Annotated in this window: 52 protein-coding genes (1 of these 52 only partly in view); 12 read left to right on the top strand and 40 right to left on the bottom strand. The window is 69.7% G+C overall.

Going from position 1 to position 56,157, the window contains the following annotated elements; genetic code table 11:
* Positions 1–125 precede the first annotated feature (125 nt).
* Complete coding sequence (locus ACFOM9_RS07355; RefSeq protein ID WP_386708356.1) at positions 126–2,615, top strand: penicillin acylase family protein; 2,490 nt, start codon at positions 126–128, stop codon at positions 2,613–2,615.
* Between the two features lie 39 nt (positions 2,616–2,654).
* Here the strand turns inward: ACFOM9_RS07355 and asnB are convergent, their stop codons facing one another.
* Entirely contained in the window at positions 2,655–4,349 is a 1,695-nt protein-coding gene (gene asnB, locus ACFOM9_RS07360; protein ID WP_386708359.1) for an asparagine synthase B, read from the bottom strand.
* 345 nt (positions 4,350–4,694) lie between these two features.
* On the opposite strand from asnB, the gene ACFOM9_RS07365 reads away from it, so the two are divergent.
* Positions 4,695–5,357, top strand: a complete 663-nt coding sequence (locus ACFOM9_RS07365) for a hypothetical protein (protein WP_386708362.1) — start codon at positions 4,695–4,697, stop codon at positions 5,355–5,357.
* 104 nt (positions 5,358–5,461) lie between these two features.
* On the opposite strand, the gene dapE is transcribed toward ACFOM9_RS07365, so the two are convergent.
* The 5 genes from dapE to map form a co-directional block, all read right to left on the bottom strand.
* The gene (dapE, locus tag ACFOM9_RS07370) at positions 5,462–6,589 is read right to left on the bottom strand and encodes a succinyl-diaminopimelate desuccinylase (RefSeq protein ID WP_386708365.1); all 1,128 of its coding nucleotides are present in this window, start codon (positions 6,587–6,589) and stop codon (positions 5,462–5,464) included.
* A 171-nt stretch (positions 6,590–6,760) separates the two neighbouring features.
* A complete protein-coding gene (locus ACFOM9_RS07375; protein ID WP_386708366.1) occupies positions 6,761–7,114 on the bottom strand; it encodes an arsenate reductase in 354 nt (117 codons plus the stop codon).
* 63 nt (positions 7,115–7,177) lie between these two features.
* Positions 7,178–8,107: a 2,3,4,5-tetrahydropyridine-2,6-dicarboxylate N-succinyltransferase gene (gene dapD / locus ACFOM9_RS07380; RefSeq protein ID WP_386708369.1), complete on the bottom strand. Its 930-nt coding sequence runs from the start codon at positions 8,105–8,107 to the stop codon at positions 7,178–7,180.
* Complete coding sequence (gene glnD, locus ACFOM9_RS07385) at positions 8,104–10,731, bottom strand: [protein-PII] uridylyltransferase (RefSeq protein ID WP_386708633.1); 2,628 nt, start codon at positions 10,729–10,731, stop codon at positions 8,104–8,106. The genes dapD and glnD overlap by 4 nt, the downstream gene beginning before the upstream one ends.
* Position 10,732: 1 nt before the next feature.
* Positions 10,733–11,509, bottom strand: coding sequence for a type I methionyl aminopeptidase (map, locus tag ACFOM9_RS07390; RefSeq protein WP_386708372.1), 777 nt, complete (start codon positions 11,507–11,509; stop codon positions 10,733–10,735).
* A 415-nt stretch (positions 11,510–11,924) separates the two neighbouring features.
* Here map and rpsB point away from each other — a divergent pair, with 415 nt between their 5' ends.
* Positions 11,925–12,779, top strand: a complete 855-nt coding sequence (gene rpsB, locus ACFOM9_RS07395; protein ID WP_386708375.1) for a 30S ribosomal protein S2 — start codon at positions 11,925–11,927, stop codon at positions 12,777–12,779.
* A gap of 201 nt (positions 12,780–12,980) precedes the next feature.
* Entirely contained in the window at positions 12,981–13,853 is an 873-nt protein-coding gene (tsf, locus tag ACFOM9_RS07400) for a translation elongation factor Ts (RefSeq protein WP_386708378.1), read from the top strand.
* 622 nt (positions 13,854–14,475) lie between these two features.
* Here the strand turns inward: tsf and ACFOM9_RS07405 are convergent.
* The 6 genes from ACFOM9_RS07405 to ACFOM9_RS07430 all read right to left on the bottom strand — a co-directional run bounded on the left by ACFOM9_RS07405 (position 14,476) and on the right by ACFOM9_RS07430 (position 21,089).
* The gene (locus ACFOM9_RS07405) at positions 14,476–15,036 is read right to left on the bottom strand and encodes a hypoxanthine-guanine phosphoribosyltransferase (RefSeq protein WP_386708380.1); all 561 of its coding nucleotides are present in this window, start codon (positions 15,034–15,036) and stop codon (positions 14,476–14,478) included.
* On the bottom strand, positions 15,033–16,028 hold the full coding sequence (gene nagZ / locus ACFOM9_RS07410) for a beta-N-acetylhexosaminidase (RefSeq protein ID WP_386708383.1): 996 nt from the start codon (positions 16,026–16,028) through the stop codon (positions 15,033–15,035). Before nagZ ends, ACFOM9_RS07405 begins: the two co-directional genes overlap by 4 nt.
* A gap of 155 nt (positions 16,029–16,183) precedes the next feature.
* Positions 16,184–16,669 carry a CYTH domain-containing protein gene (locus ACFOM9_RS07415; protein ID WP_386708385.1) on the bottom strand — a complete coding sequence of 162 codons (486 nt, stop codon included), beginning with the start codon at positions 16,667–16,669 and terminating at the stop codon, positions 16,184–16,186.
* Between the two features lie 172 nt (positions 16,670–16,841).
* Complete coding sequence (gene rlmD, locus ACFOM9_RS07420; RefSeq protein WP_386708388.1) at positions 16,842–18,170, bottom strand: 23S rRNA (uracil(1939)-C(5))-methyltransferase RlmD; 1,329 nt, start codon at positions 18,168–18,170, stop codon at positions 16,842–16,844.
* A gap of 220 nt (positions 18,171–18,390) precedes the next feature.
* Complete coding sequence (locus ACFOM9_RS07425) at positions 18,391–18,996, bottom strand: DUF1318 domain-containing protein (RefSeq protein ID WP_386708391.1); 606 nt, start codon at positions 18,994–18,996, stop codon at positions 18,391–18,393.
* Between the two features lie 65 nt (positions 18,997–19,061).
* Positions 19,062–21,089 carry a hypothetical protein gene (locus ACFOM9_RS07430; RefSeq protein ID WP_386708394.1) on the bottom strand — a complete coding sequence of 676 codons (2,028 nt, stop codon included), beginning with the start codon at positions 21,087–21,089 and terminating at the stop codon, positions 19,062–19,064.
* 89 nt (positions 21,090–21,178) lie between these two features.
* Between ACFOM9_RS07430 and ACFOM9_RS07435 the strand changes: the two genes are divergently transcribed.
* A complete protein-coding gene (locus tag ACFOM9_RS07435) occupies positions 21,179–21,907 on the top strand; it encodes a response regulator (RefSeq protein WP_386708397.1) in 729 nt (242 codons plus the stop codon).
* On the opposite strand, the gene recO is transcribed toward ACFOM9_RS07435, so the two are convergent.
* The 9 genes from recO to rpoE form a co-directional block, all read right to left on the bottom strand.
* Entirely contained in the window at positions 21,865–22,647 is a 783-nt protein-coding gene (recO, locus tag ACFOM9_RS07440) for a DNA repair protein RecO (RefSeq protein ID WP_386708400.1), read from the bottom strand. The genes ACFOM9_RS07435 and recO overlap by 43 nt on opposite strands.
* A 105-nt stretch (positions 22,648–22,752) precedes the next feature.
* On the bottom strand, positions 22,753–23,658 hold the full coding sequence (gene era / locus ACFOM9_RS07445; protein WP_386708403.1) for a GTPase Era: 906 nt from the start codon (positions 23,656–23,658) through the stop codon (positions 22,753–22,755).
* 99 nt (positions 23,659–23,757) lie between these two features.
* The gene (gene rnc, locus ACFOM9_RS07450; RefSeq protein ID WP_386708636.1) at positions 23,758–24,432 is read right to left on the bottom strand and encodes a ribonuclease III; all 675 of its coding nucleotides are present in this window, start codon (positions 24,430–24,432) and stop codon (positions 23,758–23,760) included.
* Positions 24,422–24,811, bottom strand: a complete 390-nt coding sequence (locus ACFOM9_RS07455; protein ID WP_386708406.1) for a DUF4845 domain-containing protein — start codon at positions 24,809–24,811, stop codon at positions 24,422–24,424. Before ACFOM9_RS07455 ends, rnc begins: the two co-directional genes overlap by 11 nt.
* 32 nt (positions 24,812–24,843) lie before the next feature.
* Positions 24,844–25,653, bottom strand: coding sequence for a signal peptidase I (lepB, locus tag ACFOM9_RS07460; RefSeq protein WP_386708409.1), 810 nt, complete (start codon positions 25,651–25,653; stop codon positions 24,844–24,846).
* 180 nt (positions 25,654–25,833) lie between these two features.
* A complete protein-coding gene (lepA, locus tag ACFOM9_RS07465; protein WP_386708412.1) occupies positions 25,834–27,624 on the bottom strand; it encodes a translation elongation factor 4 in 1,791 nt (596 codons plus the stop codon).
* Between the two features lie 187 nt (positions 27,625–27,811).
* A complete protein-coding gene (locus tag ACFOM9_RS07470; RefSeq protein ID WP_386708415.1) occupies positions 27,812–29,314 on the bottom strand; it encodes a DegQ family serine endoprotease in 1,503 nt (500 codons plus the stop codon).
* Positions 29,315–29,408: 94 nt separating this feature from the next.
* The gene (locus ACFOM9_RS07475) at positions 29,409–30,353 is read right to left on the bottom strand and encodes an RseA family anti-sigma factor (RefSeq protein WP_386708418.1); all 945 of its coding nucleotides are present in this window, start codon (positions 30,351–30,353) and stop codon (positions 29,409–29,411) included.
* Complete coding sequence (gene rpoE / locus ACFOM9_RS07480) at positions 30,350–30,976, bottom strand: RNA polymerase sigma factor RpoE (RefSeq protein WP_386708639.1); 627 nt, start codon at positions 30,974–30,976, stop codon at positions 30,350–30,352. Before rpoE ends, ACFOM9_RS07475 begins: the two co-directional genes overlap by 4 nt.
* Positions 30,977–31,202: 226 nt before the next feature.
* Between rpoE and ACFOM9_RS07485 the strand changes: the two genes are divergently transcribed.
* A complete protein-coding gene (locus ACFOM9_RS07485; protein WP_386708421.1) occupies positions 31,203–33,257 on the top strand; it encodes a 3-hydroxyacyl-CoA dehydrogenase NAD-binding domain-containing protein in 2,055 nt (684 codons plus the stop codon).
* A gap of 176 nt (positions 33,258–33,433) precedes the next feature.
* Here ACFOM9_RS07485 and ACFOM9_RS07490 read toward each other — a convergent pair whose 3' ends face one another.
* The 13 genes from ACFOM9_RS07490 to ACFOM9_RS07550 form a co-directional block, all read right to left on the bottom strand.
* A complete protein-coding gene (locus tag ACFOM9_RS07490) occupies positions 33,434–34,117 on the bottom strand; it encodes a 2OG-Fe(II) oxygenase (protein ID WP_386708424.1) in 684 nt (227 codons plus the stop codon).
* 73 nt (positions 34,118–34,190) lie between these two features.
* Positions 34,191–34,550 carry a PilZ domain-containing protein gene (locus ACFOM9_RS07495; protein ID WP_386708427.1) on the bottom strand — a complete coding sequence of 120 codons (360 nt, stop codon included), beginning with the start codon at positions 34,548–34,550 and terminating at the stop codon, positions 34,191–34,193.
* Between the two features lie 121 nt (positions 34,551–34,671).
* On the bottom strand, positions 34,672–35,634 hold the full coding sequence (locus tag ACFOM9_RS07500) for a DNA polymerase III subunit delta' (RefSeq protein WP_386708430.1): 963 nt from the start codon (positions 35,632–35,634) through the stop codon (positions 34,672–34,674).
* Positions 35,631–36,290, bottom strand: coding sequence for a dTMP kinase (gene tmk, locus ACFOM9_RS07505; protein WP_386708433.1), 660 nt, complete (start codon positions 36,288–36,290; stop codon positions 35,631–35,633). The genes ACFOM9_RS07500 and tmk overlap by 4 nt, the downstream gene beginning before the upstream one ends.
* A complete protein-coding gene (gene mltG / locus ACFOM9_RS07510; RefSeq protein WP_386708436.1) occupies positions 36,287–37,342 on the bottom strand; it encodes an endolytic transglycosylase MltG in 1,056 nt (351 codons plus the stop codon). The genes tmk and mltG overlap by 4 nt, the downstream gene beginning before the upstream one ends.
* A 195-nt stretch (positions 37,343–37,537) precedes the next feature.
* Positions 37,538–38,902, bottom strand: a complete 1,365-nt coding sequence (locus ACFOM9_RS07515) for an aminodeoxychorismate synthase component I (RefSeq protein ID WP_386708438.1) — start codon at positions 38,900–38,902, stop codon at positions 37,538–37,540.
* A gap of 301 nt (positions 38,903–39,203) precedes the next feature.
* Positions 39,204–40,439, bottom strand: a complete 1,236-nt coding sequence (gene fabF / locus ACFOM9_RS07520; protein WP_386708441.1) for a beta-ketoacyl-ACP synthase II — start codon at positions 40,437–40,439, stop codon at positions 39,204–39,206.
* 175 nt (positions 40,440–40,614) lie between these two features.
* Complete coding sequence (gene acpP, locus ACFOM9_RS07525; RefSeq protein WP_027081355.1) at positions 40,615–40,854, bottom strand: acyl carrier protein; 240 nt, start codon at positions 40,852–40,854, stop codon at positions 40,615–40,617.
* A gap of 145 nt (positions 40,855–40,999) precedes the next feature.
* On the bottom strand, positions 41,000–41,743 hold the full coding sequence (gene fabG, locus ACFOM9_RS07530; protein WP_386708445.1) for a 3-oxoacyl-ACP reductase FabG: 744 nt from the start codon (positions 41,741–41,743) through the stop codon (positions 41,000–41,002).
* Between the two features lie 118 nt (positions 41,744–41,861).
* Positions 41,862–42,806 carry an ACP S-malonyltransferase gene (fabD, locus tag ACFOM9_RS07535; protein ID WP_386708448.1) on the bottom strand — a complete coding sequence of 315 codons (945 nt, stop codon included), beginning with the start codon at positions 42,804–42,806 and terminating at the stop codon, positions 41,862–41,864.
* 185 nt (positions 42,807–42,991) lie between these two features.
* A complete protein-coding gene (locus tag ACFOM9_RS07540) occupies positions 42,992–43,987 on the bottom strand; it encodes a beta-ketoacyl-ACP synthase III (protein ID WP_386708451.1) in 996 nt (331 codons plus the stop codon).
* Positions 43,988–44,114: 127 nt separating this feature from the next.
* Positions 44,115–44,309 carry a 50S ribosomal protein L32 gene (gene rpmF, locus ACFOM9_RS07545; RefSeq protein WP_386708454.1) on the bottom strand — a complete coding sequence of 65 codons (195 nt, stop codon included), beginning with the start codon at positions 44,307–44,309 and terminating at the stop codon, positions 44,115–44,117.
* A gap of 142 nt (positions 44,310–44,451) precedes the next feature.
* Positions 44,452–44,970 carry a YceD family protein gene (locus ACFOM9_RS07550; RefSeq protein ID WP_386708457.1) on the bottom strand — a complete coding sequence of 173 codons (519 nt, stop codon included), beginning with the start codon at positions 44,968–44,970 and terminating at the stop codon, positions 44,452–44,454.
* Between the two features lie 136 nt (positions 44,971–45,106).
* Here ACFOM9_RS07550 and ACFOM9_RS07555 point away from each other — a divergent pair, with 136 nt between their 5' ends.
* Positions 45,107–45,472 (top strand): hypothetical protein, encoded by a 366-nt coding sequence (locus ACFOM9_RS07555; RefSeq protein WP_386708460.1) that lies wholly within the window; start codon positions 45,107–45,109, stop codon positions 45,470–45,472.
* Positions 45,469–46,044, top strand: coding sequence for a Maf family protein (locus ACFOM9_RS07560; RefSeq protein WP_386708642.1), 576 nt, complete (start codon positions 45,469–45,471; stop codon positions 46,042–46,044). Before ACFOM9_RS07555 ends, ACFOM9_RS07560 begins: the two co-directional genes overlap by 4 nt.
* Before the next feature lie 168 nt (positions 46,045–46,212).
* Here the strand turns inward: ACFOM9_RS07560 and ACFOM9_RS07565 are convergent, their stop codons facing one another.
* Positions 46,213–48,057, bottom strand: a complete 1,845-nt coding sequence (locus ACFOM9_RS07565) for an ArnT family glycosyltransferase (RefSeq protein ID WP_386708463.1) — start codon at positions 48,055–48,057, stop codon at positions 46,213–46,215.
* 50 nt (positions 48,058–48,107) lie between these two features.
* On the opposite strand from ACFOM9_RS07565, the gene ACFOM9_RS07570 reads away from it, so the two are divergent.
* From ACFOM9_RS07570 to ACFOM9_RS07585, 4 genes are read left to right on the top strand one after another with little or no spacing between them, the layout of a single operon-like run.
* The gene (locus ACFOM9_RS07570) at positions 48,108–49,061 is read left to right on the top strand and encodes an AAA family ATPase (protein WP_386708466.1); all 954 of its coding nucleotides are present in this window, start codon (positions 48,108–48,110) and stop codon (positions 49,059–49,061) included.
* Between the two features lie 8 nt (positions 49,062–49,069).
* Positions 49,070–50,053, top strand: coding sequence for a DUF58 domain-containing protein (locus tag ACFOM9_RS07575; protein ID WP_386708469.1), 984 nt, complete (start codon positions 49,070–49,072; stop codon positions 50,051–50,053).
* 43 nt (positions 50,054–50,096) lie between these two features.
* The gene (locus ACFOM9_RS07580) at positions 50,097–52,025 is read left to right on the top strand and encodes a transglutaminase TgpA family protein (protein WP_386708645.1); all 1,929 of its coding nucleotides are present in this window, start codon (positions 50,097–50,099) and stop codon (positions 52,023–52,025) included.
* A gap of 38 nt (positions 52,026–52,063) precedes the next feature.
* Entirely contained in the window at positions 52,064–52,552 is a 489-nt protein-coding gene (locus ACFOM9_RS07585; RefSeq protein ID WP_386708472.1) for a Slp family lipoprotein, read from the top strand.
* Between the two features lie 301 nt (positions 52,553–52,853).
* On the opposite strand, the gene ACFOM9_RS07590 is transcribed toward ACFOM9_RS07585, so the two are convergent.
* The 5 genes from ACFOM9_RS07590 to dnaX all read right to left on the bottom strand — a co-directional run.
* Complete coding sequence (locus ACFOM9_RS07590) at positions 52,854–53,204, bottom strand: histidine triad nucleotide-binding protein (protein WP_386708475.1); 351 nt, start codon at positions 53,202–53,204, stop codon at positions 52,854–52,856.
* 190 nt (positions 53,205–53,394) lie between these two features.
* On the bottom strand, positions 53,395–53,991 hold the full coding sequence (recR, locus tag ACFOM9_RS07595) for a recombination mediator RecR (RefSeq protein WP_386708478.1): 597 nt from the start codon (positions 53,989–53,991) through the stop codon (positions 53,395–53,397).
* A 44-nt stretch (positions 53,992–54,035) separates the two neighbouring features.
* Positions 54,036–54,344: a hypothetical protein gene (locus ACFOM9_RS07600; protein ID WP_386708481.1), complete on the bottom strand. Its 309-nt coding sequence runs from the start codon at positions 54,342–54,344 to the stop codon at positions 54,036–54,038.
* A 51-nt stretch (positions 54,345–54,395) separates the two neighbouring features.
* Positions 54,396–54,716 (bottom strand): YbaB/EbfC family nucleoid-associated protein, encoded by a 321-nt coding sequence (locus ACFOM9_RS07605; RefSeq protein ID WP_386708484.1) that lies wholly within the window; start codon positions 54,714–54,716, stop codon positions 54,396–54,398.
* Between the two features lie 15 nt (positions 54,717–54,731).
* Positions 54,732–56,157, bottom strand: the 3' portion of a protein-coding gene (gene dnaX / locus ACFOM9_RS07610; RefSeq protein WP_386708487.1) for a DNA polymerase III subunit gamma/tau. Its footprint extends 350 nt past the window's final position; 1,426 of the gene's 1,776 nt are visible here — the last part of the coding sequence; its start codon lies beyond the right edge, outside the window; the stop codon is at positions 54,732–54,734.

Genomic DNA, 56,157 nt, shown 5'->3' on the forward strand with positions numbered 1-56,157 from the left:
ACCGCAGTACCCTTCAACCCCGGGCTCTCCCAGTAATGGTTGGTACGGCTACCGGGGGCAGGTCAGGGGAGGGAGCGAATGTTCGCGGCTGAAGCCACTCCTGCGGCAAATCGAAAGGAAAACGCATGGCACGCTGGCTAAAACGCATCGCTTTGCTGGTCGTCGCGCTGCTTGCGCTCGCGGGCTTGGCGGCCTGGCTGCTGCTGCGGGCCAGCCTGCCGAAGCTCGACGGCGAACACGCCCTGCCCGGCCTGTCGGCGCCTGCAACGGTCCAGCGCGACCGCCTGGGCGTGGTCACCATCGACGCCGCAAGCGAGGCCGACGCGATGCGGGCGCTGGGCTACGTGCACGCGCAGGAGCGATTCTTCGAAATGGACCTGATGCGGCGCACGGCGGCCGGCGAGCTGTCCGCGCTGTTCGGGCCGGTTGCGCTCGACTTCGACCGGCGGCACCGCGTCCATCGCATGCGCGCCCGCGCGACCGAATATCTCCGTGTGGTCGCCGGCGACCGCCTGGCCTCGCTGCGCGCCTACACCGAAGGCGTCAACGCCGGGCTGGCAGCACTGCACGCGCGTCCTTGGCCGTACCTGCTGTTGCAGCAGTCGCCACGCCCCTGGCGCCTGGAGGACTCCGCGCTGGCCGGATACGCGATGTACTTCGACCTGCAGGACGCGGATGGCGGCCGCGAGCTCGCGCTGTGGAAGCTGCGCCAGCACCTCCCGCCCCCGCTGTATGCATTGCTGGCACGCGAAGGCACCCGCTGGGATGCGCCGCTGCAGGGCGGGGCGCTGGGCGACGCGGCGCTGCCCGGCCCGGAGCAGGTGGATCTTCGCAAGCTGCCGATGCCGGACCGCGATGGCGCGGAGGCGGCGCTCGCCAGCATGCCCGCTGACATCCGCGATCCGCGCATGGCCGTGCTGTCGTCCGGCCTGCCGATCCACGATGTTCGAGCGATGCCGACGGCCACCGGCCTGTCTCCCGGCAGCAACAACTTCGCCGTGGCCGGCGCGTTGACGCGCGACGGGCGCGCGATCGTCGCCGATGACATGCACCTGGGCCTGCGCGCGCCGGGCATCTGGTTCCGCGCACGCCTGCGCTATCCGGACCTGCGCGCCCCGGGCGGCAAGGTCGACGTGCAGGGCTTCACCCTGCCCGGCCTGCCTGCGGTGGTGGTGGGCAGCAATGGCCACGTGGCCTGGGCCTTCACCAACAGCTACGTCGACACCACGGACTGGAAGCGGGTCGTGCCCTGTACGCGAGGGCAGAAGGCCGCGCCTTGCGTACCGGTCACGACGCATCGCGAGTCGATCGACGTGGCGGGTGCGACAGCCACCACGCTCGTCGTCGAGGACACCGCCTGGGGCCCGATCCTCGAGCGCGAGCCGGACGGAAGCGCGTTGGCCCTGCGCTGGACCGCGCACCTGCCCGGCGCGCTCAACCTCGGCCTGGTCGAGATCGCGCGCGCCGGTGACCTGGCCGCCGCGCAGCGCGCCGCCGACCGCACGGCGATCCCGACCCAGAACATGCTGATCGCGGACAGCCGCGGACGCATCGCCTGGCGACTGCTGGGTCCGCTGCCGCAGCGCACCGCGGCTTGCTCGGCGCAGCGGCTGGTCGAAGACGCAGCGATCGACACCTCGGTGCGATCCGGCGCGGTGTCGGCAGCGGCGGCATGCCATCCGTGGCGCATCTCCACCGCGACCGCGCCGTTGCTCGCCGATCCCGCGAACGGCAGGCTATGGACGGCCAACGCCCGCGTCGTCGGCGAAGGAGAGCTGGCACGTGTCGGCGACGGCGGCTATGACCTCGGTGCGCGCGCGGCGCAGATTCGCGACGGCTTGTTGGCGCGGGACAAGCTCAGCGAACGCGACCTGCTGGCGATCCAGCTCGACGACCGGGCGCTGTTCCTGCGGCGCTGGTGGCAACTGCTGCAGGCCAACGCCAAGGGCGCGGGATCACCGGCGCTGTCCGCCCTCGCCGATGCTTCCAGGCACTGGCCCGGCCGCGCCAGCGCCGATTCGGCCAGCTATCGCATCGTCCGCGCCTGGCGGCTGGCGGTGGTGGCGCGCATCGAGTCGGGACTGGCGGCGCCTGCGCTCGCCGTGCTGGGAGACGGATTCGAAATGCCGAAGCTGTCGCAGATCGAGGGCACCGCGTGGCCGCTGCTGCAGCAACGGCCTGCGCACCTGCTGCCACGGCGGTTTGCCACTTGGAACGCGCTGCTGGAGGACGCAGCGCGCGAGGTCCGCGACGAGCTGTCCGCCGCCGGTCCGCTTGCCGCGCGCACCTGGGGCGAACGCAACACCGCGCACATCTGCCACCCGCTGGCGTCCGCGATTCCGCTGTTGGGCGAGCGCCTGCTGTGCATGCCGCCCGACCGCCTCGACGGCGACGCCAACATGCCGCGCGTCGCAGCGCCCGCCTTCGGCGCTTCCGAGCGCATGGTGGTCTCACCCGGCCACGAGGCCGACGGCATCATCCACATGCCCGGCGGGCAGAGCGGCCATCCGCTGTCGCCGTTCTGGGGTGCAGGGCACGAGGACTGGGTCCACGGCACGGCGACACCGTTCCTGCCCGGGGAAACCGAGCACCGCCTGACCCTCCGCCCGCACTAGACATCCGCTCACGCTTCCCTGCGGGCGCCGCCTGCGGGATCAGGGCATTGCGGCGTGATGGATATCGGCCACCGCGCGTCCCGACGGGTCCGCCGCGGCCGCGAACGCCGCATCCCACTGGATGGCGACCGGCGACGAACACGCGATCGACTTGCCGCCCGGAACGGTCCTCGCGCAGGCCTCGCCGGGAAACGCGTCCTCGAACAGGCGCCGGTACCAGTACGCTTCCTTCGTCGTCGGCGGATTGACCGGAAACCGCTCCGTCGCGGCGGCCAGTTCCGCGTCGGCCACCTGCCCCTGCGCCAGCGTCTTGAGGCCGTCGATCCAGCCATAGCCGACGCCATCGCTGAACTGCTCCTTCTGCCGCCACAGGATCTCATCCGGCAGTTCGCCGGCGAATGCCTCGCGCAGCACCGACTTCTCGATCCGGCACGTGCCGTCGGCGCGGGTCGACACCATCTTGTGGCGCGCATCCATGCGCATCGCCACGTCCAGGAACTCGATGTCCAGGAACGGCACCCGCGCCTCCACGCCCCAGGCCATCATCGACTTGTTTGCGCGCAGGCAGTCGTACTCGTGCAGGGCATCGAGCTTGCGCACCGTTTCCTCGTGGAAGGCGCGCGCGTCCGGCGCTTTGTGGAAGTACAGGTAGCCGCCGAAGATCTCGTCGCTGCCCTCGCCCGAGAGCACCATCTTCACGCCCATCGCCTTGATCCGCCGCGCCAGCAGGAACATCGGCGTCGAAGCACGCACCGTGGTGACGTCGAAGCTCTCGATGTGGCGGATCACGTCCGGCAGCGCGTCGACGCCCTCTTCCACCGTGTAGGTGAACCCGTGGTGCACGGTGCCGAGGGCATCGGCGGCGATCTGCGCGGCGGCGAGGTCGGGCGAGCCTTCCAGGCCGATGGCGAACGAGTGCAGCCGCGGCCACCACGCTTCCGAGCCGTCATCGTCCTCGATCCGTCGACGCGCGAAGCGCGCGGCGCAGGCCGCGACCAGCGACGAGTCGAGCCCGCCGGACAGCAGCACGCCATAGGGCACATCGCTCATCATCTGCCGGTGCACGGCGCGCTCGAACGCCTCGCGCAATTCCCGCGGCGCCACCTCGACGCCGACGGTCGCTTCGTACTCGCGCCACGGCCTGCGGTAGTAGCGATGCAGCTGCCCGTTTGCGCTGTCGTACCAGTGGCCGGGCGGGAACTGCGCGACGTCGTCGCACAGCCGCACCAGCGCCTTCATTTCCGAGGCCACCCAAAGCCGGCCATCCCCATCGTGTCCCCAATAGAGCGGGCACACGCCGACCGGATCACGCGCGATCACCGCGCGGCCGCGGACTTCGTCCCACAGCGCGAACGCGAAGATGCCGTTGAGGCAATCCAGCCACGCGCCGGGGTCGGCGTCGTGCGCGTACAGGGCATTGACCACCTCGCAGTCCGACCCGCTCTGGAAGGCGTACTCGCCGCCCAGCGCATCCTCCAGTTCGCGGTGGTTGTAGATCTCGCCGTTGACCGCGAGCACCAGCGCGCCGTCCGCCGACCGGATCGGCTGCGAGCCGCCGGCCGGATCGACGATGGCCAGGCGCTCGTGCACGAGCAGCGCGCGGCAGCTGGCGTGCACGCCGCTCCAGTCGGGGCCCCGGTGGCGCTGACGCGCCGAGAGCGACAGCGCGAGCGGCCGCATCGGAACCAGGTCGGCGCCTGGTCGCAGGTCGAACACGCCGAGGATCGAACACATGGTGGACTCCTTGTGCCGGCCACGGCCGGCGGTGGGAGCACCCTGCGCGGAAGCGAAAAACCCGCGCCGGGCGCGGGTTTCGGGATGACTGGCTGGAGGTCTTGCTAGTGCCCTGCCCGGTCGCCCGCCCGCCGATTGCGCGCACGATTATTCGAACCGCGATTGTTGCGGTTGCGGGCGTTGCCGGTGGCGGGACGACGGGACATGCGGCGAAAGCTAGCGGACGCGCGGGCGACGGTCAAGCGGCGGCGCGGCGGCTCCGCCCCGCGGGGCCAACGCATGCAATCACCGCCGATTCATGCGCTGCGGGGAAACTGTCGATCACCCAAACCGGGAGTTGGCGACATGACCAGGAACCACGGATTGCATGCATTGGCGCTCGCGCTTGGCCTTGGCCTCGCGTCCGCTGCCATTCCGGCGCAGACGGTCGGCTACAACGTTCGCACCGGCGACGTCTGGGTCGACACGCGGCTGGGCGAGATCGACGACTACGGCCGGCACCATCGCGAACCCTTCCTCGACGAGATGTCGGGCTACTACGGAGCGCCGCGTCCGCTGCTGGTCGACCTGCTCGATGATCGCGGCTGGGCGCCGGCCGACGTGTACTACGCGTGCGCGATCGCGCACGCGCTGGGCATCCCCTGCGTCGACGTCGTCCATGAATACGACCGCCATCCCGGCCAGGGCTGGGGCGCGGTCGCCAAGCGGCTGGGCATCAAGCCGGGGTCGGCGGCATTCCACGCGCTCAAGCGCGGGCAGGTGGACACGTACGGCCGGTGGGGCCAGACGATCGTGGTCGACCGACCCGTGCACGTCGACTGGTCGCGCTCGAACGGTGGCCGTGGGCCCGGATCCCGCGACAACGCCGGCAGCCAGGGCAAGGGACACGGGAATGCGGGCGCCGGGAACCACGGCAATGCCGGCAAGAACAACGGCAACAAGGGCAGGGGCAACCAGAAAAAGGGCAACAGCGGCAACGGTGGAGGCAAGGGTCACGGCAAGCCCTGACCATTCGCGTTCCCCCCAAACAACGGCCACCGCAGTTCCGGGTGGCCGTTGTCGTGCCGGTCGCGTCGCGCCTGCAGGGATTCGAGCGGGTCCGGGCTGCGAACCTACGGAAGCAGGCGCTCGATCAGGGCCAGGTAGAGGTCGGACAGCGCTTCCAGGTCGGCCACACGCACGTGTTCGTCGATCTTGTGGATGCTGGCGTTGACCGGGCCGATCTCGATGCATTGCGCGCCCAGCGGCGCGATGAAGCGCGCATCGGAGGTTCCACCGCCCGTGCTCTCCTCGGGCATCGCGCCGGCGAATGTCGCCAGCACCTCGCGCGCGGCGGCTCGCAGTGGTCCTTCGGGGGTGAAGAACGGCTCGCCGCTGCGATGCCAGGACAGTTCGAAATCCAGGCCATGGCGTTCGAACATCGCTTCGACCTCGGCCTCCAGTTTCTCGGCCGTCCAGTGCGGGTTGTAGCGCAGGTTGAACAGCACCTGCATCCGGCCGGGGATCACGTTGCCCGCGCCGGTGCCGGCGGAGGCGTTGCTCACCTGCAGGCTGGTCGGCGGAAAGCTTTCGAAGCCATCGTCCCAGCGGCGCGCGACCAGTTCGGCCAGCGCTGGCAACGCCGCGTGCACCGGATTGCGCGCCTTGTCGGGATAGGCGACGTGGCCCTGCACGCCGCGCACTTCCAGCGTGGCCGAGAGCGAACCCCGGCGGCCGACGCGCAGCAGGTCGCCGAGGACGGCCGTCGACGACGGCTCGCCGGTAATACACCAGTCGATGCGCTGCCCGCGCTCGTGCAACACCCGCGCAACGCGGCGTACGCCATCGATGGCATCGCCTTCCTCGTCCGACGTCAGCAACAACGCGATGGTGCCGGCGTGGTCCGGATGCTGCGCCACGAAGCGTTCGAGCGCGACGACGAACGCGGCCACGCTGCCCTTCATGTCGGCGGCGCCGCGCCCATGCAGCATCTCGCCGCGCACCTCGGGCCTGAAAGGATCACTCGCCCACGCTTCGGGCGGACCCGGCGGCACCACGTCGGTGTGGCCCAGCAGCACCAGCACCGGATCGCCCGTGCCGTGCGTCGCCCAGAGATTGTCGACCTCGCCGAAGCGCAGGTGCTCGCAGCCGAAGCCCGCGCCGCGCAGGCGTCGCGCGACCAGTTCCTGGCAGCCGGCGTCGTCGGGCGTGACGGAAGGCCGCGCGATCAGGTCGCACGCAAGATCGAAGACGTCGCTCATGCGCATATCCTAGGCCGGATTGCCCGCGCCGACCCGGGGCGTACCCGCTTTGTGGACAATTCCTCGGCGAGGCGCGCAGGTTGATCGAACGCTTCGGGGAACAGGCGACGGTGCCTGATCCGGATCCACGCCCCTGCGTCAGTTCGCGATCTTTTTCGATGGAGCGCGAAGTCAGAGGCCGAAGCGCTTCTTGAAGCCGTTGTCGCTGAAGCCCTGGGTCATCGCGCCGTCATCGGTGACCACCACCGGTCGACGGATCAACTGCGGATACTCGCGCAGCAGCAGCTTCCATTCCGCGTCCGAGGCCGCGCCCTTGCGGTTGTCGGGCAGCTGCCGCCACGTGGTCGAGGACTTGTTGACCAGGGGCTCGAAGCCGCCCGCCTGCCCCGCCCACGCCACCAGCATTTCCGGCGTCGGCTTGTGGTCGCGGTAATCGACGAATGCGTGCGCGATGCCGAAGCGGTCGAGCCACTTGCGCGCCTTGCGGCAGGTATCGCAGTTGTTCAGTCCGTAGAGCGTGGTCATGGCCTGGATTTCGCCTCGTGTTCTTGCCCTGTCGCCGCGGATGCTCGCCGCCGCGGTTTGCGTTCAGTCCGCAAGGCCGCGCAGCAGCTCGTTGATCGATGTCTTGGCACGCGTCCTGGCGTCGACCTGCTTGACGATCACCGCGCAGTACAGCGAATGCGAGCCATCGGCCGCCGGCAGCGAACCCGACACCACCACGCTGCCCGGCGGCACCACGCCGTAGCTGATCTCGCCGGTGGCGCGATTGTAGATGCGGGTCGACTGGCCGAGGAACACGCCCATGCCGATCACGCTGTGGTGGCCGACGACCACGCCTTCCACCACTTCGGAGCGCGCACCGATGAAGCAGTGGTCCTCGATGATCGTGGGGGCCGCCTGCAGCGGCTCCAGCACGCCGCCAATGCCGGCGCCGCCGGAGATGTGGCAGTGCTTGCCGACCTGCGCGCAGGACCCCACCGTGGCCCAGGTGTCGACCATCGTGCCGGCGCCGATGTGGGCGCCAATGTTGACGAACGACGGCATCAGCACCACGTCCTTGCCGATGTAGCTGCCGCAGCGCGCGATCACACCGGGCAGCACGCGCACGCCGAGCTTGCGGAATTTCGCTTCGTCGAAATCCTCGAAGCGCAGCGGGATCTTGTCCCAGAACGGCGCCGGATAGGATTCGCCCAGTTCCATGTCCTGGACGCGGAAGTACAGCAGCACCGCCTTCTTCAGCCACTCGTTGACGGTCCAGCCGCCGTGGCCGTCGGGTTCGGCGACGCGTAACTCGCCGCTTTCCAGGCCGTCGATCACGCGCTCCACCACCGGCCGGGTCGAGCCTTCCATCTCCTCGGGCGTCAGCATCGTGCGCCGTTCCCAGGCGCTGTCGACCATGAACCGGAGTTCGTCGTTGGCCGATGTCTTCGGCGCTTCCTTCTTCACCGCCGACTTGGCGGTCTTCTTGGCTGTCTTCCTGGCCGTCTTCTTTGCAGGGGCCTTGGGCGGGCTCATCGGTTCGCTTCTCCATCGATGCGGGACAGCAGCGCGTCGCGCAGGGCGGCGCGGCTGCCCGCATCGAGCGCGCTGTTGTCGGATTCGGTCAGGCGGAACACGTCTTCGGCGCGCTCGCCGAACGTGGCGATGCGCGCGTCCTGCACGCGCAGGCGGCGCGCGCGCAGCACGTGTGCGATGTCGGCCAGCAGGCCGGGGCGATCGGTGCAGACCAGGCTGAGCACGGTCTCGCCGCCGTCCGGGCCCTCGTCGAACTGGATCCGCGGGACGATGCGGAAATGTCGCAGGTGGCGCGGCTGGGTACGACGCGCGGGGCGGATGCGTTCGAGCGGGCCGGACAGCGCGCCGGCCAGCCGGCGTTCGATATCGGCGGTCGAAGGCGGCTGGCGCGTATCGCCGGGCAGCACCTGGAAACTGTCGAAAATCGTCTCGCCCGGGCCATCGAGCGCGCGCGCCTGCTGGATCTCCAGCCCCAGCCGATCGAGGCTGATCACGATCGCGGCGAACAGGCCGTCCCGGTCCGGCGAATGCACGAATACCTCGAGCGCGTGGTCGCCGGCATCCAGCGAGCGCACCGCCACCACCACCTCCCCCGGCGCGGCGGAGCGCAGTGCCTGCGCCTGCCAGGCGATCTGGTCGGGCCGCGCGCGCAGGAAGCCGTGCTCCGGGAAACGCAGGAACAATGCGTCGGCCTCGCCCTCACCGATCCCGCGCGCGGACAGCAGGCCGCGGACCGCGGCGCGCGTTTCGGCGATGTGCTCGATCGCGTCCACCGGATGCTCGAGCCCCTGCCTCAATGCGAGCCGCGTCGACGCGCGCAGGTCGGCGAGCAGCTGGTCCTTCCAGGCGTTCCACAGCTTGGGCGACGTGCCGGCGATGTCGGCGCAGGTCAGCAGGTAGAGGTAATCCAGCCGCTCGCGGTCGGCCACCTCGGACGCGAACCGGTGGATCACCGCCGGGTCGGAAATGTCCTGCTTCTGCGCGGTGATCGACATCAACAGGTGCCTGCGCACCAGCCATGTGACCAGTGCGGCGTCGCTGGCCGACAGCGCGTGCGCGGCGCAGAACGCCTGTGCGTCCTCGGCGCCGACTTCGGAATGGTCGCCGCCGCGGCCCTTGGCGATGTCGTGGAACAGGCCGGCCAGCAGCAGCAGTTCGGGCTTGCGCAGCGTCGGCCAGACCTGGTGCGCCTTCGAAAAGCGATCGTCGGTTGATGCATCGCCGAACGAGGCGAGGTTGCGCAGCACCGCCAGCGTGTGCTGGTCGACGGTGTAGACGTGGAACAGGTCGAACTGCATGCGCCCCGACACCTGCGCGAACGCCGGGATCCACCGCCCCAGCACGCCCAGGCGGGCCATGCGCTCCAGCGTGGGCACCGGACGCTCGCCGCGCAACAGGGCCATGAAGCGGTCGCGCAGTGCCGGTTCGGCCACGGCGTATGCCGGCACGATGGCCAGCGCCTCGGCCAGCGCGCGCGCGGTCTGCGAGTGCAGGCCGCGCGCATCGGGCCGCGACGCCCAGGTGGCGAACAGCTCGAAGACCTGCGCGACATCGCCGTGCGGCCACTGCGGATCGCGCGCGGCCAGGTAGCCGCGGCGCAGTTCGAAACGCGCGTCCAGCGGTTCGGGAACGGCGGTCCCGTCGAAATGCTCCTCGAAGCGCTGCAGCAGCCGGTCGTTGATCCGGCGCACGATCGCCGCCGACCGGTAGAACCCCTGCATCATCTGCTCGACGCCCAGGTTGCGGGCGTCATCGGCGTAGCCCAGGTGCGCCGCCAGCGCTTTCTGGTAGTCGAAGCGCAGCCGTTCCTCGTGGCGCCCCGCGACCAGGTGCAGGCCGAAGCGCAGGCGGCCGAGCGCTTCGTGTTCGCGATCCAGCGCGGCGGCTTCGTCCGCGCCCAGATGGCCCAGGCCGACCAGCGCATCGCGCTCGCGCACGCCAAAGCTGCGCAGCGCCATCCACCCCAGCGTGTGCAGGTCGCGCAATCCGCCCGGCCCGTCCTTGAGGTTGGGTTCGAGGTTGTCCGAGGTATCGCCGAACCGCGCGTGGCGCTGGCGCTGCTCGTCGGCCTTGGCGAGGAAATAGTCGCGCGCGGGCCAGACCTTTTGGGGCGCGATCGATGCCTCCAGCGCGCCCCGGTCGGCGATGTCCGCGACCAGTGGACGGGCTTCCAGCAGCGCCGTGAGCACCGTCGGGTCGGACGCGGCCTGTGTGCACTGCTCCGGCGAGCGCACCGCGTGGCTGGCCTGCAGCCCCATGTCCCACAGCAGGGCGAACAGGCAGGCCAGCGCCTCGCGGCGCGCGTGCTGCTCGGGCTCCGCGGCCAGCACCAGCAGGTCGATGTCCGAATGCGGGAACAGCTCGCCGCGGCCGTAGCCGCCCACGGCGAACAGCGCGAGCTGCGCGTCGGCCGGGATGCAGCGCGACCAGGCCTCGCGGATCAGTCCGTCGATGCTGCGGGCACGCGCAGCAACCAGGCGTTCGACCGGCTCCCCGCTGTCGAAGCGCGCCGCCAGCGCGGCATCGGTCTCGGCAAGCGTTTCGCGAACGCGCAGCAGCCAGGCCGCCTCTTCGTCCGCGCCTGCGGGAAACGCCGCGTCGCGGGCTCCAGCGCCGCCGGCCATGTCAGCGGCCGGCGTCGTCGCCCGGCGCCAGCGTGAGGACATCCACGCCGGTGTCGGTCACGGCGATCATGTGTTCCCACTGTGCGGACAGCTTGCGATCCTTGGTCACCACGGTCCAGCCGTCGGGCAGCACCCGGGTGTGGCGCGTGCCTTCGTTGATCATCGGTTCGATCGTGAAGGTCATGCCCGGCTGCAGCACCAGCCCGTCGCCGGGGCGGCCGTAGTGCAGCACCTGCGGCTCGTCGTGGTAGACCTTGCCGATGCCGTGGCCGCAGTACTCGCGCACCACCGAGAAGCGCTCGCCTTCGGCGTACTGCTGGATCGCGTGGCCGACGTCGCCCAGCGTGGCGCCCGGCTTCACTGCGCGAATGCCGCGCCACATCGCCTCGAACGTCGTGTCCACCAGCCGCCGCGCCATCACCGACGGCGTGCCGGCGAAGTACATGCGGCTCGTGTCGCCGTGCCAGCCGTCCTTGATGACGGTGACATCGATGTTCACGATGTCGCCGTCCTTGAGCACCTTCGCCTCGCTCGGGATGCCGTGGCAAATGACGTTGTTGACCGAAATGCAGGTCGCCTTGGGATAGCCGCGGTAGCCGACGTTGGCCGGCGTCGCCTGCTGGACGTTGACGATGTGCTCGTGGCAGATGCGGTCCAGCTCCTCGGTGGTCACCCCGGGCTTCACGTGGGGGGCGACGACCTGCAGGACCTCGGCGGCCAGGCGGCCGGCGGCGCGCATCTGCTCGATCTCGGCGGGGGTCTTGAGGTTGATGGTCATGCCGCGATTATCGCCGATCGGGGCGCACTGCTGCCGCGTGGCCGGTCGGCGCGGCCGCCCCGAGGGGCTCCAGGCTCGATCGAGGCGATCCTGGCGGGAAGCGGCCCTTTCCCCGGAGGCAGCGCAGGTTTACCCGCGGGCGGGCAACCGCTACAATTCCGCGGTTGCCCGGGAGCCTTCCCGGACACCGCCCACGACGGGCGTCACCGTCGAATCCACACCTGCTGCAAACACCCGTGCCGGGGTGCCTGTCTTACCCGACCGATCCACGCGGATCGAGCGAGAAAGCCGGGTTCGGCCACGGAGGCAGCGGGGAGGCCCAACCCCGGAACCTTTCGCCAGGCGGCCCTTGCGGGCTGGATGGCGAGCCGCCCTACCCTTTCCGGCGGCCGGTTCCATACCAGGAGTCAAAGCAATGCCCCAGATCACCATGCGCCAGATGCTGGAAGCCGGCGTGCACTTCGGCCACCAGACCCGCTACTGGAATCCCAAGATGTCGCCGTACATCTTCGGCGCCCGCGGCAAGATCCACATCATCAACCTCGAAAAGACCATGCCGCTGTTCGGCGATGCGATGAATTTCATCTCCGGCATCGCCCAGAGGCGCGGCATGATCCTGTTCGTCGGCACCAAGCGCAGCGCGCGCGACGCGATCAAGGAAGAAGCCGAGCGTTGCGGCATGCCGTACATGACCCAGCGCTGGCTGGGCGGCACGCTGACCAACTTCCGCACCGTGAAGGCCTCGGTCGCCCGCCTGAAGACGCTGGAAGCCGGCGAGACCGACGGCAGCTTCGAGAAGCTGGTCAAGCATGAAGTGCTCGGCCTGCGCCGCGAGCGCGAGAAGCTGCTGGCGTCGCTGGGCGGCATCAAGGAAATGAACCGCCTGCCCGACGCGCTGTTCGTGATCGACATCGGCCACGAAGACATCGCCATCAAGGAAGCCAAGAAGCTCGGCATCCCGGTGATCGCGGTGGTCGACACCAACTACGACCCGGCCCTGGTCGATTACCCGATCCCGGGCAACGACGACGCCATCCGCGCGGTGCAGCTGTACGCCGCCGCCGCCGCCGACGCGGTGCTGGAAGGCAAGGCCGCGGCGCCGAACGTCGCCAGCGTGCGCGAGGAAGACTTCGCCGACGCCGATGGCGACAAGCCCGCACGCCGCGGTCCGGCGAAGAAGGCTCCGCGCGCATCGGCCAAGGACGACGGCGTGGCCGAAGCCCCGGCCGGTGAAGCAGCCGCCGAAGCGGCGGCACCTGCCGCGGAGTAATCCGTCGGTCATGCAGCCGCGCCAGAGTGCGCGGCTGCTTCCCAATCTTGTAGGAGCGGCTTCAGCCGCGCGCTTCGCCCGCTCCGGCAGCGTCATGCAGCCGGGGGCAGCCCACCCGGAGCCCATACGGGTCCCGGGGCCTGGAACGCCCGCGGCAGATGCCGCTCCCACGCACATCCCACGAAATCCGAGGTGTTACCCATGGCTGAAATCACCGCATCCCTGGTCAAGGAACTGCGCGAGCGCACCGGCGCCGGCATGATGGAATGCAAGAAGGCGCTCACCGAAGCCAACGGCGACGTCGACGCAGCCGCCGAAGCGCTGCGCAAGTCCGGCCTGGCCAAGGCCGACAAGAAGGCCGGCCGCATCGCCGCCGAAGGCCGCGTCGCGATGGCGCAGGCGGCCGGTAAGGCGGTCCTGGTCGAGATCAACTCCGAAACCGACTTCGTCGCCAAGGACACCAGCTTCGTTGCCTTCACCGAGGCGGTGGCCAACGCCGCACTGGGCGCCGCCGACGTCGAAGCGCTGAAATCCGCCAGCATCGATGGCAAGACCGTCGAGGAAGCCCGCGCCGAGCTGATCGCCAAGGTCGGCGAGAACGTGCAGGTGCGCCGCATGGCGCGCATCGACAGCGACAACAACGTCGCCGCCTACGTGCATGGCGGCCGCATCGGCGTGCTGGTCGAGGTCAAGGGCGGCGACGTCGAACTGGCCCGCGGCCTGGCGATGCATATCGCGGCGATGAACCCGCCGCACGTCAAGGCGTCCGACGTCCCGGCCGAGTTCGTCGCCAAGGAAAAGGAAATCGAGCTGGCCAAGATGTCCGAGAAGGACCGCGCCAAGCCGGCCGAGATCCTGGAAAAGATCATCGGCGGCAAGATCGCCAAGATCGTCAACGAAGTCACGCTCTACGGCCAGGACTACGTGCTCGACACCAACCAGAAGGTCGAGGCCGTACTCCAGGCCGCCGGCGCCGAAGTGGTCGGCTTCCAGCGCCTGGCCGTCGGCGAGGGCATCGAGAAGGTGGTCGAGGACTACGCCGCCGAAGTGATGAAGCAGGCCGGCCTGGCGTAATCGCAGTCGCCCCAGCCGCAACGGGAAAGGCCGCGAATATCGCGGCCTTTTTTTGCCTCCGTTTCGGATGCGGGAAACACTTCGTCCTTAAGTGGGTGCGTCAGGTACGAATGCCCTTGGGGCGAATGTCCGGCCTCGGCCGATCGGCCGATGCCTCCTCCTTGATTTCGCACCCAAGGACATTCGCACCCGACGTTCCAGTTACACGCGGTCCGAAAGCACGGCAGAAGCGCAGAGCGGAATGGCCGGACGTCGCGGGATCTGCCCACGTTCACACGCGGCGGAACGCCTTCGGCGGTCGCCGTGCATTGCCAAGCCCCGAGCGTACTCGCATCCGACGTTCCGACTTGCGTGGGATCACCGTAGAAGCGCGGAACTCGGGTTCCGAGGTGCGCGTGATCGACAGCCGGCGTGGCCTGCAGGCCTTCGGGGCGAAATCAAGGAGGAGGCAGCTGCCGCAGGCGGATGCCGGGGGACATTCGCCCCGAAGGCCTGCAGGTCGCGACGGACCCCGGCCGGTGACGGCGAGGAGTGCGATCGGGCAAGCGAGAGACGGGAGTTCTCGCCCCGGAGTCGAGCGAGCGCTTTTTTCACCACGCAGCCGTCGCGGCGGCGCTGGCGCCTACTCCGCCAGCGCGTAGATCGCCGGCAGGTTGCGGCCCTGTTCGTGGAAATCCATGCCGTAGCCGAACACGTAGCGATCCGGCACTTCCACGCCGACGTAGTTGGCGCAGACACCGTCGACGCAGCGGTCGTGCACCTTCACCGCCAGCACCGCGACGCGCACCTCGGCCGCCCCCTGGTCCTCGCACCAGCGGCCGACCGCCTTGAGCGTATGGCCTTCGTCGAGGATGTCGTCGACCAGCAGCACGCGCCGCCCGGTCATCGGCGTGGCCGGGCGATGCAGCCACGCCAGTCCCGATCCCGAGATGTTGCCGCGATAGCGGGTGGCGTGCAGGTAGTCGAATTCGACGTCGAGGCCCCGCTCTCCCAGCGCGAACGCCAGCTGCGCGGCGAACGGCATGCCGCCATGCATGATGGTGACGAACAGCGGCGGCCGCTCGTCGTCGGCGTAGTCGTCGTGGATCGCATCGGCCATCGTGTCGATCGCCGCTTCCAGCGCCGCACGGTCGTGGATCACGTCCGCATCGCCGAGCACGTCGGCCAGCCGAGGCGCGTTCATGCGATGCTCCCGAAGCGCGACTGCGACTGCGCGTAGCGCGCATCCGCCAGCAGGCCGTCCCAGCCCAGCGCGCCGCGGCCGATCAGTCCGGTGAGCGCCATCGTGTTCAACTGGCGCCCTTGTACCGCGGCCAGCGATTCCTCCACCAGCTCGGGATGACACACCAGCACGACGTCGCAGCCTGCGTCGAGGTGGGCATCGACCCGCGCCTTGATCCCGCCAGCCGAGAACGCAGCCGCCATGCCGATGTCGTCGGAAAACACCACGCCGCGGAAACCCATCTGCGTGCGCAGGATGTCCTCGATCCAGGTCCGCGAGTAGCCGGCGGGCTCCGGCGCCACCTGCGGGTAGCTGATGTGCGCGAGCATCACCGCATCCGCGCCAGCGGCGATGCCTGCTGCAAATGGCACCAGGTCGGTGGCGCGCATCTCGTCAAGCGTGCGGTTGTCGACGGCGCTGTCGAAGTGGGTGTCCTCGCGCACCGTGCCGTGGCCGGGGAAGTGCTTGATCGTGGCCGCCATGCCCGCGGCATGCATCCCGCGGATATAGGCGCGGGTGAATTCCGCGACCACCTGCGGATCGTCGGAGAACGCGCGGTCGGCGATCGCCAGGTTTCCGCGCCCGAGGTCGACCACCGGCGCGAAGCTCAGGTCCACGCCGCTGGCGCGCACTTCGCTGGCCATCACCCAGGCGTGCTCCTGCGCGCGCTCCAGCGCCGCGGCCGGATCGGCGGCGTACTGTCGGCCGAACTGCTCCAGTGGCGGCAGCGCGCTGTAGCCTTCGCGAAAGCGCTGCACGCGCCCGCCTTCCTGGTCGACGCAGACCAGCTGCGGACGCGGCGCGGCTTGGCGGATCGCGGCGGACAGTTCGGCCACCTGCGCTTTCGAGGCGAAGTTGCGCTTGAACAGGATCACGCCGGCGCAGGCGTCGTGCTGCAGCCAGTCGCGCTCCTGGGCGTTGAGTTCGGTGCCGGCGATGCCGATCACGAGCATGCGGTTGGACCTTCGGGAGTGACGAACCCCATTGTCGCGCAGTCGGGGTTATGGGTGTAGGAGGAGCTCCCGGGTCGCCTCACGAACCGCAGCGATAGACCCACGGGGGTGACGCGCCAAGGCGTACGCAACCCCTCGTGCGCTCGCGCAGCACATCACCAGCGCATGAACGGATGCGATGCCAGCGCAAGGTTGTAGTAGCGGACATCGTCCGTGACCTCCGTTCCGAGCCAACCGGGGTGCTCGAAGCGTTCGTCGGCGGCCTCGAGCTCGATCTCGGCCACCACCAGCCCCGCGTTCTCGCCCAGGAACTCGTCCACCTCCCACAGGTGCCCGGCGTGGCGCACCAGATGGCGGTGCTTCTCGACGATTCCGCCCACGCACAGCGCCAGCAGCTGGCGCCCGTCCGCCAGCGGGATCGGGTAGTCGAACTCCTGGCGGGTGTGGCCCGACTCGCGAGACTTCAGGTTGAGGAACGCCTCGTCGCCGGCGATGCGCACCCGCACCGATGCCCGCTGCGCCCCGCTGTCCATCGCCGCCTGGTCGTTGATGTAGCCCTGGGCCATCGGCACGACTTCGTGCGCCTGCGCGCGCCAGGCATCACTGGTGACAAGAAACTTGCGCTCGATCTCGATGGGCATGGGCGTGTCGGCAATTGGTGATGGTGATCGGGGATGGTTGATTCGTGAAAGCAGGTATCGCGGGGTAGCCTCATTCAAGCTTCCGGAGAACCTCGCCGCTTGACGCTCGCGGCAGCACCGTCGCGGAAATCGGCTACTTCGAATCACCCTTCACGAAGTGCCCGCCACGACGTCACGGCTCGAACATCGCGATCGATTCCACGTGGGCGGTATGCGGGAACATGTCCATCACGCCCGCCGCGCGCAGCTTCCATCCGCGCTCGTTGACGAGGTAACCGGCATCGCGCGCCAGCGACGCGGGATGGCAACTGACGTAGACGATCCGCTTCAGGCCTTTGAGCGGCAGCTGCTTGAGCACCACGTCGGCGCCGGAGCGCGGTGGATCCAGCAGCAGGCGGTCGAATCCCGCGCGCATCCAGGCGTGGCCCGAGAGATCCTGCGCAAGGTCGGCGGCGTGGAACTGCGCGTTGGCCAACGCGTTGTGGGCGGCGTTCTCGCGCGCGCGCGCCACCAGGCCGGCGTCGCCTTCCACGCCCACCACGGCGTCGGCGATGCGCGCCAGCGGCAGGGTGAAGTTGCCCAGACCGCAGAACAGGTCGAGCACGCGCTCGCCCGGCTGCACGTCGAGCAGTTCGAGCGTGCGCGCGATCATCTTGCCGTTGAGCCCGGCATTGACCTGGATGAAGTCGAGCGGCCGGAACCGCAGCTCGATGTCCCACGCCGGCAGCCGGAACGAAAGCTGCGGCTCGGCGGGCCACAGCGGATGCACGGAATCCACTCCGCCCGGCTGGAGGAACAGCGCGAAGCGGTGCGACTGCGCGAACGCGAGCAGCGCCGCGAGGTCGCCTTCAGTCAGCGGCTGCAGGTGGCGGAACACCAGCGCCACGCCATCGTGGTCGGCGGTGGCGTCGCCGGCGATGAACTCGATCTGCGGAATGTCGCGACGCGCCTGCAGGCCATCGACCAGCGCGGACAGCAGCGGGATCGCGGCGGCGATCGAAGGCAGCACGGTGTGGCATCCGGACAGATCGGCGACGAAGCGCGGATCGCGCTCGCGGAATCCGACCAGGGTCTTGTCCTTCTTTTCCACCCGCCGCACCGAGAACCGGCCCTTGCGGCGATAGCCCCAGGACGCGTCGGTCAGCGGTGGCAGCAGGAGATCCGGGGTGACGTGCCCGATGCGCTCGAGGTTTTCCTGCAGCACCCGCTGCTTGGCGAGGATCTGCCTGGATTCGTCCAGGTGCTGCAGCGCGCAGCCGGCGCAGGTGCCGAAGTGGGCGCAGCGTGGTTGGACGCGGTCGGGCGAGCCCTCCAGCACCTCGAGCGCCATCGCTTCGTCGAAGCTGCGTGAGCGCGCGGTCTGCCGCGCCATCACCCGCTCGCCCGGCAGCGCGCCGGCGATGAACACTGCCTTGCCATTGTCGCGGCGGGCGACGCCGCGGCCGTCGTGGCTCAGGTCGACGATGTCGGCGGGGAACGGAGTCTGGTCGAGTCGGGCCACGTGGCAGGGGCTGCATGCACAGGGCCGCGCATTGTCGCAGATGCGCCCCGCCGCGGCCGCCGCGCATGCGAGCCTGGCGCGCTGCGCCGGCCTCGCCCGAAGTGCGGGAAGGCCGCCGTATCGCGGCCCGCGCGCGGTCCGCCTGGATCAGACCTGTCGGGCGAAGCGAGCGCCTACGCGGCCTGTCAGCCGAGCCGCGGGCGCAACGCGGGCCCCGATCTCACTTCTGCTTCCAGCTCCCACCCGACTGGTACCACCAACCCGATTTCGCGCTCGCCACCCACTGCTTGGCGAACACCTCGCGGATCTGCGACTCCCACTCCGGATGCTTGTTGGCCACCGCGATCTCGCGGTACACCGCGTTGGCGTCCCGGTTCTGTTCGGCGACCGCCTGGTTGACCTTGACCCGGTCCGGCAGCGCGATCTTCGACGCATCGCGCACCGCGACCTCGCCGTTGCCGGTGAAACCCAGCGCGCCCGAATCGAAGTGCTTGCGCAGGGTGCCGTCGAAGCGCGCGGCCATGCGCGCCTGGATCGCCTGGATGGCCGGCGTCTTGAGGCTGATGTCCGGCGTGCCCTGGGCGTGCGCGGTCCCGATGCCCAGCAGCATCAGCGGGTCGAAATGCAGCGCCATGCCACCGCCGCCGCTGTCCTGGTCCTCGGGTGCGGGGGCCGGCATCGACGGCTGCCCCTCCTCGCCGATGACCTTGTCCACGAACTCCTTCGCCGCCTCGCGCGCCTCCGCGGCGGGGAAGTAGACGTTGATCGTGACGCAGGCCGTCAGGGCCAGTGCAGCGGCAATCGGCATTCCCATCCAGCGGCGCATGTGCTTCTCCTCGGTGTGCGGTGCGGTTTTGCGAAGTTGTCCTGCTGATCCCATTGCAGCACGAATCACTCGAACACGGGCTTGACGTCGCCGCTGCCGACGGCGGCCAGCCGCTCGACCAGGGTTGGCCAGTCAACGTTGCGGTTGAAGCCGACGACGTCCAGCCGTGGAATCCCGGAGCCTTCGACGATGGTAAAGCCGTCGCCGGCCCGGGTGCCTGAACCCAGGCCGCCCATCACGCAGACCTCGTTCGCCAGCCGGCAGGAAATGCCGATCCGGCTGTAGCCGAAATCGTCGAACAGACCGATCAGCCGCGCCTGCAGGCTTCCCACGAACGACGCGTCGCCGACGCTGGAGATGTTCTGCACCGCGCGCTGGCTGATGCGCTGGCGCACCCCGCGACGGCGCACCGTATGCAGCTCGGCGTCGAACGTGACCGGCGACCAGTCGACCAGGCGCAGGCCGTCGATGCGGCCGTCGAGGCGGCCGCTGATGCTGCCGAAGTCGAACACCTCCGTGATCGCCATCAGGTCCAGGCCATTCAGCCCGAGATCGGCCGATAGCGTCGGGGCGACCCCGAACGGGCGCTCCATCGACAGCGCGGTGACGTCGACGATGCCATCAAACACCCGCATCGACAGCCCGCCGTCGAAATCGAGGCGGTCCCCGGCGTAGCGCGCGGCCGGGATGCTGCCATCCAGCGTGCCGCGAAACGCCGGGCCTCCAAGCGACTGCGACAGCTCGCCGAGTTGCAGACCCTGCAGTGCAAGCCCGAAACCGATTCGCAGGCCATCCCCATCGGCCGGCGGCCGTATGACCAGGTCTTCGAACCGTACCTGCCCGCCCAGCAGCGGCACGGTGACCGGCGCCCGCGAGCGAAGCTCGCCGCCGGCGCTGCGCCACGGCAACCTCGCTTGGCCAAACGCGATGCCCTGCAGCGCACCCGAACGCCAGCGCAGTTCGCTGTCGACCGGCGCCCCGCCGGACAGGCGAAGGTCGCCGTCCAGCCCGGTAAACGCCAGGCCCTTGCCCGGTGCGCCGATCGTGATGTCGTGCAGCTGCGCGTCGACTGACGACAGCCCGCCGCCCGCCAGCCGCACGCGCGCATCGAGCGCGCCGCTGGCCTCCAGGTCGGGCAGCCCGGCGATGCCGAGCCAGCCCGACAGATAGCGCGCGCCAAGCGCGGACAGGTCGCGGCTGTGCAGCTCGACATCGAGATCCTGCAGGCTGCTGCCGGGCGCGAATGCGGCGGTGCCACGCACCGCCAGTGCGGCGCCGTCGTCCCAGTGGATCGACGGAAGCGACCAGCCCTGCTGGCCGCGTTGCATGGCATCGAGGCCGAACGGCACTGCATGGTCCGGCAGCACCACGTAGGTCGTGCCGTACAGGAACTGGCCCCCGCGCAGTTCGCCGTCGAGCGACAGCAGCGTTGCCCCGGCCGGCTTGCGATAGTCGATGCGGAAGCGGCCGCCGAGCTGCGCGGCGGCGATGCTGCCGTCGGGCGTTTCGAGCCCGCCATCAGACAGCACCAGCGTGCCGTCGACGCGCAGCGGACTCCGCGCCGGGGTGCGCACCGCGAGCTGTCCGTCGAGCGTGCCTGCAGTCAGCCTGCCATCGTCCCAGGCCTGCGTCACCAGCGCCTGCGCCCAGGCGAGCGGCACGCGGGCCAGGTCGATGGTCGTGTCGTCCGGAGTGGCCGCACTGCGATGCACCGCCAGCCGCGCCCTGCCCCGCGACAGCGTGGCGTCGGTACTTCCGGTCGCCAGCGCCACGGAAAGCCGGAACGGCCTGCCGCCGATCGCGCGCAGTGCGCCGTCGCATCGCCATCCGCCCTGGCCATCACGCTCGAGCGGACATGCCCACTCGAGCGAGCGGAAGCGGTAGCCCAGGTCCGGCGCGTCGACGCGGGCCGCGCGCAATCGCAGTTGGCCGCTGCCGGCGTCCCGGGGCCAGTCCAGCCGGACTTCGACATCCTCCAGCGTGGCCACGGCCGTGGTCACGCGCGCGATGTGCGCGGTGGCAATGCGCGCCTGCGACGGCATCGCGCAGGCGAGCAGCAGCAGCATCAGCAGGAGTAGGATCGCGCGGGGCATGGACGCAGCATACCGAGCGCAGGTGAGCACCCGCTGATGCGCCGCGACATCCATCCGCCCGGGCGCCACGCGAGTCAACGGAGGACGAGATGACGACAAGGATCCTGCTGGTCGAGGACGACCCCACCACCGCCGCATTCCTCGCCGCCGCCGTGCAAGGCGTACCGGCCGAGGTCGATGTCGCCGGCAGCTGCGCGGCCGCGCTCGCCCTCGCCGGGTACCGGGACCGCCACGACCTGTGGCTGATCGATGCCAACCTCCCCGACGGCGACGGCACCGGCCTGCTGTCGTCGCTGCGCGCACGCGGGCTCCGGGCCCCCGCGCTGGCGCATACGGCCGCGCTGGAACCGGGCATCCTCGCCGCGCTGCGCGAGGCCGGCTTCCGCGAGGTGCTGGTCAAGCCGCTGCCGGCCACCACGCTGCAGGTCGCGGTGCGCGACGCCCTTGGCCTGCGCGTCGGCGAACTCCCGCCCCCTGCGTTCCATGGCGCTGCAGTCGAGCAGGCCTGGGACGATGCGGCCGCGCTTGCCGCGCTCAATGGCGAACGCGCGCACGTCGATGCGCTGCGCAAGCTGTTCGTGGGCGAACTGCCGGGCGCCTGTGCCGGCGTGGACGCTGCCGCGCGTGCAGGCGATGTCGACACGCTGCGCGCGGCGCTGCATCGCCTGCGCGCGAGCTGTGGCTTCGTCGGTGCCGCGCGCCTGGCGGCGTCGGTCGCCGCGCTTCAGCAGGCGCCACGGAGCGGAGAGGCGCTCGCGCGGTTCCTCGCGGCTGCTCAGGACACGCTGTCGTCGGCGTCGGTCGCGGATGAGGCCTGAGCGCTGCGCGTCGGCGCGGCGATACGACCCAGCTCACTCATCAGTTCCCAGGATTTCAACCCGCGGCCGCCAAGGTGGTGCGCCAGTACCTCGCGCAGCACGCGGCGCAGGCCCGCCAGGTCGTCGGCCTCGGGTGTCCGGTCGCCGGCCAGCGCCAGCAGCGCCCGACCGGTGGCGGTGCGGCTGCGTCCACCGCCGTCGATGCGTTCGCTCAGGACCCGGCGCGGTCCGTGCTCGGGATCGAGGCGGTAACGCGCCGCCGGATCGACAGGCGCGCCGTCGCCATCGTGCGACAGGTCGAAGCCGAACCCGAGCGCCTCGATCAGGTCGCGCTCGAAGCGGCGCAGCGTCCATGCCAGCGCTGCGCCTGCGCGCAGTCGTTCGCGCACCTGTCCGTAGAGTTCGTACAGGCCCGAATACGGGTCCTGGCGCGGCGCCAGCCGCAGCATCAGCTCGCTGACATAGAAGCCTGCCAGGGCGGCATCGCTGGACAGGCGGGGAGCGGCATCGATCGCCTCGGCGCCGCGCAGCTGCGCCAGCTCGCCACGCTGCACGCCATCGAAACGGATGTGCTGCAGCGGCTGCAGCGCGGCACGCAACACGTGGCGCTTCGGACCCTGCACGCCGCGGGCGACCAGGCCGATACGGCCGTGGTGTTCGGTCAACAGCTCCAGCAGCACGCTGGTCTCGCGCCAGGGTCGTGCGTGCAGGACGTAGGCGGCCTCGGCGTCGTAGCGCATGCTCAGTCCGTGCAGCGACTCGTATGGGAGCGGCCACGGCCGCGATGGGTCCGACCCGCGAAAGAGATCGCGGTCCTGGCTCCCCCCCGCGCTGTTCGCGCTGTCCTATTCGTAGCCAAGCGTCTTCAGGGCGGCCTCATCGTCGGACCAGCCTGCGCGCACGCGCACCCAGGTTTCCAGGAAAACCTTGCTGTCGAACAGTCGCTCCATCGCCTGGCGCGCCTTGGTGCCGATCTCGCGCAGGCGCGTGCCGCCCTTGCCGATCACGATCGCCTTCTGTCCGTCGCGCTCGACCCAGATCACCGCGCCAATGCGCAGCATCGTGCCGTCGACGGTGAACGATTCGATCTCCACCGTCGTCGCATACGGCAACTCGGCGCCCAGCTGGCGCATGAGCTGTTCGCGCACGAGTTCACCGGCAAGGAAGCGCTGGCTCTTGTCGGTGATCTCGTCCTCGCCGTACAGGGCCGGCTGCTCGGGCAGCAGCGCGAGCAGGGCGGCGACCAGTGCCTCCAGCCCGTTGCGCTTGAGCGCCGACACTGGATGCACGGCAGCGAAGTTCCGCCCCTCGGTGACCTTCTGCAGGTATGGCAACAGCATCGTCTTGTCGCGGATGCGGTCGACCTGGTTCACCGCCAACACCACCGGCACCCCGGCGTCGCGCAGCGCCTCGAAGGCGAGCGCGTCCTCGTCGTCCCAGCGCCCGGCCTCGACGACCAGGACCGCGGCATCGACGCCCTCGAGCGCGCCGCGGGCGGCACGGTTCATCATCCGGTGCATCGCGGTCGACGACTGCTTGCCCTCGCCGCGATGGATGCCGGGCGTGTCGACCAGCAGCAGCTGGCCTTCCGGGAAGGTGGCGATGCCCAGCAACCGGTGGCGCGTGGTCTGCGGGCGGTTGGAGACGATGCTGACCTTGGCGCCGACCAGGGCGTTGACCAGGGTGGACTTGCCGACATTGGGCCGGCCGATGACGGCGACGTGGCCGGCGCGGTGCGGGGGAGAATTCATGCGCGCATTGTAGGCGGGAGGCGGCGCGCCTTGTGGAGCGGGTTGGTTGGCAGGCGCCGGGCCTGCGCCACACACTGCCGGAGGCGTCGCGGCCGACGCCTAGGCGCGCTCGAGCTGTACCAGGATGGCGTCGGCAGCGGCCTGCTCCGCGGCGCGGCGCGATCCGCCCTCGCCTTCGGCGGTCAAGGCCGGTTCGACCAGCGTGCAGGCGACGCGGAACACTTTCGCGTGGTCGTCGCCCGATTCGGAGATCAGGTCGTAGGCGGGCAACGCCCGCTGCCGGGCCTGCAGCCATTCCTGCAGCCGCGTCTTGGCGTCCTTGCCGACCTTGCCGGCAGGCGTGTCGTTGATGGCGGCCTCGAACCACGGCAACACCACGGCGCGGCAGGCCTCGAACCCGGCATCGAGGTAGATCGCCCCTACCAGGGCCTCCAGCGCATCGGACAGGATCGAATCGCGGCGGTGGCCACCGGACTTCATCTCGCCCGGGCCAAGGATCAGCTTGGACCCCAGCTCGAGGGTGCGGGCGACGCCAGCCAGTGACGATTCGCGCACCAGTTCGGCGCGGGCCCGGGTCAGCGCGCCCTCGTCGGCCTTCGGCCAGCGCCGGTACAGCGCCTCGGCGACGATCAGGCCGACCACCGCGTCGCCGAGGAATTCCAGCCGTTCGTTGTGCGGGACTCCGGCGCTGCGATGGGTCATCGCCTGCGCGAGCAGGTCCTGGTCGGCGAAGGCGTGCCCGGCGAAGCGGATCGGTTCGACGTCAGCCGCCATCGCCCACGTTGGCCAGCTTCCCGTCGGCATGGAACCTTCCGACCACGTCGAGGTTGGCCACCAGCGCCTTGCGCACTTCGTAATCCACGGTCATGTCCCAGCCGGGACCGCCGTTCTGGCTCCGCTCGAGCTTCACGTTCTCGGGCTTCACGTTGTCCGAGTAGCTGATGTCGAGGCGGCGGAAGAACAGGTTCTTGATCCTGGCCGGATCCTGGTTGGCGATGCCGGGCTCGGCCTGCAGGCCCCTGAGCGCCTGCTTGACGGCGTAGTACTCGGAGTACATCGGGAACAGCTTCATGCCGATGTAGGCGAAGAAGCCGACCACGCCCAGGACGACCACAAAGCTCAGCAGCGTCATGCCGCGTTGCGTGCGTTTCATCAGTTTTCCCCCAGTGGATGTCTTGCCGCGGATCAGGGAATCCGGTTGCCGATCCGCGACGTGTCGAAGTTGTGCTTGCACAGGTTGGTGATGCTGTCGCAATTCAGCCAGACCAGGAACGCCTTGCCCCGGATGTTCTGCTCGGGCAGGAATCCCCAGAACCGGCTGTCGTCGCTTCTATCACGATTGTCGCCCATGACGAAATAGTGCCCGGCCGGAACCACCTGCGCGCCCCGCTCCCCCTGGTCGACGAACGGCAGGCGGTCGACCTCCAGCACCTGGTGCGGCCGGCCCGGGATGCGCTCGGTCAGCAGGCTGGCCCCGGTCATCTCGGCGCCGCTGCCCACCCCGACGTAGTCGCCCACGCGCTCGTAGCCGAACGGCTGGCCGTTCACGAACACCTGGTTGCCCTTGTACTCGATGGTGTCGCCCGGCAGCCCGATCACGCGCTTGATCCAGTCCTGCTCCGGGTGCTGCGGCGGCTTGAACACCACCACGTCGCCGCGCTCCGGCTCGCCGATCGGCACGATCTTGGCGTTGCTGATCGGCAGGCGCAGGCCATAGGCGAACTTGTTGACCAGGATGAAGTCGCCGGTCAGCAGGGTGGGCATCATCGAGTTCGATGGAATGCGGAACGGCTCGGCCACGAAACTGCGCAGTACCAGCACGATCGCCAGCACCGGGAAGAACGCCTTGGCGTAGTCCACGTACCACGGGTCCCGGCCATCGTCGAGCAAGCCGGCGTGCGCCGCCCGCCGTTGGGCGAGGAACAGCTTGTCCAGCAGCCAGACCAGGCCGCTGAGGAGGGTGAGGACGACCAGGGCGATTTCGAACCAGCGCATTGATGTTCCTTTGGAGCGGTCATCCGGACCGGGAATCTGGAACGGGAACAACAGGGGCGAACAATGAAGCCGTCGTCCCTGCGCGGCCGAGGCCACTGCCCGCGCCACGGGAAGTCCCTCGTTGCGCGCGGAATGAACGGCCTGCGGCCTGAACGATTCCCTTCCTGCTCCGATCCCCGGTTATTTGTCCTGCTGCAACACGGCGAGGAAGGCTTCCTGCGGGATCTCCACGCGGCCGACCTGCTTCATCCGCTTCTTGCCTTCCTTCTGCTTTTCCAGGAGCTTCTTCTTGCGACTCACGTCGCCACCATAGCATTTGGCCAGCACGTTCTTGCGCATCGCCTTGACCGTGGTGCGGGCGATGACCTGCGAGCCGACGGCGGCCTGGATCGCGACGTCGAACATCTGCCGCGGGATCAACTCCTTCATCTTTTCGGTGAGTTCGCGGCCGCGTCGGTCGGCGTGGCTGCGGTGCACGATCAGCGACAGCGCGTCGACCTTGTCGCCGTTGATCAGGGTGTCCACGCGCACGAACGGGCCGACGTCGAAGCGCAGGAAGTGGTAGTCCAGCGACGCGTAGCCGCGCGAGACGGACTTGAGGCGATCGAAGAAGTCCAGCACCACCTCCGCCATCGGCAGTTCGTAGGCCACCTGGACCTGGCTGCCCATGTAGGTGATGCCGATCTGCCGGCCGCGCTTCTCCTCGCACAGCGTGATCACGTTGCCGACGTAATCGGGCGGGGTCAGGATGTTGGCGCGAATGATCGGCTCGCGGACTTCCTCGATCTGGTTCACCGGCGGCAGCTTGGCCGGGTTGTCCAGCGGCAGGATCGTGCCATCGGTCTTCAGCACTTCGTAGATCACCGTCGGCGCGGTGCTGATCAGGTTGAGGTCGTATTCGCGCTCCAGGCGCTCCTGCACGATCTCCATGTGCAGCATGCCCAGGAACCCGCAGCGGAAGCCGAAGCCCATCGCCTCCGAGCTCTCGGGCTCGAAGCGCAGCGCGGCGTCGTTGAGCCGCAGCTTGTCCAGCGCTTCGCGCAGGTCCGGGTAGTCCTCGGCGTCGACCGGGAACAGGCCGGCGAACACGCGCGGCTGCATTTCCTGGAAGCCGGGCAGCGGCTTCGCGGCCGGGTCCGCGGCGAGGGTCAGCGTGTCGCCGACCGGCGCGCCGTGCACGTCCTTGATCGAAGCGTTGATCCAGCCCACCTCGCCGGCCCGCAGCGCCGGCATGTCCTTGCGCTTGGGCGTGAACACGCCGACCTTGTCCACCTGGTGCGTGCGCCCGGTGGACATCACCAGGATCTTGTCGCCGGACTTGATCTCACCCTGCATCACGCGCACCAGCGAGACCACGCCCAGGTAGTTGTCGAACCAGGAATCGATGATCAGCGCCTGCAGCTTGTCCGTGTCGCGCGGCTGCGGCGGCGGGATGCGTGTGACGATCGCCTCGAGCACGTCCTCGACGTTGAGCCCGGTCTTGGCGCTGACCGCAACGGCGTCGGACGCATCGATGCCGATCACCGCTTCGATCTCGGCCTTGGCCTTCTCGATGTCGGCGGTGGGCAGGTCGATCTTGTTGAGCACCGGCACCACTTCCAATCCCTGCTCGACCGCCGTGTAGCAGTTGGCGACCGACTGCGCCTCGACGCCCTGCGCGGCGTCCACCACGAGCAGCGCGCCCTCGCAGGCGGCCAGCGAACGGCTGACCTCGTAGCTGAAGTCGACGTGGCCGGGGGTGTCGATGAAGTTCAGGTGGTAGACCTGCCCGTCGCGCGCGGTGTACGGCAGCGACACGGACTGGGCCTTGATCGTGATGCCGCGCTCGCGCTCGATCGGATTGTTGTCGAGCACCTGCGATTCCATCTCGCGCGCGGTCAGGCCGCCACAGATCTGGATGATGCGGTCGGCCAGGGTCGATTTGCCGTGGTCGACGTGGGCGATGATGGAGAAATTGCGGATATTCCGCATCGGATCGGGCATGGGGAGGCGTCGGTGTCGGCCGACGTCGCGGCCTTGCGGGGTAAACGCGGCATTATCGCACGGCAGGCATGCCCGCTCCGGCCGCAGGCTACTCGGGCGCCCCGCGCGTGCCCTGGTGCGGCCACGCGCGGGGATCCGGCCAGGGCTGCGTGGGGACAGCCGGCGAAGCCGACGCTCACTCGGCGTCGTCGGCCCGCGGAGTCACCGCGAAGAAGCGGGTCGAATTCCCGCGGCGCACCAGCAGCATGACGGTCTGCCCGGGCTTCACGCCTGCCAGGGCGCGGCCGAGCCCGGACGCGCTGGAAACCGCCTGGTTGCCCACGCGCAGCACGATGTCGCCCGGCTGCAGGCCGGACTCGCGCGCGGCCAGGCCGTCGATGCGGGCAATGCCCACGCCTTCGTCCGGCTTCAGCCCCGCCTGCCGGCGAGCGTCGGCGTCGAGATCCTGGCCCACGATGCCCAGAGGATTGGCCGGGGTCTCCGGCTGGTCGCCCGGCCGGGAAGGACCGGGCTGGCGCGAAGCACCGGGAAGCAGGCTCGGGTCGAGTTCGCCCAGCGTGACCTGGATTTCCCGGGGCTTGCCATCGCGCAGGATGCCGAGCGTCGTCCTGGCTCCCGGGGCCATCGCGCCGATGATCGGCGGCAGGTCGCTCGACTGGCGGATCTGCGTGCCGTCGATGGAGCGGACCACGTCGCCGACGCGCAGGCCGGCCTTTTCGCCCGCGCTGCCCGGTGTGACCTCGTTGATCAGCGCGCCGCGCGTATCGGGAAGGCCCAGGCCCTTGGCCGACTCGGCGTCGATCGCCTGCAGCGTCACGCCGATCATGCCGCGGCTGACCTTGCCGGTTGCCTTGAGCTGCTTGACCGCGCCCATCGCCAGGTCGATCGGGATCGCGAAGCTGACGCCCATGTAGCCGCCGGAATTGCTGAAGATCTGCGAGTTGATGCCGATCACTTCGCCGTGCACGTTGAGCAGCGGGCCACCCGAGTTGCCCTGGTTGATCGCCACGTCGGTCTGGATGAAGGGCACGTACTTCTGCCCCGCGTAGGGATTGCTGCGCCCGACCGCGCTGACGATGCCCGCGGTGACCGAGTGATCGAGGCCGAAGGGCGAACCGATCGCGATCGCCCATTGTCCCGGCTTGAGTGCGTTGGAATCGCCGATGCGCAGCGCCGGCAGCCCGGTGGCGGCGATCTTGAGCAGGGCGACGTCGGACTGCTCGTCGCTGCCCACGACCTTGGCGGTGAACTCGCGGCCGTCGGACAGCTTGACCTTGACCTCGTCCGCGCCATCGACGACGTGGTGGTTGGTCAGCACGTAGCCGTCGGAGGAGATGATGAAGCCGCTGCCCATCGAAGCGCCGCGCGGCTGCGGGCCCTGCCTCGGACCGCCGGGAAAGGGAAAATCATCCGGGCCGAAGAAGCGGCGGAAGATGTCGGGGATGTCCGGCTGCGCCTGAACCTGGCGGGGAGCGGCCTTCGCGCCCATTTCCGCCATCACGTTGACCACGCCCGGGCCGACCTGCGCGACCAGCTGGGAAAAGTCCGGCAGGCCGGCGACCGGCGTTGGCGCCGAGGACACAGTGGACTGCTGCGCGGTGGCGACGGGAAGCACGACGGCCGTGGTCGCGGCGGCGGTGAGGGCGACCAGGACAGCGGTTTGCAGCGGGGCTTTCATCAGGGAAGCACCTTCAATATCGGCAGGGGAAAAAACATCGGTCGCCGCAGCGCCAACGAGGGCGGCGACGCGACAGCGGCCATGCGTGCCGCGGTCAGCGCGGCCCGCTGGCGGCAGGCGGCTGCTGGGCCGGCATCGGCTCCAGCTCCACGCGTGGTTCGAACGGATGGAAGGGATGTTCCTGCCGCGTTCGGCCATAGCTTGCGGAAAAGGCGCTGTCCGCGGCGAAGCCCGGCAGGATGGCCCGCGGCCATGGTCGCGGCTGGACCGGCTCGGCGGCGAACAGCGCGGTGACGGGGGCGGAGGGCTGGACATCGCCAGCGGCTGGCGCAAGCGGCGCGGAGGCCTGCGTCGGGGGCGAGGCGCTGGCGGCGGCCACCCGCATCGGGGATTGCGCCGCCGCGACGCGCCGCGATCGCGTCGCGGCCCGCTGCTGCTGGGCGCGCGCGGTGCGGCGTTCGACGGCGCGGCGCGGCACTTCGGCCACCGCGACCGCGGTGGCGAGCGTGCTGGCGGTGTCGGGCCCGGGCAGCGGCGCCGAAGGCGCTGGCCTGACCGGGATCACCGGCGATTCCACCGCGGCAGACGCACCCGCGCTCGCAACGACCTGGCTGTGCACGACCGGCTCGGTTTCGGGTCCCGCGACCTGGCGTCCGACGAACAGCGCCACCATCGCGACCGACGCGGCGAGCGCGGCGCCGCCGCCCCAGCGCGCCCAGCGCGGGTGCCTGGCCGCAACGGGCGCCTGCGCCGGCGATTCGTGCTGCTGCTGGCCGGCAATCGCATCGGCAATGCGCCGCGAAAAATCGGCCGGCAGCAGCGTATCGTGGCGGCCGCGCAGGATGTCGCCGCAGACCTGCCAGCGCTCCCAGCACGCGGCCAGGTCCCCGTCGTGCTCGAGCCGGCGCAGCATGAACTTGGCCTGGTCGGGCAGCAGTTCGCCGTCGAGCATCGCCGAAAGCTGTTGGCGATGGTGGTCGTCGAGTTTGTCGGTCTGTGGTTCGTTGCCTGGCTGGATCATTTCGTCACGCTGGGTCATCTGGCTGCACGTTCTGGCCGGCTTTCGACATCCATCAGCGGCCTGAGTTCCGCATCGATCGCTTCGCGGGCGCGAAAGATGCGCGAACGCACCGTGCCGATGGGGCAATCCATGCGCTGCGCGATCTCCTCGTAGCTCAGCCCCTCGACTTCACGCAGGGTGATGGCAGTGCGCAGTTCCTCTGGCAAGGCACCGACGGCCCGCATCACGACCTGCTCCATCTGCTGGCGAGCCAGCTCGCGCTCGGGCGTGTCCGTGTCGCGCAGGCGGATGCCCGAATCGAACTGCTCCGCGTCGCTGATCTCGATGTCATCGGTGGGCGGGCGGCGCTTGTGCGCGACGAGGTGGTTCTTGGCGGTATTCACGGCGATGCGGTGCAACCAGGTATAGAACTGGGCGTCACCGCGGAAATTCCCGATCGCGCGGTAGGCGCGAATGAAGGTGTCCTGGGCGACGTCCTGGCATTCGCTCCAGTCGCTGATGTAGCGCCCGATCAACGCCGCGATCCGGTGCTGGTACTTGCGCACCAGCAGGTCGAACGCTGCGCTGTCGCCACGCTGCACGCGGCGGACCAGTTCCTGGTCCAGGTCCTGTCCGGGTTGTGTGTCCACGACTTCGGCCATCGGGCCGGTGCTCCCTGGGGGCCCGGCCGTCAGGCTGGGCGGTATGACATGGGCGTGCGAAGGAAAGTTCCGGGCCATCCTCCAGTATCTGGGGACCGGGCGCGCCTGCCGCAAGACATGCCGTCGCGATCGGCCGTTGATCGGCGCGTTTCAAGCGCCGATTTGACGCCGATCGAACATCATCGGGATGATAACGGGCTCCCAGTCACCGTAACGGACCATTCCCATGATTGCAGGGCTCGACGGACTGCGCTTCAGCCACTGGCAAGCAGAGCAGCGCGACGACGGCATCGTCGTGCTCACGTTCGACCGCGCCGGCGAGTCGGTCAACACCTTCGCCCAGGACGTGCTGATCGAGCTGGAGGCGCTGCTCGAGCGCCTCTCGCTGGAACCGCCGAAGGGCCTGGTCCTGCGCTCGGGCAAGGCCAAGGGCTTCATCGCCGGCGCGGACATCCGCGAATTCCGGGAGTTCGACGCCAAGGGCACGATCGGCGATTCCATCCGTCGCGGCCAGCAGGTGTTCCAGCGCCTGGCCGAACTGCGCTGCCCCACGGTGTCGGCGATCCACGGCTTCTGCATGGGCGGCGGCACCGAGATCTCGCTGGCCTGCGACTACCGCGCGGCCTCGAACGACCCGTCCACCCGCATCGGCCTGCCGGAAGTGAAGCTCGGCATCTATCCCGGCTGGGGCGGCAGCGTGCGGCTGCCACGGCTGGTGGGCGCGCCTGCGGCATTCGACATGATGCTGACCGGCCGCACGCTGTCGGCCTCGGCCGCGAAGGCGATCGGACTGGTCGACAAGGTGGTCGAGCCGGCGCTGCTGATGGATGCCGCGGTCGCGCTGATCCTCAAGGGGGCCACGCGGCCGTTCAAGCAGCGCTTCCTCGCCTGGGCCACCAATACCTGGCCGGCGCGGCAGATCCTGGCGCCGCAGATGGCCAAGCAGGTCGCGCGCAAGGCGCGCCGCGAACACTATCCCGCGCCCTATGCGCTGATCGAGACCTGGCGCCGCAGCCGCGGCGGCACCCAGGCGCTGCTCGCCGCCGAGCGCAAGTCGGTGATCAAGCTGGCCGGCACGCCCACGGCCCGCAACCTGACCCGCGTGTTCTTCCTGCAGGAAAGGCTCAAGGGCATCGGCGGCAAGGACTCGGGCATCCGGCGCGTGCACGTGGTCGGTGCCGGCGTGATGGGTGGCGACATCGCGGCGTGGTCAGCCTACAAGGGCTTCGAGGTGACGCTGCAGGATCGTGAACAGCGCTTCATCGATGGCGCGCAGGTCCGTGCGCAGGAACTGTTTGCCAAGAAGGTGAAGGACGACGCGAAACGGCCCGAGGTCGCGGCGCGACTCAGGTCCGACCTCGCCGGCGACGGCATCCCCGAGGCGGACCTGGTGATCGAGGCGATCATCGAGCAGGCCGAGGCCAAGCGCGAGCTCTACGCCACGGTCGAGCCGCGACTGAAGCCCGATGCGCTGCTGACGACCAACACCTCGTCGATCCCGCTGCTCGAACTTCGCGGCCACATCCAGCGCCCGGCGCAGTTTGCCGGCCTGCACTACTTCAACCCGGTGGCGCTGATGCCGCTGGTGGAGATCATCCACCACGACGCGATGGCGCCCGAGACCGAACAGCGCCTCGCGGCGTTCTGCAAGGCGATCGACAAGCTGCCGGTACCGGTGGCGGGCACGCCTGGCTTCCTGGTCAACCGGCTGCTGTTCCCATACATGCTGGAAGCGGCGACCGCGTATTCGGAAGGCATTCCGGGCGCTGTGATCGACAAGGCCGCGGTGAAGTTCGGCATGCCGATGGGGCCGATCGAACTGATCGACACGGTGGGCCTGGATGTCGCTTCCGGCGTCGGCCAGGAACTTGCGCCGTTCCTCGGACTGCAGATCCCGCCTGCGCTGGCGACGCCGCCCGAACCCGGCAAGCGCGGCAAGAAGGACGGCCAGGGTCTGTACGCGTGGGCGGAAGGCAAGCCGAAGAAGCCCGAGGTACCGAAGGACTACAAGACGCCCGAGGATCTCGAGGACAGGTTGATCCTGCCCCTGCTCAACGAAGCCGTGGCCGCGCTGCACGATGGCGTGGTCGCCGACGCGGACCTGCTCGATGCCGGCGTGATCTTCGGCACCGGCTTCGCGCCGTTCCGCGGCGGCCCGATCCAGTACATCCGCGACACCGGCGCCGACGCGGTGCTCGCCCGGTTGCAGGCGTTGCAATCCAAGCACGGCGACCGCTTCGCGCCGCGCGCGGGCTGGGATTCGCCGGCGCTGCGCGGCTGAGGCGCGCACGCAACCGGAACCTGTCTTGTAGGAGCGGCTTCAGCCGCGAGCTCTTCGGCGTGATCCCGATTGTTGAACCGCGGAACCGCATGCCGCGGAACAGCGCCGGGAAGTCCCGAAAATCTCGCGGCTGAAGCCGCTCCTGCAACACTGCCGGAGCCTGCGAGTGACTGCACTCAGCGCCTGAACCAGCCCGCGATGCTGTAGCGGTCGTCGCGCGCCCAAGGGCTGACCAGCGTGACCTGGTGCATCTGCGGCACCCGGAACAGGCTCAGCGAGTTCCAGTGCGGCACGAACGTCTCGACGATGTCGCCGCCTTCGCCAAAGAACTGCAGTTGCCCACCCCAATCGGCCTGCCAGCCGCGACCCAGGTTGATGACGTAGGCGAACGCGCGGTCCTCGTCCCTCGCGCTGTCGTTGTGCATGTTGAGGAAATGGCCCGGCCGGTAGCGCGCCGCCATCGCGCTGACCATGCGGATGCGGCTGTCGCCGGTGAGCTCGTGCGTGAATTCGATGAACTGCGGGCTGTTGAGGAAATCCAGCACCACGTGCAGCAGCAGCCCCGGATCGCGGCCATCACGCAGCGCCTCGACCATGCGGTAGCGGTCGAACACGAACTCGAATCCGTCGCGCGCCCGCGCGTACGCCGCACGCAGCAGTTCGCCATCCTCGCGTGGCGCGGGAGGCGGCCCTTCCATCGCCAGGTCGGCGCGCTGCGACACCTCCCACGGCACCTCGTGTTCGAGGCACTCGCGAATGCGCTCGGCGGCGGAGGCCTGCAGGAAGTCGCGAACCTGCGCGCGACCGTCCCGCAGCAGGCGCGTGCGCCAGGGTTCGATTTCGAGTTCGTTGCTGATCATCGTCGCAATCGCCGTGGCGGCGGCCGCGCCGCGCCCGGCCTCGGGCCGGATGCATGCGGGCGCCGGCAGCCGGTCACATGGTGTGGGTCTGCTTGTCCGCGCCGAGCGCGCCGGCGAGCAGCGTTTCGATGCGGCCCCTGACCGTCTCGCCCTCGGGCGTATCGGCGAACTGCACGCCGACCCCAGCGGCGCGGTTGCCCTGCGCACCGGTCGGCGTGGCCCAGACCACCTTGCCGGCCACCGGCAGGCGCTCGCTGGATTCGGGCAGGGTCAGCAGCAGGAAGACTTCGTCGCCGAGGAAGTAGCGCTTGGGCGTGGGCACGAAGATGCCGCCGTGCTTGAGGTACGGCATGTAGGCCGCGTACAGCTGCGCCTTGTCCTTGACCGCCAGCGACAGGATGCCCTGTCTCGCGCCGCCCGCTGTTGCATTCATGCCCGCACGTCTCCCGTTGAATTCGATGCCGTCCATGACGCGCTATCCCGGCTCGCGGATAGGACGGCGCGGCCATCCTGGCCGTGCGTTGAAGATCGCAGCCGATCCGGACCGCGATCGGTTAAGCGCGGTCCTGCGCCCATGCCAGCAGCAGTTCGGTGACCGCGAGGTCGGCACGCACCGTGGTCTGCAGCAGCTCGCGGGTGCGATTGGCCGCGTCGAACCAGGCGGCCAGCTTCCGCATTCGCACTGGCGTGGTCAAGCTGGCGGCTTCGGCCAGCGCGAGATCGGCGGCATGGCGCAGGCGCATCGCCGCGTCGTCGCCCGCGGTCCAGCGCTGCGCGGCCTCCACCGCGCCCAGCTCGCCGCGCGCGAGCCTGCCGAGGTCGGCGGCCACTTCGCGCCGCAGTGCGATGCCGCCGTCGCGCAGCCAGGCATCGGCAAGTCCGGGATGGCCGCGCGCGGCGTCCAGCGCCTCGTCGGCGGCCTTGCCCGCGTGGCCCTGGGCCTGGAGCCAGACCGTCGCTTCGTCGCGCGGCGGGAGGCGGAACTCGAGCCGCTGGCAGCGGCTGCGGATGGTCGCCGACAGTTTTTCCGGGCGCGCGGTCACCAGCCACAGGTGGCGGCCGGGGACCGGTTCCTCCAGCGTCTTGAGCAGAGCGTTGCTGGCGGCATGGTTGATCATGTCGGCCGGATCGATGATCGCGACTTGCGCGCCGCCGAACTGCGGCGTCAGCGTCAGTTGTTCCGATAGCGCGCGGATCTGCTCGATGACGATCTCGGTGCGCAGCTTGGTCCCGTCCCTGGTCGGGACGAACGAGATGTCCATGAAATCGGGGTGGGTGCCGGCCGCCATCAGTTCGCAGCCGCGGCACCGGCCGCAAGGCGCCCCACCGGCGACGGATCGCGTACACATCAGGCGGCGCGCCAGCTGCAGCGCCACGGCGTGCTTGCCCATGTGCGCCGGGCCGCAGAACAGCTGCGCGTGCCCGAGTCTGCCTGCGTCCAGCGCCGCGGCCGCGTGGTCGTGGACCCGCCGCTGCCACGGCGCCAGTGCAGGCTCGGTCGGCTGCGTTGCGCTCACGCCGTCGCCTCGCGCCACGCACGCAGCTGCGCGGCGGCGTCCGCGGCGACGGCCGGCGCCGGCTGCGAAGCATCGATCACGCGGAACCGATTGGGTTCTGCCACGGCGCGGGCGCGATAGGTGGCGCGCACGCGTTCGAAGAACTCGTCGCGCTCGCGCTCGATGCGGTCGGGTCCATTGGCCCCGGTCGCCAGGTCGCGGCCGCGGGTGCGCTCACGCCCCTGGGCGACATCCACGTCCAGCAGCAGGGTCAGGCCCGGCTGCAGGCCCACCACCCGGCGCTCGAGTTCGGCGATGAAGTCGACGTCCAGGCCGCGACCGCCGCCCTGGTAGGCGTAGCTCGAATCGGTGAAGCGGTCGCTGATCACCCACGCCCCGCGCTCCAGTGCGGGGACGATGGTTTCACGCACGTGCTGGGCGCGTGCGGCGAACATCAGCAACAGCTCCGCTTCCGCCGCAGCCGGTTCGTGGGCGGGATCGAGCAGCAGGGCGCGGATCATTTCCGCCAGCGGGGTGCCGCCTGGCTCGCGGGTGTTGACCACTTCCGCGCCCTCGCGCTGCAGCCCGTCGCGCAGCGCGTGCAGCACGGTGGTCTTGCCGGCGCCCTCGCCGCCTTCCAACGAGACGAAGCGCGGGTGGGATCGCAACGTCGTCATTTCGGGCCGTATTGCGCGCGGTAGCGGCGGATGTACTCGCGCACCGCGGCCTGGTGCTCTGCCAGCGTCCTGGAGAACACGTGCTTGCCGGAGCCATCGCCGACCGCGACGAAGTACAGCGCGTCGCCGTCGGCGGGACTGGTGACCGCCCGCAGCGCGTCGGCGCCGACCATCGCGATCGGCGTCGGCGGCAGGCCGTCGCGGGTGTAGGTGTTGTAGGGCGTGTCGGCAAGCAGGTCGGCCTTGCGCAGGTTGCCGGCGTAGCGGCTGCCCATCCCGTAGATCACGGTGGGGTCGGTCTGCAGCCGCATGCCGAGCTCGAGACGGCGCAGGAACACCCCGGCGATCTGCGGCCGCTCGCTGGCGATGCCGGTTTCCTTCTCGACGATCGAGGCGAGCACCAGCGCCTCGTCCTTCGACTTCAAAGGCAGGTCCGCCGCGCGCGTCTGCCAGGCCGCGTCGAGCGCCTTGTCCAGGGCGTCGTGCGCGCGCCGAAGCAGATCCAGGTCGCTGTCGTTGCGCGTGTAGACGTAGGTCTCCGGCAGGAAGCGCCCCTCCGGGTGCTGGCCGGCGTGGCCGAGCGTCTTCATCAGCGCGGCATCATCGAGCTGGGCGCCCTGCTGCCGCAACGGCCTGGCCTTGGCCAACGCTGCGCGCAGCTGGCGGATGTTCCAGCCCTCGACGATGGTGAACCGGTACGACAGCACCTTGCCGTCGCGCATGTTCACCAGCAGCGTGCGCGGCGTGGTGCCCGGGTCGAGCGGATACTCGCCGACCTGGATCCTGCCGGCGGCCGCGAGCTGGCGCGCAAGCAGCTGCCATTCCAGGTCGTGGCCTTCGCTGACGCCCTGCGCGCGCAGGCGCTTGAGCATGCGCGCAAACGAGTCGCCCTGCTCGACCACCACGCTGTCCCCAGCCTGCACGCCGGCGAGCGGCGTGTCCGCGAAACCGGTGTAGCGGTCCCAGGCCCAGTAAGCGAACGCGCCGATCAGCAGCGCGGACAGCACGAAAAAGGCGCGCAGGCCGTGCCACCGCTTGCGCGGCGCGTTCATGGCACGGGGCCCGGAGAAAAGAGGGTCGGATGCATGGGCTCAGGATACCGTTCCTTCGCCCCCCTCGGGGCGCGATGGCGATCGCCAGATGGTTCTCCGGCAGCGCGGCGTCTGCTGGTTGCGAAACGCCGGCCGTGGGCGCCCGACTCGCGCCCCACCAACACCAACCGGCGTCCCGGTCCATGGGCTGCCGCGCTACGGGAACAGCGCCTTGAGCATTCCGCGCGCCTTGGCGCGGGTCTCGTCGAGCTCGCGCTGCGGATCTGAGTCGGCAACGATGCCCGCGCCGGTGCGAAAGCGCAGCCGGCTTCCGCCCTGTTCGCGATCCTCGATTTCGGCGCTGCGAATGAGGATGTTCAGGTCCAGGTCGCCGTCGCGGTTGAGCCAGCCCAGCGCACCGGTGTAGGCGCCGCGGCCGACGCCTTCGAGTTCAGCGATCACCTGCATGCAGCGCACCTTCGGGCAGCCGGTGATCGTGCCGCCGGGGAACACCGCGCGGATCACGCTGCCCGGTGTGGCATCGCCGCGCAGCCGTCCGCGCACGTTGCTGACGATGTGGTGCACGTGGGCGTAGCTCTCCACCGCCATCAGTTCGTCGACCTCGATGCTGCCGGGCACGCACACGCGGCCGAGGTCGTTGCGCTCCAGGTCGACCAGCATCACGTGTTCGGCGCGCTCCTTGGGATGGCCGACCAGTTCGCGAATGCGCGCGGTGTCGTCGTCGCCAGCGAAGCGCGGGCGCGTACCCGCGATCGGGCGCGTCTCGACCACGTCGCCGCGCACCGACACCAGACGTTCGGGCGAGGCGCTGACCACGGCCCAGCCCTCACCGGCGAGCAGGCCCGCGAACGGCGCGGGATTGGCTTCGCGCAGGCGCGCATGAAGCTGCCCCGGTTCGAGCGGCACATCGAACTGCGCCTGCCAGCCCCGCGACAGGTTGGCCTGGAAGACGTCGCCGGCGGCGAGGTAGTCGAGGATGCGGGCGACGCCATCGGTGAACGCGGCAGGCGGGTCCTCCACGCAACTTTGCGGCGGCAGCCATGGTGGCAACGCGGGCATCGCGGGCGTCGTCTCGATGTCGCCCGCGATGCGATCGAGCATGGCGTCGTGGCCCGCCTCCGCGACCGCCATGCATTCACCGGTCGCGTGGTCGCGCAGCACGGCGGCGGGACATCGCAGCGCCAGGGCCACTGGCAACCCGCCCGGCGCGGCGGGCAGGTCCAGCACCGGTTCGACCTGCGCAGCCAGTTCGTAGGCGAGGAACAGCGCCCAGCCGCCGCGGAAGGGCCAACGCGGTTCCTCGCGCAAAATTCTCAGGCGTTTCCACTGCGCGTCGAGCGCCGACAGGAAGTCTCCAGCGACCTCCACTTCCCCGGCGGCGCGCAACACGCCGTCCGCGCCCAGCGACAGCGAGCCTCCATCGGTCGCCAGCAGCAGGTCCCAGCGCCCCTGCGCGGTGCCATGGGCGACCGATTCGAGCAAGAGCGGATAGCGCCCGGGTGCGCGTCGGTGCAGGGCCAGGAGGTCGGTGTCCGCGGGGAGGTTTCGGATGACGAGCATCAGCGGATCAGCCTGCGATTGGTGCACGGCCCGGGACCTGGGCTGGCGTGGTCTTCCTGCTTGCGGCTAACGCAATTCCGCGCGCGTTTCACGACGACCGAATGGCGGTGAAATCGTGAAACCGATCCGGCTGCGCGACCGGATCCGATCCACCCGGTGGACCTGCAATGCGGTCCATCGTCGTTGTCCGCACGTCGCCCGTGCAAGGCACCGGACCGGCTGCAACGACCGGTCTGTCGCCCGACCTGCTTCCACGGCGGTTGCACCCCGCCGGGGCGCACGACCCGACGTGCCGTCGTCCTCAGACCCGACGGAACACCAGCGAGCCGTTGGTGCCGCCGAAGCCGAACGAGTTCGACATCGCGATCTCCACCTGCTTCTCGCGCGCGGTGTGCGGCACGTAGTCGAGGTCGCAGCCTTCGGACGGGTTGTCGAGATTGATCGTCGGCGGGATCACGCCGGTATGCAGGGCCATCGCCGAGAACACCGCCTCCACGCCGCCGGCTGCGCCGAGCAGGTGGCCGGTCATGGACTTGGTGGAGCTGACCATCGTCGCGTAGGCATGCTCGCCAAGCACGCTCTTGATGCCCATGGTTTCGGCCAGGTCGCCGGCGGGCGTGGAAGTGCCATGGGCGTTGATGTAACCGATCTCGGAAACGTCGATGCCCGCATCGCGGATCGCGTTGCGCATGCAGCGCGCGCCGCCTTCACCGTTCTCGCTGGGGGCGGTCATGTGGAAGGCGTCGCCGCTCATGCCGAAACCGGCGAGCTCGGCATAGATGCGCGCGCCGCGCGCCTTGGCGCGCTCGTATTCCTCGATCACCAGGATGCCCGCGCCGTCGCCCATGACGAAACCGTCCCGGCCTTCGTCCCAGGGGCGCGACGCGGCCTGCGGATCGTCGTTGCGGGTGGACAGCGCCTTCATCGCGCAGAAGCCGCCGACCGACGTCGGCGTGGTGGCGTACTCGGCGCCGCCGGCGATCATCGCCTCGGCCTCGCCGTACTGGATCATGCGCATCGCCAGGCCGATGTTGTGGGTGGCCGTGGTGCACGCCGTCACCGCGGCGATGTTCGGCCCCTTGGCGCCGGTCATGATCGAGACCTGGCCGGCGATCATGTTGATGATCGTGCTGGGCACGTAGAACGGCGACACCTTGCGCGGGCCGCCCTCGTGGTACTTGATCGTGGTTTCCTCGATGCCCTTCAGGCCACCGATGCCGGCGCCAATGGCCACGCCGATGTTCTCGGGGTCGGCGGCGATGTCGAGCCCGGCGTCCTGGATCGCCATCATCGAAGCGGCCACGCCGTAGTGCACGAAGGGATCCATCTTCTTGATGTCCTTCGCCGCGATCCAGGCAGCCGGATCGAAATTCTTCACTTCGCCGGAGATGCGCGTGGCAAAGGCCGAGGCGTCGAAGTGGGTGATCGGGCCGATCCCGGAACGGCCGTTGACGATGCCGTCCCAGCTCGAGGCCAGGTCGTTGCCGACCGGCGACAGGATGCCGAGACCCGTGATGACGACGCGACGCTTTGACATTGCAGGCTCCGGTTGCGGATTCGATTGCGATGCGCGTCCCGCGTCGCGGCGGGTGTGCGCCAGAAACGCCCGAGGCCGCAAGTGCGGCCCCGGTCAGTCACGACACGGCGGCAGGTGCGCGTGCCCCTTGCCGCCGTGCAGGCCCGGCGCAGGCGCCGGGCATGTCCCAAGGACGTCAGGCCTTGACGTGGGCCTTGATGTAGTCGATCGCCTGCTGCACCGAGGTGATCTTCTCGGCTTCCTCGTCCGGGATCTCGCACTCGAACTCTTCCTCGAGCGCCATCACCAGTTCGACGGTGTCCAGCGAGTCGGCACCGAGATCGTCGACGAAGGAAGCGCTGTTGCTGACTTCTTCTTCCTTGACACCCAGTTGTTCGACGACGATTTTCTTGACGCGTTCTTCGATGCTGCTCATTGGCTGTTGGCTCCGGTGGAGGCTGTTTCAAGGGATAGTGTAAGGGAAAGCCGGGCGCTGGACACTGCGTTGGCGTCCCCTTTTCGTTCAAGGGCTTGCGCCCCCTTTCCTGCAGTAGATCCGGTCGACCGGCAACCCTGCGGGGTCACGGCATGTACATGCCGCCGTTGACGTGCAGCGTTTCGCCGGTGATGTAGGCCGCCGACGGGCCGGCGAGGAAGGCCACGGCCTGCGCGATGTCAGACGGTTCGCCAAGGCGTCCGAGCGCGATCTGCCCGACGAGCGCCTGCTTCGAGGCTTCGGGCAGGTCACGGGTCATGTCGGTGGCGATGAATCCAGGGGCGACCACGTTGACCGTGACGCCGCGCGATCCGATTTCCTTCGCCATCGATTTACTGAATGCGATGATGCCGGCCTTCGCTGCGGCGTAGTTGGCCTGGCCTGCATTGCCGGTCACGCCGACAACCGAGGCGATGTTGATGATGCGGCCGCGACGCGCCTTCATCATTCCGCGCATGACCGCCTTGCAGCTGCGATAGACGCTGGTGAGGTTGGTGTCGAGGATGGCCTGCCATTCCTCGTCCTTCATCCGCAGCAACAGGTTGTCGCGGGTGATGCCCGCGTTGTTGACCAGGATGGAGATGCCGCCGAAGTCCTTGCCGATGGCATCGATGAGCGATTCGATCCCGCCCGCTTCGCCGACATCGAGCCTGCGGCCGTGCCCGCCCGAAGCAGCGAGGCGTTCGCCGATGGCGCTCGCACCGGCGTCGCTGGTCGCGGTCCCGATCACGGTCGCGCCGCGCGCCGCCAGTTCGTCCGCGATTGCCGCGCCGATGCCGCGGCTGGCGCCGGTGACGAGCGCGATTTCGCCGGTCAGTGTCTTGTCCATCGTGGATTCCTCGAATGACATGTGTGCGCCGCGGAACTGCGCGGGTCGGTGCGGAAGTGCTCAGGTGCCTTGGCGGGATAATGCCGGCGCGAAGTTGGCGCCGCTGCCTGGTCCCGGGTCAGGCCTTCCAGTCCGCTATGGCGGCCTCGAAGTCGCCGGGAGTTCCCAGCGTACGTGCGTCGAGCGACTTGTCGATGCGCCTGGCCAACCCGGTCAGCACCTTGCCGGGGCCGCACTCGGCCACGCGCGTGACGCCCATGCCCGCGAGCGCTTGCACCACGCCGCTCCACTGCACCGGAAGATAAAGCTGTCGCACCAGCGCATCGCGGATCGACTGGAGTCCTTCGTGCACTTCGGCGTCCACGTTCTGCACGATCGGCAGCTGCGGCTCGCGCCACGACAGCGCGGCCATGGTCTCGGACAGGCGATTGGCCGCCTCGCGCATGAGCGGCGTGTGCGACGGCACGCTGACCGCGAGTTTCACGGTCTTGCGGACGCCCTGCTCCGCCAGCAGCGCAAGCGCGCGGTCGACCGCGGCCGCGTGGCCGCCAATGACGATCTGGCCGGGCGAGTTGTAGTTGGCAGGCACCACCACTTGGTCGCCCGACGCTTCGCTGCAGGCGCTGCGCACGGTTTCGTCGTCGGCGCCGATCACCGCCGCCATCGCGCCGCTGCCGGCAGGCGCGGCTTCCTGCATCAGCTGGCCGCGGATGCGCACCAGGTGCGCGGCGTCGCGCAGCGACAGCATGTCGGCCGCGACCAGCGCGGTGTATTCGCCGAGGCTGTGGCCCGCCAGCGCAAGCGGCGTCGCCCCACCCTGCTGCTGCCACAGACGCCACACGGCGGCGCCGGCGGCGAGCAACGCAGGCTGCGTGTACTCGGTCCGGTTGAGCTGTTCCTCGGGCCCCTGCTGCGACAGCGCCCACAGGTCGGCACCGGCGCCATCGGAAGCCTCGGCGAAGGTTTCGCGCACCAGCGGATGCAGCTCCGAAAGTTCGGCCAGCATCGCCAGCGACTGCGAGCCCTGGCCCGGGAACACGAAAGCGAGCGTGGAAGCGGTCAAGCGCCAATCCTGCGGAAAAAGCGAGCCGCGATGATACGGGCGAACCGGCGCCGATGTCTGTACCCGGGCGTATTGTCACGGGCGGGGCCGGCGGTCGGGAATTCGCACTTCGCAAACGCAAAAGCCGCGATCTCTCGCGGCCTTTGCGTCGGTGATCCCGAGTTCGAATCCCGGGGCCTGCTTGCTCAGTAGCGCAGCAGCGCCGAGCCCCAGGTGAATCCGCCGCCGAAGGCTTCGAGCAGCAGCAGCTGGCCGCGTTGCACCTTGCCGGAACGGATCGCCTCGTCGAGTGCCAGCGGCACCGAGCCCGAAGACGTATTGCCGTGCCGGTCGACGGTGACGATGACGCGGTCCATCGGCATGTCCAGCCGCTTGGCGGTGGCTTCGATGATGCGCAGGTTGGCCTGGTGCGGGATCAGCCAGTCGAGCGCATGGCGATCCAGGCCGTTGGCTTCGAGCGTCTCGTCGACGATCGCGTCGAGCGCCTTCACCGCGTACTTGAAGACTTCGCTGCCGGCCATGCGGATGCGCACGCCTGCGTTCTTCTCGTTTTCCTTGAAGCCGACCGAGACGCCGACCGGGTTCCACAACAGCTCCTTCTTGCCGCCGTCGGCGTGCAGGTGGGTGCTGAGGATGCCGGTGTCGGCATCGGCCTTGAGCACCACGGCGCCGGCGCCGTCGCCGAACAGCACGCAGGTGGTGCGCTCGCTCCAGTCGACCATGCGGGTGAGCGTTTCCGCGCCGACCACCAGGACCGTCTTCGCGCTGCCCGTGCGGATGAACTTGTCGGCCACCGACAGCGCGTAGACAAAGCCCGAGCACGCGGCATTGACGTCGAACGCGGCGCAGCCGTTGGCACCGAGCCGGTGCTGCAGCAGGCAGGCGGTGGACGGAAAAACGAGGTCGGGCGTGGTGGTGCCGAGCACGATCAGGTCGAGTTCGGAGGCATCGACGCCGGCCGCTTCCAGCGCACGCACGGAGGCGTGGTAGGCGAGATCGCCCGTGGTTTCGCCTTCGGCCGCGACGTGGCGCTCACGAATGCCGGTGCGCGACGCGATCCATTCGTCGCTGGTGTCGACGAACTTGGCCAGGTCGTCGTTGGTCAGCACCTTTTCCGGCAGGTAGCTTCCGGTGCCGGCGATCCGCGAATAAATACGCGGGTTCGAGGCTTGCTCGCTCATCTTCGTGCTGCCCTCACGTGGTGCCTGCCAGCGCGCGCCGGCGGACGAACAGCACGCCGGGACGCTGCGGGGCGTTGCTGCAAAGCTCGATCATGCCCGCCGCCGGTTTGCGGCGGGGCGGCGAGGATCAGTCTTCCTCGACGACCTGCGCCTTGGGCACGATCACCTGCTTGCCGCGGTAGTAGCCGTCGGCGGTGATGTGGTGGCGCAGGTGGGTCTCGCCCGAGGTCGGGTCGGTGGCCAGCTGCTTGGCGGTCAGCGAGTCGTGCGAACGACGCTGGCCACGACGGGCGGGGGAAACGCGGGACTTCTGCACAGCCATGGGATTGCTCCAGAAACGGATTGTCTGACTACGAAACTTGTTCGATGACGGGGTTTGCCGGCCCAGGAATCGCGCGGTGCGCGGCCTGGCGGGTGCTGCGGTATTACATGGTATTGCGGGTCACTCTTGGTTCGATCTGCCGCTAGTGCTTCTTCAGGTCCTTCAGCGCCGCGAACGGATTGGCGCGCAGTTCCTCGTCCGCCTGCACCGGCCAGTCGCGCTCGACCGCCTCGGATCCAGGCTTCACCGGGATCACCGGAATGGCGAGGATCAGTTCGTCCTCCACCAGTTCCGCCGGCCGCAGCATCCCGTCCTCGGGAACCTGCAACGCCTCGTAGCCCTCCGGCAACGCGGCTTCCTCGACTTCATCATCGCTGCCGGCCGCGATCAGGCCCAGACGCTGCACGATCGCCACCGGGAACTCGAAGCGCTGCAGCGTGCGCTGGCATTGCAGCGGCAGCGCGGCGTCGATCCGCAGTTCCACGTAGGGGACCTGCAGCGAATCGCGGTCGAACTGCAGCGCGAACGCCACCTCGCCCTCGTCGTCGCACAATGCATCACACAGGCGCGGCATCGACGACAACGGCAGGCGCCCCGTGAAGCCACGCCGGGCCGCGACCATGCGCCAAGCGTCCAGGCTTTCGGGGACATCTGTAGACATAAGCCGGGGAATGTTAAGGATCGACCCCCCGGGTGTCAAACCCTGCCGCCTGCCGCGGCCCCGGGAGGCCTGCCAATTTGCCCGCCGCGCCCGCCGCGGGGCAGACTGCGGCCTCGCCTGTCCCGGTGCCGCCTTCTTGACCCCGATCCTCGCGCTGCTGGCCACTCTCGCCGTGGTCCTTGTCCTGGTGCTGCTGCTGCATCGCCGCCGCCGGGGCGGCGAGCGCCAGCGTGCGCTGGGGCAGCTGCTGGACGCGGCCGACGGCCTGGAAGCGCGATTGCGCGATGCCCGGGCCGAGATCGAGGCGATCGCCGGGAGCGACGGCAATCCGGTCCGCGACGCGATGCAGGAAATGCTCCGCCAGCGCCTCTGGCTGCAGCAGCACGGGGGCGACGCCTCGCTGGATCAGTTGCGCTCGGTCCGTGATTCGATCGAGGCGGCTCGCCGACGCATCGAGCAGCAACTCGTCCAGATCGAACGGGCCCGCGCGCCCCTGGCCTGACCGTGCTCGTCCTGGCCTCCACCTCCCCTTACCGCCGTGAGCTGCTCACGCGCCTGCGGCTGCCGTTCGACACCCAGCGACCCGAGGTCGACGAAACCCCGTTGCCCGGCGAAACGCCGACGCTGCTGGTGGCGCGCCTGGCGCTGGCCAAGGCCGAAGCGGTGGCCGTTGGCAGGCCGGGCGACTGGGTGATCGGTTCCGACCAGGTCGCCGAACTGGACGGCGCGCCGCTGGGCAAGCCCGGCAATCGCGAACGGGCGATCGAACAGCTGGCTGCGATGTCCGGGCGTGCGATCGCATTCCGCACCGCCGTGGCGCTGGCGGGGCCCGGCGGCCGGCATTTCGCGGCGCTGGACACCACCACGGTCCGGTTCCGGACGCTGGCGCGCGATGCGATCGCCCGCTACGTCGACGCCGAACAGCCGTTCGACTGCGCCGGAAGCTTCAAGTCCGAAGGGCTCGGCATCGCGCTGTTCGCGGCGGTCGAATCACGGGATCCGACCGCGCTGGTCGGGTTGCCGCTGATCGAGACAGCGGGCCTGCTGCGGGAGGCGGGATTCTCGTTGCCCTAGGCCCGGACCCGCAAGTCGACCGCAGAACGATCGTGGGAGCGGTTTCAGCCGCTAGCTTTTTTGCAGCTGGAACTGGCTGGCGACATCAGGAAAGTTCGCGGCTGAAGCCGCTCCCACAGTTGCAACGGGCCATCCGTGGAGCATCGTGAAATCACGTCCGGCGCTGGCTCAACGAAGCGAGATCGGCTGCTCGCTCCAGTCCTCGACGCTGCCGTCGCGACCGTGCAGGCGCAGTCCGAGCCAGTGGCGCCCCGGCGCAAGCTTGCCCGCATCGACGCGGGCGCGGAAACCGACCTTGGGATGTTGCGGGTCGGTGGAGATCTTCCAGTACGCGGCCGCGCCGGGATTGGCCAACCCGTATTCGGCCTTCGCGACCGGCTTGCCGTCGAGCAGCACCTCGACCGCGGACAGGCCGACGCCATCCTTGAACGCCCAGCCGGACACCTCGAACATCTGCCCCACCCGCGCGCCCGACACCGGCGCGTCAATCCACGCCATCGCCGGCGTGATGCAGGGCGCGCCGGCTTTCGCCGGTTTGCCGTCGAACTCGAACAGCATGTAGCGCTGTGCGCCGTGGTCGATGTTCAGCGCGTGCGGCTTCGGCAGCGGCCCGAGCTGCGCGCACAGCGCGTGGTAACGCTGCAGCAGGTGCTTGTATTCCACGTCGGTGGCGCCGGCGACCAGCAGCGTCGGGCGTTCGAACCGATGCTCGCGCTGCAGGCCCCACAGCCGCAACTGCGGCGCGCGGCCATGGGCGCGGTTGAGCGGGTGCTCCAGCGCGGGAATATCCGGCTCGCCGAGGGCAAAACCCAGCTCTGCGCCGATCTTGAAGTTGCCGGCGACGACCTGGGCGCCTTCCGGCATCTTCGCGCGCCGGTCGCGCACCTCCGCGGCGAGGGTGTCCCAACCGGCAAAGTTCGATGGATACCATTTCAGCGCGGCCGACTGCTCGCGCAGCGACGGCGTCGATACCGCGGCGAAATAGCCCAGCACCGCGACCAGGCCGCAGCCGGCCACGCCCCACGCCACCCGCCGCAGCCACGGTGCCCAGGTCGAGAACACGGCCGGCAGCAGCGGCAACAGCGCAAGGTAGCCGGGCAGCGGCCAGTGGAAGCTCACGCGCCGCGTGTCGGCGAAGAACCCGAGCGCGAAGAACCCCAGCACCACCAGGCCGCCGAGCCAGGCGAAATAGCGCTGGCTGTCGGTGGACCATCCGCGGCGACACGCGGCGGACATCAGCGCGACGAACAGCGGCGGCGTCACCAGCAGACCCTGGATGGCGAGGAACAGCAGGCCATCGGCATGGAACGCCCACGGGTGGCGATCGACCAGCTGGAAACGAAGGCCCGCTTCGGCGTTCTCCATGTTCCACGCCATCAGCGGCGTCCATGCGGCGGCGCCGAAGGCGATCGCGATCCAGACCCGCGGATCGGCCAGTGCGCGGCGGCCGGCAGGCATCGACAACAGCACCAGGAATCCGACGCCGATCACGGCGATGAAGCGGTAGTGGCTGAGCGCGCCGATCGCAAGTCCCGCGCCAAGCAGCAGCGAGGCGCCGTCGCTGACATTGCGCAGCAGGCGCGCGCCGGCATCGATGCACAGCAGCGTCGCCAGCGCCATCGGCACGTCCGGCAAGGCCAGCAGGCCGAGCGAGCCGGCCAGCGGCAAGAGCACGGCGGCGATACCGGCGACCCAGGCGTGGCGCGGGTCGAATTCGCGCGCGGTGATCCGCACGACCAGCCATGGAAGGGCCGCGGCGATGATCAGGAAGGGCGCGCGCAAAGCCAACCTGCCCTCGCCGAACATGAAATCGCCGAGCCGGATCAGCCATGCGGTAAGCCCCGGCAGGTCCGAGTACGCCCACGACAGGTGCCGGCTCTCCTGCCAGTAGAACGCCTCGTCGACGAACAGCGGCAGGCGCGCGGCCATCGCGACCTTGAGCAGCGACACGCCGGCCCAGAGTGCGATGAACAGCACGCGCGCGTCGATCCTTTTCCAGCCCTGCTCCCGCATCCAGCAACGACCTCGCTACACTCGGTTTCTTCCACAGGGAGCGACGACGCATGACCGCAATCCCCGAACAGCGGCACATGCTAACCGACGGTCTTCGCGATGCGGTGAAGCGCGCGCAGGCGCAGGTGAACACCCTGGTGCTCGGCAAGCCGCACGAGGTCCGGCTCGCATTCGTCGCCTTGCTGTCCGATGGACACCTGCTGATCGAGGACCTGCCCGGCCTGGGCAAGACCACCCTGGCCCACGCCATGGCGGCGACCCTGGGGCTGGGCTTCCAGCGCGTGCAGTTCACTTCGGACCTGCTGCCCTCGGACATTGTCGGCGTGTCGGTATTCGATGCGCAGGCGCAACGTTTCGAATTCCATCCAGGGCCCGTGTTCGCGCACGTGCTGCTGGCCGACGAGATCAACCGCGCGCCGCCGCGCACCCAGAGCGCGCTGCTCGAGGCAATGGCCGAACACCAGGTCACCGTGGACGGCACCACGCACGCGCTGCCCGACCCGTTCTTCGTGATCGCCACGCAGAATCCGGTCGATCTCGCCGGCACCTACCCGCTGCCCGACTCGCAGCTCGATCGCTTCCTGCTGCGGCTCACGCTGGGCTATCCCGACGAAGGCGCCGAGCGCGCACTGCTCGCCGGCAGCGACCGCCGCGACCTGATCGCGCGGACGCTCCCGGTGCTCGGCGCCGACGACGTGCAGGCGCTGCGCGAAGCGGTCACCGGCGTGCATGCCAGCGAGGCGCTGGTCGTGTACGTGCAGTCGCTGCTGGCGCGCAGCCGCCACCATCCCGGGGTGCGCGTCGGCCTGTCGCCGCGCGCCGGCATCGCCCTGCTGCGCGCGGCGCGCGCGTACGCGCTGCTGCTCGGGCGTGCGCACGTGCTGCCCGAAGACGTGCAGGCGCTGTTCCCCGCGGTCGCCGCGCATCGTCTGGTCGCCGATGCGGACGCCGGCGACGGCTACACGCTGGCCAAGGCAATCCTCCACGGCGTCCGGGTCGACTAGGGCGCAGCGTGAGCACGACGGCGGGGGTGAAACCGGGCTGGCGCCAGCGCATCGAATCGCTGGCGCGGCCGCGGCATCGTGAATCGCTGCCGGTCGCGCTCGACCGCCATCGCGTCTACATCCTGCCGACCGCATTCGGCTGGTTCTTCCTGTTGCTGCTGCTGGCGATGCTGGCCGGCGCGCTCAACTACAACAACAATCCGGCATTGCTGCTGGCGATGCTGCTGGCGGGCACCGCCAACACCAGCCTGTTCGCCGCGCACCTGCAGCTGAGCGGGCTGCAGGTGCTGGCGATCGATGCCGAGCCGGTCGCGGCCGGCAAGCCACTGGTCGTGGACGTGCACGCGCGGGCACAACCGGGTCGCTCGCGTCGCGGGCTGCGCGTCGAATGCCTGGGCACGACAGCGGTGCTCACGCTGGACAACGGCGCGGGCACCGCGACGCTGCAGGTTCCGACCACGCGGCGCGGCTGGCTCGATGCCGGGCGGGTGCGCATTTCCACCGCCCGCCCGCTGGGCCTCGCCCGTGCCTGGGCGTGGGTGTGGCCCGCATCGCCGCTGCTGGTCTACCCGGCGCCCGAGGTACACGGCCCGCCCCTGCCGGACGGCGGCGGCGACAACGGCCGGGCGCGCCTGCATCCGGCCGGCGACGATGTCCACCACTTGCGCGCCTATCGCCGCGGCGATGCGCGCCGCGCGATCGCGTGGAAACCCTCCGCCCGCCACGGCACGCTGCTGGTGCGCGAGTACGAGCAACCACTCGGCGCCGACCTCGTGCTCGACTGGCACGCGCTGCACGCGCTGGCATGGGAAGACCGCATCCAACGCCTGGCGCGCTGGGTCGACCAGGCCGAGCGCGAAGGCCGCCGGTGGACATTGCGGTTGCCCACGCAGGCGCTGGGACCGGCGCGCGGCGCCGACCATCGCCACGCCTGCCTGCGCGCCCTGGCGCTGCTGCCCGAAGCGGGAGGCAGCGATGTCGGCACACGCTGATTCCACCGTCCTGCCGGCTGCGAAGGGCAAGCCGGCGCGGTCGATGGCGCTCGATCCACAAAGCCGCCTGTGGACGCTCGCAGCCGCGGCCGCCTGCCTGCTGCCGCTGCTGCTGCAGCTGCCCGGCACCATGGCGATCGCGATCGCCGTGCTTGGCGGCGCGATCGCGGCCACCACCCGCCGCCATCGCCTGCCCGCGTGGCTGCGCCTGCTGCTGGCGCTGGCGCTGCTGGGGTACGTGATGGCCAGCTCGCATTTCGTCCTCGGCCGCGACACCGGCTGCGCCCTGCTCGCGGCGATGCTCGCGATCAAGCCGGTCGAACTGTCCACCGTGCGCGATGGCCGCAGCCTGCTCGGCTTCGCCCTGTTCGCCCCGTTCTCCACGTTCCTGCTCGACCAGGGGCCGCTGTCGCTCGTGCTTGCCCTGCTCGGTGCGACGCTGGCTCTGGCCGCGCTGCTGCGACTGGCGGACCTCGAATCGGGCGATGCCATGCGCGCATTGCCGCCATGGCGCCGGCTGCTGGGCGTGTGGCGACTGATCGCGATTGGCCTGCCGCTCGCGATGGCGGCCTTCTGGCTTTTCCCCCGCATCGCGACACCCCTGTGGGGCGTGCCCGAGCGCGTGCTCGCCCGCCCCGGGCTGTCGGACCGCATGTCGCCGGGCGAGTGGCTCGACTTCATGAACGACGACAGCCCGGCGCTGCGGGCAACGTTCTTCGGTCCCCCGCCCGCGCCGTCGCAGTTGTACTGGCGCGGCCCGGTGCTGTGGAACTTCGACGGCCGCACCTGGACTGCCGCGAAACGGCTGCAGGGCCTGCCGCCGGCGCCGGCGACGCATGCCGCGCGCAGCTGGGACTACGAAATGACGCTGGAGCCCACCGAGACCCGGCAGATGGTGGCGCTCGACCTGCCCACGCAGATCCCGGAAGGCACCCGGCTGGGACTCGACTACGGTCTCGAAGCGCCGCGACCGCTCGTCACGTTGACCCGCTGGCGGATGCGCTCCGCCGCGCCGGTCGCGTTCGAAGCCAGCCTGCATCCGCGGCTACGCGAGATGGCCTTGCGCCTGCCCGAAGGCTACAACCCGCGCACCCTCGCGCTCGCCCGGCAATGGCGCCGCAAGGCGGGCGCGAACGACGCGGCCATTGTCGAACGTGCGCTGGCCTGGATCCGCAGCGATTTCGCCTACACCCTGAGCACGCCGTTGCCCGGCCGCCACTCGGTCGACGAATTCCTGTTCGACCAGCAGGCGGGCTTCTGCGAGCACTTCAGCTCGGCGTTCGTGGTGCTGATGCGCGCGACCGGCATTCCCGCGCGCGTGGTGACCGGCTATGCGGGCGGCTACCGGAACCGCTACGGCGACTACTGGCTGGTGCGCAAGTCCGACGCGCACGCCTGGGCCGAAGTCTGGCTCGCCGGCCGCGGCTGGGTGCGCGTGGACCCGACCGCGGCGGTCGCGCCCGAACGGATCTACGACACGCTCGCCGATCGCGCCAGCGGCAACTTCGGCGGTCGCCTGGCGCCGATGCTGGACGTGGGCGACTGGCTGCGCCGCGGCTGGAACGATCTCGTGCTCGGCTTCGACGCCGCGCGCCAGCAGCGGCTGCTGCAGCCGCTGGGCATCGACCGCCTCGACCAGCGCAGCCTGATCGCGCTGTTCGCGCTCGTGGCCGCGTTGGCGATCGGCTGGATGTTGTGGCTGACCGCCCGCGCCGAACGCGAGCGCGACCGCCTGCTGCGCGCCTGGCACCGGCTCGGCGCCCGCTATGCCCGGCTGGGCCTGGGCCGCGCACCGCACGAACCGGCCGGGGAATGGGCCGCGCGCGTCGCCGCCTCCCGCCCCTCCGCCACCGACCTGGAATCGCTCAGCGCGCGTTTCGCCCAATGGCGGTACGCTCACGGTGACGGGCGTACACAGGGGCCGCGCGAACTGGACGAACTGGTCCGCGCACTGCGACGGCATCGTCCCTGATCCGCGCCGCATTCGATCAAACGCTTCGGAGAGACCGCATGAACGTCCGACTTCTCGCAGTGGCCTGCGTTGCCAGCGTCCTGCTCGCCGCCTGCGCCACCCAGCCCAAGCCGCTGCAGGGCGACTTCAACCCGATCACCCCGCGCGATGCGGCGCAACAGGAGAGCACTGGCGCCGTGGTGCGCTGGGGCGGGCGCATCGTGCAGGTCGAACCCAAGGAAAACCGCACCTGCTTCGAAATCATCTCTACCCGCCTGACCGCCAGCGGCCGCCCGTACTGGGCCGAAGACGACACGGGCGGGCGCTTCATCGCCTGCCGCGACGGTTTCTACGACCCTGCGATCTTCGAGAAGAACCGCGAGGTCAGCTTTACCGGCCGCATCGACGGCTACGAGAACCGCCGCATCGGCGGCTACGACTACCGCTTCCCGCACGTCGCCGCCGAAGTGGTCTACCTGTGGCCGATCCGCGAGCGGGTGAACGTGGTGACGCGCCCGGCGCCATGGCCGTGGTGGGGCTGGTGGTGAGCGGCGCGGTCGATTGAACGAGGACGCCCGGGTTTCCGGGCGTTTTCTTTTCTGCCTGTCCGGGTTTCCGGACTCACGCGCCCGGTCGATTTACGCGCAAACATACAATTGCGCAGACACGCGCGCGCCTTGACGTGATGGCTTTACGCTTGCGGGTCAGCAGCTGAAGCAGCTCAACGGCCCTGGTTGGCCTTGCAACGGCAGAAGCATCTCGCGCGCCAGCGCGGACGCCTGGGATCCGGTTCAGCCGTGTACCAGCGCGAAGGCTCTCGATTGGCCCGCCAAGCCTTCCCGCCCGCGCTCAACCTGTCGTGCCGAAGCGTCCCAGCGGTGCGCCGGCCAGCAGGTGCAGGTGGATCTGGAACACCGTCTGCCCGCCGTGGTCATTGCAGTTCATGACAATGCGATAGCCGTCCTCGGCAAACCCCTGCTCCTTCGCATAGCGCGCGGCGGCGAACGCCAGGCGGCCGACCACCGCGGCCTGGTCGGCCTGGACGTCGTTGAGCGTGGCCACGTCGACCTTCGGCACGAACAGCACGTGCACCGGCGCCTGCGGCGCGATGTCCCGGAACGCGATCAGGCCGTCGTCCTCGTAGACGATGTCGGCCGGGATCTCGCGGCGGATGATCTTGTGGAAGATGGTGTCGGTCATGGATGGCTTCGCGGCTGGGGATGTGGATGTGGGATATCGGATGTCGGAAGGCGTAACCCTGTCATCCCGAGCGCAGCGAGGGATCTGCTCTGCCGGGCAAGCCCATAGCTTCCTCGTTGCGCTCGAGACGGCAGTTCCATGCTTTTCCCGATTCCCGATTCCTAATTCACCAATTCCGATTCGGTGCCCCCTAGGGCATCTCGCTCCGCGACCCGAACGCATGCGACAGCGTTCCGCGATCGACGTACTCCAGCTCCCCGCCCAGCGGCACGCCGTGCGCCAGGCGACTGGGGCGCACGCCGTGGTTGCGGGCGAGCTGTGCGAGGTAATGCGCGGTGGCCTCGCCCTCGACCGTCGGATTGGTGGCGATGATCAGTTCCTGCACCTCGCCCGTCGCCAGCCGCGAAGCCAGCTGCTCCAGGCCCAGCTCCCGCGGGCCGATGCCGTCGAGCGGACTGAGCCGCCCCTGCAGGACGAAATACAGCCCGCGATAGCCGGTGGCCTGTTCGATCACGAGCCGGTCCGCGGGCGATTCCACCGCGCACAGCTGCTGCGCATCGCGCGCGGCGCTGGCGCAGGTGGCGCAGGTTTCGGTTTCGCTGAAATCCCGGCAGCGCACGCAGTGGCCGATGCGCTCGATCGACGAAGCCAGTACCTCTGCCAGCCGCCGCCCGCCGTCGCGCTCGCGCTCGAGCACGTGGTACGCCATGCGCTGCGCGGTCTTCTGGCCGACACCGGGCAGGATGCGAAAGGCTTCGATCAGTTGTTCGAGCAGCGCGGTGGTCATCGGGATCCGGTCGGGTGTGGTCGCCGCGCCCGGCGCGGCGCGCGTCAGAACAGGCGCGAAAGGTGCGCGGCCCAAGCGTAGGCGGGTTCGCGGACCAGCAGGATCGCGCCCGCCAGGAGGCCAAGTCCGATCCCGGCCAGGCGATTCTGCCACGGCCCGATCATCAGCAGGATCAGCGCCACCGCGCACGACAGCGAGGCGGCGAGCACGGTCGCGGCCCAGAGCCAGCGGATCGGCTCGGGCAGCGGCAGGAAGGCGCGCAGCAACAACAACAGCACGAGCAGCATCGGGCACAGGACGCCGAGCAGCTTCGCCCAACCCGCGCCCGCGTATCCGTAGCGTGGCCGGAACACGTCAGCCGGTCCCGCGTTCGAATACCTTGCGCGCAGCAGCGCCGGCCATCGTCAGAAGGGCAGCTTCATGCCCGGCGGCAGCGGCATGCCCGCCGTGGCGGCGCCCATCTTTTCCTGGGACGCGGCATTGGCCTTGTTGACCGCGTCGTTGAACGCGGCGGCAATCAGGTCCTCGGCCATTTCCGGGTCCGACAGCGCGCCGGGATCGATGCGCACCTTGCGGCATTCCATCCGGCCGCTGAGCGTCACCGACACCATGCCGCCGCCGGCGTTGCCGGTGACTTCGAGGTTGGCGAGTTCTTCCTGGGCGCGCTGCAGGTCTTCCTGCATCTTCTGCGCCTGCTGCATCAGCTGGGCGATGTTTCCACGCATGGCTTTTCTTCCGGTCTATTCGTCGTAGGGGCGTATCGAATCGGGCACCAGCTTGGCGCCGCGCTGGGACATCAGGCGCTGCACCTGCGGATCGGCCAGGAACGCGCTTTCGGCCGAAGCCTGGCGTTCGTCGCGCTGGCGCTCGTTGCGCGCGTGCAGGGTTTCGGCCACGCCCGGCGCGGCGTCGAAGCGCAACTGCGGCTGCATCCCGAGCGGTACCGCCAGCGCGGACGCAAGCTGCGATACCAGGAACGGCGCCTTGAGATGGTCGTCGGTCGGCGGCAGCGACAGTCGCAGCACGCCGTCGGACCAAGCGATGAAGCCCGCGCTGGCGGCAAGCTCCTTCACCGGGCCGCGCAGGTCGAGCGCGGCGACGAAGTCGGGCCAGCACGACGCGTCGAGGTCCACGGTGGCGACGTGCCGGGCGGGCGCAGCGGGTTGCGACGGCATGTCCGCCGCAGGGCTGTCCTGCGCGGCGGGCTGCGCCGTGGCGGGCGGGGTTGCGACCGGAGGCGGTGACGCGATCGCCGGCGTTGCGTATTCCCGTCCCGGCGCGCGCGGGGGCGCCGATGGCGCGCGGGCCCGTTGCGACGCGGGTGGCGATCCCGAAGCCGCGCCCATGTCCAGCGCCGCACGTGCCGCGGCAGGTCCCGGGCTGCGTTGCGTCGCGCCCGGCGCGCCCGCGGACACCACGTCGCCCTCGACCGGGCGGAAGGCCAGCATCCGCAGCAGGCACATCTCGAAGCCCGCGCGCGCGCTTGGCGCCAGGTGCAGGTCGCGGCGGCCGGCCAGCGCCATCTGGTACCAGAGTTGCACGACTTCCGCGCGCAGGCTCGACGCCAGCGCCTCGACGTCCACGCCGCCGGCTTCGACGTCGTTTTCCGGCACCAGCTGCTTCACCTGCACCCGGTGCAGCGCCTCGGCCAGCGCGTCGAGCACGCCGGCCCAGTCCGGCGAGAGCTCGGCCAGCGTCGCCACTTCATCCAGCAGCGCCTTGCCATCGCCGGCGGCCAGCGCGCCCAGCAGCGCGCCGACGCGGGTGCGGTCAACCGTGCCCAGCATGGTCGCCAGCGCGGCGTCGGTCAGCGCGTTCTCGCCGTTGGCGCCGGTGTAGGCGATCGCCTGGTCGAGCAGCGACAGCCCGTCGCGCAGGCTGCCGTCCGCTGCTTTCGCCAGCTGGTGCACGGCGCCCGGTTCGACGGCGATGCCCTCGGCCTGGAGGATCTTGGTGATCTGGCCGCCGATCTGCGCTTCGTCCAGGCGCTTGAGGTTGAACTGCAGGCAGCGCGACAGCACCGTCACCAGCAACTTTTCCGGATCGGTGGTGGCGAACAGGAACTTGACGTGTTCCGGCGGCTCCTCGAGCGTCTTGAGCAGCGCGTTGAACGCCGCCTTCGACAGCATGTGCACTTCGTCGATCAGGTAGACCTTGTGGCGCCCG

It is taken from the genome of Luteimonas notoginsengisoli (assembly GCF_042648885.1).
Lineage (GTDB): Bacteria > Pseudomonadota > Gammaproteobacteria > Xanthomonadales > Xanthomonadaceae > Luteimonas > Luteimonas notoginsengisoli.

Excerpts from the sequence above, each read along its gene's own strand:
- ACFOM9_RS07355 (WP_386708356.1), top strand. The coding sequence starts at position 126 with ATGGCACGCTGGCTAAAACGCATCGCTTTGCTGGTCGTCGCGCTGCTT.
- dapE (WP_386708365.1), bottom strand. The coding sequence starts at position 6,589 with ATGAGCGACGTCTTCGATCTTGCGTGCGACCTGATCGCGCGGCCTTCC.
- recO (WP_386708400.1), bottom strand. The coding sequence starts at position 22,647 with ATGCGCTACGACGCCGAGGCCGCCTACGTCCTGCACGCACGACCCTGG.
- tsf (WP_386708378.1), top strand. The coding sequence starts at position 12,981 with ATGGCTGAAATCACCGCATCCCTGGTCAAGGAACTGCGCGAGCGCACC.
- rpmF (WP_386708454.1), bottom strand. The coding sequence starts at position 44,309 with ATGGCTGTGCAGAAGTCCCGCGTTTCCCCCGCCCGTCGTGGCCAGCGT.
- ACFOM9_RS07565 (WP_386708463.1), bottom strand. The coding sequence starts at position 48,057 with ATGCGGGAGCAGGGCTGGAAAAGGATCGACGCGCGCGTGCTGTTCATC.
- ACFOM9_RS07425 (WP_386708391.1), bottom strand. The coding sequence starts at position 18,996 with ATGCGCCGCTGGATGGGAATGCCGATTGCCGCTGCACTGGCCCTGACG.
- ACFOM9_RS07415 (WP_386708385.1), bottom strand. The coding sequence starts at position 16,669 with ATGCCCATCGAGATCGAGCGCAAGTTTCTTGTCACCAGTGATGCCTGG.
- ACFOM9_RS07485 (WP_386708421.1), top strand. The coding sequence starts at position 31,203 with ATGATTGCAGGGCTCGACGGACTGCGCTTCAGCCACTGGCAAGCAGAG.
- asnB (WP_386708359.1), bottom strand. The coding sequence starts at position 4,349 with ATGTGTTCGATCCTCGGCGTGTTCGACCTGCGACCAGGCGCCGACCTG.
- ACFOM9_RS07590 (WP_386708475.1), bottom strand. The coding sequence starts at position 53,204 with ATGACCGACACCATCTTCCACAAGATCATCCGCCGCGAGATCCCGGCC.
- rpoE (WP_386708639.1), bottom strand. The coding sequence starts at position 30,976 with ATGGCCGAAGTCGTGGACACACAACCCGGACAGGACCTGGACCAGGAA.
- fabF (WP_386708441.1), bottom strand. The coding sequence starts at position 40,439 with ATGTCAAAGCGTCGCGTCGTCATCACGGGTCTCGGCATCCTGTCGCCG.
- fabG (WP_386708445.1), bottom strand. The coding sequence starts at position 41,743 with ATGGACAAGACACTGACCGGCGAAATCGCGCTCGTCACCGGCGCCAGC.
- glnD (WP_386708633.1), bottom strand. The coding sequence starts at position 10,731 with ATGGCCGGCGGCGCTGGAGCCCGCGACGCGGCGTTTCCCGCAGGCGCG.
- ACFOM9_RS07375 (WP_386708366.1), bottom strand. The coding sequence starts at position 7,114 with ATGACCACGCTCTACGGACTGAACAACTGCGATACCTGCCGCAAGGCG.
- dapD (WP_386708369.1), bottom strand. The coding sequence starts at position 8,107 with ATGAGCCCGCCCAAGGCCCCTGCAAAGAAGACGGCCAGGAAGACAGCC.
- lepA (WP_386708412.1), bottom strand. The coding sequence starts at position 27,624 with ATGCGGAATATCCGCAATTTCTCCATCATCGCCCACGTCGACCACGGC.
- recR (WP_386708478.1), bottom strand. The coding sequence starts at position 53,991 with ATGACCACCGCGCTGCTCGAACAACTGATCGAAGCCTTTCGCATCCTG.
- ACFOM9_RS07490 (WP_386708424.1), bottom strand. The coding sequence starts at position 34,117 with ATGATCAGCAACGAACTCGAAATCGAACCCTGGCGCACGCGCCTGCTG.
- ACFOM9_RS07405 (WP_386708380.1), bottom strand. The coding sequence starts at position 15,036 with ATGAACGCGCCTCGGCTGGCCGACGTGCTCGGCGATGCGGACGTGATC.
- acpP (WP_027081355.1), bottom strand. The coding sequence starts at position 40,854 with ATGAGCAGCATCGAAGAACGCGTCAAGAAAATCGTCGTCGAACAACTG.
- era (WP_386708403.1), bottom strand. The coding sequence starts at position 23,658 with ATGAATTCTCCCCCGCACCGCGCCGGCCACGTCGCCGTCATCGGCCGG.
- ACFOM9_RS07585 (WP_386708472.1), top strand. The coding sequence starts at position 52,064 with ATGAACGTCCGACTTCTCGCAGTGGCCTGCGTTGCCAGCGTCCTGCTC.
- ACFOM9_RS07540 (WP_386708451.1), bottom strand. The coding sequence starts at position 43,987 with ATGAGCGAGCAAGCCTCGAACCCGCGTATTTATTCGCGGATCGCCGGC.
- ACFOM9_RS07475 (WP_386708418.1), bottom strand. The coding sequence starts at position 30,353 with ATGACCCAGCGTGACGAAATGATCCAGCCAGGCAACGAACCACAGACC.
- rnc (WP_386708636.1), bottom strand. The coding sequence starts at position 24,432 with ATGGCGGCTGACGTCGAACCGATCCGCTTCGCCGGGCACGCCTTCGCC.
- ACFOM9_RS07515 (WP_386708438.1), bottom strand. The coding sequence starts at position 38,902 with ATGCTCGTCATCCGAAACCTCCCCGCGGACACCGACCTCCTGGCCCTG.
- lepB (WP_386708409.1), bottom strand. The coding sequence starts at position 25,653 with ATGCGCTGGTTCGAAATCGCCCTGGTCGTCCTCACCCTCCTCAGCGGC.
- ACFOM9_RS07570 (WP_386708466.1), top strand. The coding sequence starts at position 48,108 with ATGACCGCAATCCCCGAACAGCGGCACATGCTAACCGACGGTCTTCGC.
- ACFOM9_RS07365 (WP_386708362.1), top strand. The coding sequence starts at position 4,695 with ATGACCAGGAACCACGGATTGCATGCATTGGCGCTCGCGCTTGGCCTT.
- ACFOM9_RS07430 (WP_386708394.1), bottom strand. The coding sequence starts at position 21,089 with ATGCCCCGCGCGATCCTACTCCTGCTGATGCTGCTGCTGCTCGCCTGC.
- tmk (WP_386708433.1), bottom strand. The coding sequence starts at position 36,290 with ATGACGACGTTGCGATCCCACCCGCGCTTCGTCTCGTTGGAAGGCGGC.
- ACFOM9_RS07550 (WP_386708457.1), bottom strand. The coding sequence starts at position 44,970 with ATGTCTACAGATGTCCCCGAAAGCCTGGACGCTTGGCGCATGGTCGCG.
- ACFOM9_RS07580 (WP_386708645.1), top strand. The coding sequence starts at position 50,097 with ATGGCGCTCGATCCACAAAGCCGCCTGTGGACGCTCGCAGCCGCGGCC.
- rpsB (WP_386708375.1), top strand. The coding sequence starts at position 11,925 with ATGCCCCAGATCACCATGCGCCAGATGCTGGAAGCCGGCGTGCACTTC.
- ACFOM9_RS07470 (WP_386708415.1), bottom strand. The coding sequence starts at position 29,314 with ATGAAAGCCCCGCTGCAAACCGCTGTCCTGGTCGCCCTCACCGCCGCC.
- mltG (WP_386708436.1), bottom strand. The coding sequence starts at position 37,342 with ATGAACGCGCCGCGCAAGCGGTGGCACGGCCTGCGCGCCTTTTTCGTG.
- nagZ (WP_386708383.1), bottom strand. The coding sequence starts at position 16,028 with ATGCTCGTGATCGGCATCGCCGGCACCGAACTCAACGCCCAGGAGCGC.
- map (WP_386708372.1), bottom strand. The coding sequence starts at position 11,509 with ATGACCATCAACCTCAAGACCCCCGCCGAGATCGAGCAGATGCGCGCC.
- ACFOM9_RS07605 (WP_386708484.1), bottom strand. The coding sequence starts at position 54,716 with ATGCGTGGAAACATCGCCCAGCTGATGCAGCAGGCGCAGAAGATGCAG.
- ACFOM9_RS07495 (WP_386708427.1), bottom strand. The coding sequence starts at position 34,550 with ATGAATGCAACAGCGGGCGGCGCGAGACAGGGCATCCTGTCGCTGGCG.
- ACFOM9_RS07455 (WP_386708406.1), bottom strand. The coding sequence starts at position 24,811 with ATGAAACGCACGCAACGCGGCATGACGCTGCTGAGCTTTGTGGTCGTC.
- ACFOM9_RS07435 (WP_386708397.1), top strand. The coding sequence starts at position 21,179 with ATGACGACAAGGATCCTGCTGGTCGAGGACGACCCCACCACCGCCGCA.